The organism is Serratia sp. SA088, assembly GCF_049065515.1.
In the GTDB taxonomy this organism is placed as follows: Bacteria; Pseudomonadota; Gammaproteobacteria; order Enterobacterales; family Enterobacteriaceae; genus Serratia; species Serratia nematodiphila.
Genome location: NZ_JBAKGW010000015.1, coordinates 1 through 43444 on the forward strand (window position 1 = coordinate 1; position 43444 = coordinate 43444).

A 43444-nucleotide genomic window follows, 5' to 3' on the forward strand; every position below is an offset into this window, starting at 1 on the left:
ACGTCATCCTGATCGCCACCGGCTCCGAAGTGGGCATCACGGTGGAGGCGGCGGACAAACTGACCGCGGCGGGCCGCAAGGTGCGCGTGGTGTCGATGCCGTCGACCGACGCGTTCGACAAGCAGGATGCGGCGTACCGCGAGTCGGTGTTGCCGGCGGCGGTGACGGCGCGCGTGGCGGTGGAAGCGGGTATCGCGGACTACTGGTACAAGTACGTGGGGCTGAACGGCGCCATCGTGGGCATGACCACCTTCGGTGAGTCGGCGCCGGCGGAGCAGCTGTTCGCCGAGTTCGGCTTCACCGTGGACAACGTGGTGGCGAAGGCGCAGGCGCTGCTGAAGTAAGCGGTCTGGCGCAAGCGGGTCATCACGATCTCATGCCGGTTAGCTAAGCCTGACCGGCATTTTTTTATCCAGTTTCTGGGTGTGCTGTACAGGGGAATTGCCGTAAAGATGCCGCATTTCTCTGATGCCGTAGCGAACGGCCATTCGGGAGACGAAGGCACGCCCCCTCAACCGGCCTTCCATGCCCGGTTGCCCCTGACAACGCCGTCTTGTTCGGCTCGGCGATGCGCGCCCAGGGTCAGCATCAAAACCTGTAGCCATCGGACCGCTTACCCCCTCGGTCTGACGTCGAGTGGTGCAAGACAAGGGAAATAGTGAGAATGAGCAAAGTATTCGTCATGACCGGCTTTTTTATGGGCGAAAAACGAACCCGGCATGCATAAAAAAACGACCGCCAAGGCGGCCGTTCTCATCAACATATTGCAGGGTTAAACAATAAAGTCGACTTGTTGCAGCGGATGGCCGACGATTTTCACCAGGAAATCCGTACCGGTGAAATCACCGCCCATATTGATGGCCAGATCGCTGACGTTGCTCGCTTGATCATAGGTCAGCATGGCCTCACCCGCACGACCGCTGAAAGCATCGACAAAGGCGACCTTTTGCGCCCCTTCGCCGGTGTTGAACACCGACAAATCGATCTTGTCTACGCCGCTGACAAAGTCAGTGATCCAATCCGGCGTCGCCGCCCGCGATTCATCATAGCTATTGAATACAAAGGTATCGGCGCCTTCTCCGCCGGACAACCGATCGATGCCGAGCCCGCCAATGAGGATATCGTTGCCTGTCCCGCCAAACAGCATGTCGTTTCCGGCGCCGCCGGACAGGATATCGTTGCCGGCTTCGCCTTTCAGAACGTTGCTGCCGTCATTGCCGGCGATAAAGTTGTTCAGTTCATTGCCGGTGCCGATAATATTATCTTTGCCGGTAAGCACCAAATATTCGACGTTCTTGGCCAGAGTATAACTGACGGAGGATTTCACGGTATCCAGGCCCTCACCGTAGTTTTCATGCACTTCATCGCGAATATCGTCGACAATGTAGGTGTCGTTATTCCCGCCGCCGTACATTTTGTCTGCTCCGGCTCCGCCGTCGAGGATATCGTCGCCGTCTTTTCCGTACAGCCAATCGTTGCCTCTTCCGCCGGAAATATGGTCGTTGCCGTAGCCGCCATACAGATGATCGGAGAAGATGCTGCCTTTGACCGTTCGGGCTTCATGAACCGGATCGAGAATGCCGGTCAGCAGCAGATCCAGCGTGTTCGTCACCAGCCCGTTTTTGTTCAACACGATATCCACCGCCAGACGGCCGACCCCGCCGACCAGATTGGCCGTCAACGCCGTCGCTAATCCGCCCAAGAACGGCAGCAGGCCGTCAGCCGGATCGGAAACCTGCACATAGTTGTCGCCGAAGCCGAGCGGCGGCGGAAACACGTCCCCCAATACCCCCGCCCAGCCGGCCGGCGGCAGCCCCAGGTTTTCCAGCGCCTGGCTGACATCCGTGTTCACCACATCACCGGCGGATTGCATACCGCCGTGAGACAATGCATCGTTGATCACCGTGATTGCCAGTGCGTCAGACGCCTGTTGGAAAGTGGCTTCAGAAATCGGTTTACCCTGCAGCAACGAGGCAATCTTGGTGGAACCGCGGACGAATTCGCTATAGGCCGAATTGTCGGAAGCGTTGATGCCCACCACGTCGCTGATCCAGGTTTCCAATTTAATCAGCTCTTTGGCGTGCTCATCGCCGAACAAGTACACGGCGGTCGGTGGCAAATTACCGGTATAAGCGACACGCGCTTCATGGACGATATCGCGAATATAACGATAGCCATCGGCATATTGCCCCGTGTCACGCAATTCAGCCAATTTTTTGGATTGTTCTTCGGTAAACGTCACCAAAACATCACTGTTTTGAGTCATATATTTTTCCTTAAATATAACTTGCAAGAATAACCGGCCATTCAGACAATCATGGCCGGTATAGGCGAAATAAAATTAGCCGCGGCCCCATTCGGCAGTCACATGATAAGGTTGGCTCAATTCATAAGTCGCACCCAGCGCTTTACCTACGCCAGCGCTGACTTTCAGGCCTACACCAATCAGCGTGTCGCCCAATTCATGCACTGGCGCAACGAAAGGAATGACGTTCAACGCCTGCCCGATCGGCGCTACGGCGTTAAAAAACGCATTGGTCAGATCAACCGCCTGTAAAATATTATTGCCTACAATGCTGCTCAGCAGACCGGCGCCCGTTACCTGCTCAATTTCCTTCTGAGAAAGTTCAATCATGTTTATGACTCCAATTAAACATCGATAACAATTAGGGTGTCTGACGGAAAGGAATAGACGTAAACAAAACAATCCCATTCACTGGGTTCTTGAAAATCACACGTTCTTCATTTGCGCTAATTTCCATGCTGAACACCTCAGTCCCTGTCCTCCAAATAAATTCCGCTACCCGGCTAACGCCCGGTCACAGACAACACAAGTGTAGAGTATTGTAAATTCGACAACTAGCCTCCCGGCTGCGAAAGCGAAGAGGCGCGCAATGTTCGGATAAATCGAATCATTGCTTAATTTTTTTCACGTTCGCAGAGGGGGGAAACAAGAATTAACCAAGAAATATTAAATGAAATGCAAAAATCACTGATAACACAATCGTTGAATTATAAAAAATTTAAGAAATACCGTAGAACGCAATGTTTAAAATAGGCAGGAAGAAATTATAAAAACAAACATATAGGCAATTCTTATGATGCAAAAAACGCGATTTCGCTTACATTTAATTACAATTTGTTATGAATATAAATAGGAGCCAAACTGGCGCGAGACGATAGAAAAAGACAATGCCTCCGGAAAATACCGGCATGACGCAATGATAGTATGCGGTGAGGACTTGATGAGACGTGCGACAGCATGAACGGCGCCGATTCCCCTCAGCGGACGACTCCGCTGCCGGAGCCGTCTCTTCATCGCCTGCTTTTCAACCCTGTACGATGAAGCCGCTATCGGGGCTCAGTATTCCATCACCCGATGAATCTGCAAATACTGCAGCAGCATGATGGTCTTGCCGTCTTTAATCCGGCCATCGGCGATCATCGCCACCGCTTCGCTAAACGGCAGTTCGATCACTTCGATATCTTCATCTTCAATGCCGCCGCCGGCCGCACGCCGCTCATCGTCATGGTATTCGGCGATAAAGAAGTGCACGATCTCGGTCACGCCGCCCGGCGACATGTAGGCTTCGAAGATTTTCTTGACCTCGCCCACCTGAAAACCGGTCTCTTCCACCGCTTCGCGGCGTGCGCACTGCTCCGGCGAATCGGCGTCCAGCAGGCCGGCGCAGGCCTCGAGCAGCATGCCGCTTTCGTTGCCGTTGACATAGGTCGGCATGCGGAACTGGTTGGTCAGCACCACCGTGCCCTTGGCGCGGTTGTACAGCAAAATAGTGGCGCCGTTGCCGCGATCGTAAACCTCGCGCATCTGTTGCACCGAACCGCCGTTTTTGCGTTTCAGATCGAACGTGTACTTATGCAGCACATACCAGTTGTCCGACAACAGCTCTTTCTTCACATTCTCAATTTTCGACGACATGACCCTTTTTCCTTGAGTTGCAACGTGAAAATCATACCGCGATTACGCTGCGCCGCAGCAGACGATTTGCAACAAAAATCACAACGCCTCTCCGGGCAAACCAGGATTAAAAATACATCTTGGGCGGATGCATAATCTGACAGACGAATCGCATCCGCAAAGACAAATCCTCAGTGGAAACCGAGCTACAGCTGAACATCGGCGGGCATTTCGCTATTCATTTGATTACACGACGACAATTGTTCCCGTTTTGTTGACAACTTGATACAAATCGCGGTGCAATTTAGTTGCAAAAGTTATAGTTTTGCTTTCGAATGAAACTGGCGCAGCCCTCACCTGAGAGAAAAGGATTCCGTGATTGCTTGTTAAACGTTCCGTGACCGGCAGCCTGGCCAGGGCGCTGTTGGGCATCGTGATACTGTCGGTGCTCGCCACCGGGTTGGCGTTGACGACCGTCGCCGGCAGCCAGAGCGATGCCGAGGCGATCAACATTGCCGGTTCGCTGCGCATGCAAAGCTACCGCCTGGCCTTTGATCTCGATCGACAGAGCCCGGAACTGGAGCTGCACCTGCAGCAGTACCGGCAATCTTTGCAGGCGCCGGCGCTGCAAAAGCTGGCGCGCTTTTACGTCCCGGCCGAGGTGCGCAACCACTATCTGGCGCTGCAACGAACATGGCAAGCGATGGAGCGGCAGATCCGTGACGGGCAAGCGGCCGCCTACCGGGCGGAGGTCGCCGGCTACGTCAACCGCGTCGATCATTTTGTTTCCGCTCTGCAGCGTTATTCCGAGTTGAAACTCACCCTGGTGGCCGCCGTCAGCGTGCTGGGCTACGCCGCCATTATCGGTCTGGTGCTGTTTTGCATTCGCTTTATGCGCCGCCAGGTGGTCATGCCGCTGCAGCATCTGGTCGACGCCAGCCAGCGCGTGCAACAGCGCGACTTTCGCCACCCGCAGCTGGACGTGGCGCTGCCGAACGAGCTCGGCGTGCTGTCGCAAACCTTCAGCGCCATGTCTGACGAGCTGGCCCGGCTCTACCAGTCGCTGGAACTGAAAGTGCAGGAAAAAACCCGGCGCCTGCAGCAGGCTAACGAAACGCTGGAGGTGCTGTATCGCTGTTCACAGGCGCTGAGCGTGCGCCAAATCGATCAGCAGGCATTCGAGAATGTGCTGCGCATCGTGCGCCAAAGCGAACGACTGCGCTGCATCCGGTTGAACGTGGCGGACGATCATGGCCAGTGGCAACTGAACGAAGGAGAGCCGGCGCCGGCGCAAACCTGGAGCGCGCTGCCGATCACCCAAGGCGATAAACTGCTGGGTGAATTGCGATGGCAGCCCGAAGCGCAGCCACCGCATCCTCACCTGATGCAGAGCCTGGCCAACATGCTGGGGCGCGGCGTCTACTTCAACCGGGCGCAAAAGCAGCACCAATATCTGCTGTTGATGGAAGAACGTGGGACCATCGCCCGCGAGCTGCACGATTCGCTGGCGCAGACGCTGTCGTTCCTGCGCATCCAGCTGACGCTGCTCCGGCGCGCCGCCGACGATCCGGCGGCGCAGACGATTATCGACGATTTCGATCGCACGCTGGCCGATGCCTATCGCCAACTGAGAGAATTACTGGCCACCTTCCGCCTCAATATTCAGGAGGCGGATCTGAATGCCGCGCTGGAGCAACTGCTGCAGCCATTAAAGGCGCTAACCACCGCGCGGATTCAGTTACACTGTCGGCTGCCCTCGCAGGCGCTCAACGCCCAGCAGCAGGTGCACGCGCTGCAGATCGTGCGCGAGGCGGTGCTCAATGCCGTCAAGCACGCAGGAGCGAGCGAGATCGCGGTGTGTTGCGAGGTCAACGCCGCAGGCGACAACGTATTCAGCATTACCGACGACGGTTGCGGCATCGCCAGTCTGGAAGAACCGGAAGGGCATTACGGCTTGACCATCATGAGCGAACGCGCGGCGCGACTGGGAGGAACGCTGCGCATCCGGCGCAGAAGCCGCGGCGGCACGGCGGTCTGCCTGACATTCTCGCCCTGACCTTGCGGCTGTTCACTCTGCGTTACGGTTGCCGCCGGGCAGAAGGCCGCCCGGAGAGGTTTGCGGTGCAGAATGCCGCTATTTTTGAAGAGACAGTCCCACTGTGAAGCACGCCTCCGGGCGCGTTTGAGTGGCTTTACTTGCTACAGGGAGCATATTTCATGGTGATGAAGCAATACCGAGTCATGATCGTTGACGATCATCCGTTGATGCGGCGCGGCATCAAACAACTGCTGGGACTGGATGCGCGATTTGGCGTGGTGGCAGAGGCCGGCAACGGCAGCGAGGCGGTTGCGCTGGCGCTGCAGCACGCACCGGACGTGATCTTGTTGGATCTGAACATGAAGGGCATGTCCGGGCTGGATACGCTGCTGGCTCTGCGCGACGAAGGCGTGGACGCACGCATCATCGTGCTGACGGTCTCCGACGCGCGCAGCGATCTGTATGCGCTGATCGACGCCGGCGCCGACGGCTATCTGCTGAAAGACAGTGAACCGGAGCAGCTGCTGGAACACATCAGCGCCGCCGCCGAGGGGCAAAACGTGATCAGCGACGCCATGGCCGACTATTTGCTGGCGCGCAGCGAGCAGCGCGATCCCTTCACCGCCTTGACCGAACGCGAACTGGACGTCTTGCAAGAGGTGGCGCGCGGCCTGTCCAACAAACAGGTGGCGGCGCAATTGCATATCTCTGAAGAAACCGTGAAGGTGCACATCCGCAACATACTGCGCAAGCTGGACGTGCGTTCTCGCGTGGCGGCGACGGTGATGTACCTGGAGTACAAAAGCCACTGATCGCCCCGCCCCGCCCCGGCCAATACGCCGGGGCCGCTTACTCGATGGCGCTGAGCAGCGCCTGATGGTGCTGATGCACCCAGCTCTTGTTGAACGGCCCCCAGCTTTCCAACTGATAAAAACCGTCGTTGTTGCGCACGCCCTGCTGCACGAACTGCAGCTCGACGCCCATGCCGGGCAGCGCCTTCAGCACATCCTGCAACGTGCGGCGCGGCCAGCCGGTCAGCGCCATCAACCGCGGCACATTGGGCCGCTCACTGTGGCTGATCAGCCAGCATAAATAAAGCCGACGGGCAAATACCGGGTTAATTCCCATGCCAAGCTCCTGCTGTAAGGTGGATCCAGTTTTTATTTTTCGGCTCCCTGCGGCGAAGACATGCGCAAGGCCTTTGATAGTAATAAAAATGTCTTAATAGCGTACAATTATCGACACCGGGGCACCCACGCCGTTTCCCGCTACCGTTATTTACACTATCTCCTTTTTTTCTCCACGCTTTCCTCGACTATCCCGAGTAAAGTGCAATAGCGCCGGAATCCTTCCCTGCCGCTGAAATGCATATTTCCGATGCGTTTTAAAGATAGAACAAGTCATAACGAGGTTCGCGCTGCATGGCCAATTTTTTTATTGATCGCCCGATTTTCGCCTGGGTGCTGGCAATTATTCTTTGCCTGACCGGGGCATTGGCGATTTTTTCTTTACCGGTAGAACAATACCCGAATTTGGCGCCGCCGAACGTGCGCATCAGCGCAACTTACCCAGGCGCCTCGGCGCAAACGCTGGAAAACACCGTCACGCAGATCATTGAACAGAATATGACCGGCCTCGACAACATGATGTATATGTCGTCGCAGAGCACCAATACCGGCCAGGCGACCGTCACGCTGACGTTCGAAGCCGGCACCGATCCCAACGAGGCGATGCAGCAGGTGCAAAACCAGCTGCAGGCGGCGATCAAACGCCTGCCGCAGGCGGTGCAGAATCAGGGGGTCACGGTCTCGAAATCCGGCGACACCACGCTGATGATGGTGGCGTTCGTCTCCACCGACAACAGCATGGACAAGCAGGACATCGCCGATTACATCGTCTCCAACCTGCAGGATCCGCTCAGCCGCATCAACGGCGTCGGCAGCATGGACGTGTATGGCTCACAATACGCCATGCGCATCTGGCTCGATCCCAACAAGCTCAACAGCTACCAGCTCACGACCCAGGACGTGGTCAAAGCCATTCAGTCGCAGAACGCCCAGGTGGCGGTCGGCCAGTTGGGCGGCACGCCGTCGGTCGATAAACAGGCGCTGAACGCCACCATCAACGCCCAGTCGCAGCTCCAGACGCCGGAACAGTTCCGCCAGATCACCCTGCGGGTCAATCAGGACGGTTCGCTGGTGACGCTGGGCAACGTCGCCACCGTCGAACTGGGCGGCGAGAACTACAACTACCTCAGCCGCTACAACGGCATGCAGGCCGCCGGCATGAACATCAAGCTGGCCTCCGGCGCCAACGAACTGCAGACCGACCAGTTGGTGAAGGACAAGATCGCCGAGCTGTCGCAATACTTCCCGCACGGGCTGGAGGCCAAAGTGGCCTATGAAACCACCCCGTTCGTCAAAGCCTCGATCAAGGACGTGGTGAAAACGCTGCTGGAGGCCATCCTGCTGGTGTTCCTGGTGATGTATCTGTTCCTGCAGAACTTCCGCGCCACGCTGATCCCCACCATCGCCGTGCCGGTGGTGCTGATGGGCACCTTCGCCATCCTTTCCGCCTGCGGCTTCAGCATCAACACCCTCACCATGTTCGCCATGGTGCTGGCGATCGGCCTGCTGGTGGACGACGCCATCGTGGTGGTGGAGAACGTCGAGCGCGTGATGAGCGAGGAAGGCTTGCCGCCGCGAGAGGCCACGCGCAAATCCATGGGGCAGATCCAGAGCGCGCTGGTCGGCATCGCCCTGGTGCTGTCGGCGGTGTTCGTGCCGATGGCGTTCTTCGGCGGCACCACCGGCGCCATCTATCGCCAGTTCTCCATCACCATCGTCTCCGCCATGGTGCTGTCGGTGCTGGTGGCGATGATCCTGACCCCGGCCCTGTGCGCGACGCTGCTTAAACCGATCGCCAAAGGGCACCATCACGGCAAGCGCGGCTTCTTCGGCTGGTTCAACCGCATGTTCAACCGCAATGCCGATCGCTATGAGCGCGGCGTGGGGCGCATTCTGCACGCCAGCGGCCGCTACATGGTGATTTATCTGCTGTTGCTCGGCGGCATGGCGCTGCTGTTCATCAAGCTGCCGACCTCGTTCCTGCCGCAGGAAGACCGCGGTATCTTCACCGTACAGGTGCAGTTGCCGGCGGGCTCGACCCTGCAGCAAACCTCCAAAGTGGTGGAAAAGGTCGAGCGGTACTTCCTCACCGAAGAGAAACAGGACGTTTTGTCGGTGTTCGCCATCATCGGCTCCGGGCCCGGCGGCAACGGCCAAAACGTGGCGCGCCTGTTCGTGCGGCTGAAAGACTGGGATCTGCGCACCTCGGGCGCCAACAGCTCGTTCGACATCATCGATCGCGCCACGCTGGCATTCAACAAGATTAACGAAGCCCGGGTGATCGCCAGCAGCCCGCCGGCGATCACCGGCCTCGGCAACTCCTCCGGCTTCGACATGGAGTTGGAAGACCACGCCGGGCTCGGCCACGCCAAACTGATGGCGGCGCGCGATCAGCTGCTGCAGCTGGCGGCGCAAAACCCGCTGCTGTCGCGCGTGCGCCACAACGGCCTGGACGACAGCCCGCAGCTGCAAATCGATATCGATCAACGCAAGGCTCAGGCGCTGGGCGTATCGATCGACGACATCAACAATACCCTCTCCACCGCCTGGGGCTCGACCTACGTCAACGACTTCGTCGACCGCGGCCGGGTGAAAAAAGTCTACGTGCAGGCCGCGGCGCCGTTCCGCATGCTGCCGGATGACATCAACAAATGGTATGTGCGCAACAGCGCGGGCGGCATGGTGCCGTTCTCGGCCTTCGCCAGCTCGCACTGGGAGTACGGTTCGCCGCGGCTGGAGCGCTATAACGGCAGTTCGGCGCTGGAGATCGTCGGCGAGGCGGCCAACGGCGTCAGCACCGGCACCGCCATGGCGGAAATGGAAAAACTGGTCAGCCAACTGCCGACCGGTTTCGGGCTGGAATGGACGGCGATGTCCTATCAGGAACGGCTGTCCGGCTCGCAGGCGCCGGCGCTGTACGCCATCTCGCTGCTGGTGGTGTTCCTGTGCCTGGCGGCGCTGTACGAGAGCTGGTCGATACCGTTCTCGGTGATGCTGGTGGTGCCGCTGGGGGTGATCGGCGCGGTCGCCGCCACCTGGCTGCGCGGTCTGGAGAACGACGTCTATTTCCAGGTTGGCCTGTTGACCATCATTGGGCTGTCGGCGAAAAACGCCATTCTGATCGTCGAGTTCGCCAATGAGCTGAACCATAAAGGGCAGGATCTGATGTCGGCGACGCTCGACGCGTCACGCATGCGTCTGCGGCCGATCCTGATGACCTCGCTGGCGTTCATCTTCGGCGTGCTGCCGATGGCTACCAGCAGCGGAGCCGGTTCCGGCAGCCAGCATGCGGTCGGCACCGGGGTAATGGGCGGCATGATTTCCGCCACCCTGCTGGCTATTTTCTTCGTGCCATTGTTCTTTGTGCTGGTTCGCCGCCGTTTCCCGGGTAAAGCGCATCCGGCAGACAATACGCCGGCCACCGGGGACTGATCCGCGAGATATAAAAAAGCAGCGTCGGGTTACCGATGCTGCTTTATTTCGAACGAAAATCTCGTTCCCAAGGTGTTTCAGTGACTTTCCAATGACTCGACCTTGCCATCTGCTTCAACGCTGTGTCAGTTGCCCAACATCTCATCAATGAAGTCTTTCCAGTTTCCTAATTCACGATCAACCATAATACTTTACAACCTCAATTATTTGACGAAGCGGATTCTACGCCTGTTTTTTGACCATGTGAAGGGAAACGGGAACGATGCCGGGCTCGGAAACCGGGCTTAGCGCACATTTTCGTATTTATCTGATCAATGTTCAGTGCAGCTATTCCCTTGTGATATCAATTTCTCCGCGGTAGCGTGTAAAAGGTATAAAAATACGCCAATGGAGTGTCGATCATGTCCAGCTCTTTGTCTCTCTCGCAGTTGAAAACGCAGGGCCGCTATCAGGAGGCGACCGCGCTGGCGCTAAGGCAACTGGCGGCAGAGCCGGAAGCGGCGATGTTGCACTTTCAGCTGGCCTGCCTGTATGACGTACAGGGCCTGGAGCAACAGGCCATTCCCTGTTACCTCGCGGCGTTGGCTCGCGATTTGCCGCCCGCCCAACGCCGCGAGGCCTGGCTGGGTCTCGGCAGCACCTACCGCGCCCTGGGAAAATATTCGGCGTCGCTACGGGCTTTCGACGACGGCCTGGCCGAGTTCCCGCAGGCCAACGAGCTGATGCTGTTTCGCGCCATGGCGCTGTACAACCTGGGTGAAAATAAACGGGCCGTGACCGATCTGTTGCTGCTGCTGGCGGAAACCTCGTCAGACCCCGACATCCGCGGTTATCAACGCGCCATTCGGCACTATGCCGCCGATCTCAGTCTTATCGGTTAGAGGAAAACGATGGAAATTATCACCGACCCGAGCCGCCGCGCCATCGACTGGCAGCGGCTGTGTGAATTGCTGGAGGCCGCCGGGCTGGGCAAGCGCGATCCGCACACCTTGCGGCGCGTTTACCAACACAGCCAGTTTTGCTATTGGGGGTTTATTGGCGACGAGTTGATCGCCACTGCACATGCCATCAGCGATCTGACATCGGTCGCCTACCTGGCGGACGTGGCGATCGATCCGCGCTTTCAGGGACAAGGGCTGGGGCGCAGGTTGATGGATCGGGTGATGCAAGATCTGGCGCCGCTCGGCAAGATTTTCATCTATTCGGTGCCGGAAAAGCTCGCCTTCTATAAAAAGTACGGCTTTCACGATTTGACCACCGGCATGGTGTATGCGGACGGCGCTGCGCTGCAGCGATTGCAACAAGGAGGCTACGTGCGTTAAACGTGCATCACAAGGTTTTGCTCATAAAGATACGGCGGGTTCCCGGCGGCAAGCAAGGCACTTCACCCATACGCTGCCAGCCATGCCGTTGATAAAAATCCGGCGCCTGAAAGCTGATAGTGTACAACACGGCGGAAAGGCAACCGCGCCGGCGGCCTTCCTGCTCGAAACGGCGCAACAGTTCGCTGCCCAACCCCGCGCCGCGCAGCGCTTCCGGCAGATAAAAGAGCTCGAGAAACAGCAGCCCTAACGATGAGCGTCCGGTAATCCCTCCCAGAACTTCCCCACTGTCGGGATCTCTTACCACCACCGCCAGCGGCAGACGATCGCCGTAGCCGATATGTTGATCATTAAAACGATCCAATCCCTCCGCGATACAGGACGTTATTTCCTGCGTTACCCGCTCGGAAATTTCGATATGACATTTTTTCACGCCGGCTCTCCGTATCAATCATCCACGTTCACACTCTGATTACAGCTTAAAACATCGCAGTTTCTTTGTTTAGAATTATCTTTGTCTCAATTTCAACGTTAATTTTTTCATGACCTCAGCGCCGACTCAGGTGACGTTCAAAATAAAGCCACTCATCGTGATAAAACCAAGAAAAATCTTAGTTATTAATTCGTTAAGCCCAAACAACCACCCTTAAATGATCGCCAAAACCGATCATTTTGAATATTTTGATAGTCTTTGTCTATGTTAATTCCTTTTAATTACCGAGGTATTAATAGAAGATGTCTATTCTATTAGCCTTACCTTGCTTAAAAATTCGGCTAAAAAAAAGATTTACGCTTTATAAATCATGCTAGTATATAACCTTCCCTTCAAAGCTCGCGCCCAGATAACGCTCATTCATTTGCGGCGCAAGAAAAGTTCAACATGAAATTATTTGGATTATTTCTTTTTTTATGTTTTAAGATAGCCATCCTCACCGGGAAATAAAAAGTAAAGGATTATAATAAAATGGAAATTGATATTTTCAGCGAGTGTGCTTATACCACCATCGGCATCCGGCAACTCATTAACCAAACCTGGGCGGAAAAACGCGCGCCGGCCGGCTTTAGCCGCAGAAGGGTCTGCTTTATCGATGTCACCATCGCCAACTTTGAAGCGCGTTACCGCGATGAATATGCCAACCCCAATACCTACAAAATAATCATTATCACCGACTGTCTGCATGAGATGGTGATTGTCGACAATAAGACCATTATATTATCAAACCTTATATCATTGAGCCGCTTCAGCCACCTGATCGGCGACTTATATAAGCGTTACAGTCACTATACCGAGCCGCCGCAACTCTCTCAGCGCGAATCGCATTTTCTCTCGGAGTGGTCGACGGGAAAATCGCTGACCGACATCAGCAATGCCATGAATATCAGAAATAAAACCGCCAATCATTACAAATCACGAATCATGAAAAAACTCGGCGCCAGCAGGATAAAACCGCTGTTGCATATTACCCGCGTACGGTGTTTGACCGAGCGTTTAAACATAAGAATCAATAAAGAGTAGTTCTCTCTCCCCCGCGCCGCATTGGCGTCAGAACGCGTTCGCCGGCATCTTTTAACAGCGCCGCCGGCGAAGATCGCCGTTTCATCAATTTGCCAACCTCTCTCCCTGGCGCCCAATCGTCTCTCTCGCGCATCGTTGTCTGGATCTCGCCGCCGCTTTACTGGCATTATCTCTGCTATCGCCGGGCGGCGAGAAGGCCTAAGACCGCGCCCGCCGCTCAGTATCGACTCGACGAGACAGGTAGCTTTACGCCATGGCAAATAAACCGCAACAGACAACGCTGACGATGTACGGCATCAAAAACTGCGACACCATCAAAAAAGCCCGCCGCTGGCTGGAAGATCAAGGCATAGCCTATCATTTTCACGACTACCGCGCCGACGGCCTGACCGAACAGCAACTGCGCGGTTTCGTCGCGCAACTGGGTTGGGAGCCGCTGCTCAATACCCGCGGCACCACCTGGCGCAAGCTGGATGAAGCGCAGCGCAACGCCTGTGATAACGCCGACGCCGCCATCGCGCTGATGCTGGCGCAGCCGGCAATCATTAAACGTCCGCTGCTGGACGACGGCAACGGCCACGCTCTGCTCGGTTTCAACGCCGACGCTTACCAACAATTTATCGCCGAGGTTGCCGTATGACTTGCCCGGTTATCGAACTGGCCCAGCAGTTGATCAAACGCCCTTCCCTCAGCCCGAATGACGAAGGCTGCCAGCAACTGATGATCGAACGCCTGCAGGCGATCGGCTTCACCGTCGAAGCCATGGACTTCGAAGACACCCAAAACTTCTGGGCCTGGCGCGGCGAAGGGCAAACTCTGGCGTTTGCCGGGCACACCGACGTAGTGCCGACCGGCGATGAAAAACGCTGGGACAACCCGCCGTTTGAACCGGCAATCCGCGACGGCATGCTGTATGGCCGCGGCGCGGCGGACATGAAAGGCTCGTTGGCCGCGATGGTGGTGGCCGCGGAACGCTTTGTCGCCGCCAACCCGAATCACCGGGGCCGCCTGGCATTTCTGATCACTTCGGATGAAGAAGCCAGCGCCACCCACGGCACGGTTAAAGTGGTCGAAGCGCTGATGGCGCGCAACGAGCGGCTGGATTACTGCCTGGTCGGCGAGCCGTCCAGCACCGAACGCGTCGGCGACGTGGTGAAAAACGGCCGTCGCGGCTCCATCACCGCCAACCTGCATATCCACGGCGTACAGGGGCACGTCGCCTATCCGCATCTGGCGGACAACCCGGTGCACCGCGCCATGCCGGCGCTGAATGAACTGGTGGCGATCGAATGGGATCGCGGCAACGAGTTCTTCCCGCCGACCAGCATGCAGATCGCCAACGTGCAGGCCGGCACCGGCAGCAACAACGTGATCCCGGGCGATCTCTACGTGCAGTTCAACTTCCGGTTCAGCACCGAACTCACCGACGCGATGATCAAGCAGCGCGTGGAAGAGCTGCTGGAACGCCACCAGTTGAATTACAGCATCGAATGGCGGCTGTCCGGTCAACCGTTCCTCACCTCGCGCGGCGCGCTGGTGGATGCGGTGGTCAACGCCGTCGAGCACTATTCTGAATTGACGCCTCAGCTGCTGACCACCGGCGGCACCTCCGACGGCCGCTTCATCGCGCAGATGGGCGCGCAGGTGGTGGAACTGGGGCCGGTCAACGCCACCATCCACAAGGTCAACGAATGTGTCAACGCCGCGGATCTGCAGCTGCTGAGCCGCATGTATCAACGCATCATGGAGCAATTGGTCGCATGATCACCGCAGAAATGCTCACCGGCCGTTCGACCGAACACCTGGCGCCGCTGAGCGGCAACCATCGGCTGCAGCCGCAGGCGGTCAATGCCTTCCTGGCGATGCAGCAGGCCGCGCGTGAAGCCGGATTCGATCTCCAGCCCGCCAGCACCTTCCGCGACTTCGACCGCCAGTTGGCGATTTGGAATGGCAAATTCTGCGGCCAGCGGCCAGTATTAGATAAGGACAGTCAACCGATCGACGTCGCGCCGCTGTCCGCCGCCGAGCGCTGTGAGGCGATCCTGCGCTGGTCAGCCCTGCCTGGCGCCAGCCGCCATCACTGGGGCAGCGATTTGGACGTGTACGATCCGTCGCTGTTGCCGGAAGGGCAAAAGCTGCAGCTGGAGCCGTGGGAATATGAAGAAGGCGGTTACTTTGCGCCGCTCAACCAGTGGCTGACGGCGCATATGGCCGAGTTCGGTTTCTATCGCCCCTTTACCGAAGACAGCGGCGGCGTGGCGGTGGAGCCGTGGCATCTGAGCTACCGGCCGCTGGCGCAAGAGGCTGAACATTTGCTGACCCCGGCGCTGTTGCTGGCGGCCTGGCAAGACAAGGAGGTCGCCGGTGTCGAATGGCTCGAACGCCATCTGCCCTCGATTTTTTCGCGTTTCATACGCAGTGAAGGAAAGGAGTAGCTATGCAATGGTTAGCTGATTACTGGTGGATTATTCTGCTGGTTCTGGTGGGGATGGTCGTCAGCGGCATCAAGGAACTGCGCCGCGTCGACGTGAAAAGCTATCTGGCCAACAAGCCGGAGATACCGCCGCACCGCGACAACAACGCCCAGTGGGATGACGAAGACGACTGGCCGAAAAAGAAATGACATCAGGGCGCTCATCGGCGCCCTGAGTTTTTAGCGAAAGGCGATCAGCTCGCCGCGCTTGCCGGACAATGCCTCGTCCCAGTAGCGCTGTGGCACGTAATAATGCAGCCTTTCCAGCGCGGCGTTCATCATGCCCTGATTGATCGCATGCCCGACGTTCTCTTCCACGTCGAGCGTGAAATCGGCGCCGCTGACCCGTAACGCTTCTGCCGCCGCGTGAGCGTGTTGCACCGCGATCACCGCGTCCTCTTCACCGTGGATCAAATGCACCACGCTGTCGCCGAAAGCCTGCTCAGGCAACTGGGCGAAACGCCCGCTGAACGCGACCACGCGCCCGGCCAGCCGGGTTTCCGCTTTTAACGCCTCAAGCGCCATGATCGCCCCCTGCGAGAACCCCACCAGAGCAGTGCCGGCATAGCCCACGCCGCTCAGCTGCTGCCAATGACGCACCACGGCCACAAACTGCGGCATCACGTCTGCGATGCGGGCCGCGCGGTTCTCTTCGTTCACGTCCTGTACCGAAAACCACTGGCGCCCGGCGCCGTTGCCAAACGCTTCGGGGCCACCGATGCTCACTACCTGTGCCTGAGGAAAGTCTTTGGCGAAGTAACTGCCGATCTCCCCCATCGCCACCGGGTTGTCGCCGACACCGTGAAACAGCAAGATCAGCTGCGCCGCCGGGGTCGCCGGGCTTTGGACAACGAAATGCTCATGTTTCATCGATGACTCCTTAATAGTAACCAAACCTGGTGCGGCGACAGTCGCCGCCGCACCGCTGACAGTGACTATACGCCGTTGAGAAATCGGGAAAATCGGGTTTTATTGAGCGAGTTATTCAATTTATTGCAACGACTGCGCCCAGTCGCGCCAGTAGCGGCAGTGTTGCGCATTCAACTGTTCCAGCGCCTGCGCCGTTTCGTGCCGCCAGTGGCGCAGCAAGGCTTTCTGGCCGCTTACGCCCGCCTGCTCCACGCAGGCCGCCGGGGATTGCCGCCGCTGCAGATGGCCGCGCAGCGCGGGCAGCGGCAGACTGCTGGCCAACAGCAAACGCTGCAATGCCCCCAGGCTGGCCTCCAGCGGCCGATGGGCGAAAGCGAACCCGGCCAGTTCGCGCCAGTCCTCTTCGCCGAGCGACGTGTCGCCGTCATCGCCCGGGATCGCCAGCACGAGTTCGATGCGCTGCCGCAGCCAGGGCCAGTCGCGCGCCAGGTGCTTGTGCGCCGCGTGCCGCAGCGCCTCCCCTTGCTCGCTCAAGGGTAAGATAGCCATCGCGGTATAACAGCCGCTGCTGGCCTCCGGCTTGCTGCCGATGCGCACCAGCTCGAAACCGCAGGATTGCCAAAAGCGCCACAGCGGCTCGGTATAGCCGAAGCTGACCGACAGGAAATCCAGCCCCTGCGCCTGGCGGCGTTGCCGATCGACCAGCTGACGCGCGATACCCTGCCGCCGCAACGTCGGCAGCGTCGCGATGCGGGTAATGCGCCGTGACCGCAGCGTCGGCGCCCACCACTGGCCGCCATGCGCCGCCAGCGACTGCGCCACCAGGTTGCCGCGCGGCCGGCGGCGGCCGGCCCACACGTCGTGCGCCAACTCGGCGCTCAACCCGCCTTCGTCCGCCAGCCACACGGCACCGACCACCTCCTGTCCGGCCTGCGCCAGCCCGAAATGCATGCCGGGCGCGTCCATCAGCCGGCGTAAGTCCAGCGGCGAGGTGCGGTAATGCGCGCTGCTCAGCAGAGCATAGAAACGCGCCAGCCGCTGCGGATCGGCGCACAGTTCACGCTGCTCCGCCTGGCTGTAATCGATCGCCTGACCATCCACCGGCCAGGCGGGCAGCTCGTTGAACAACAGCGCATTGTCCGTGACCCGTTCCAACGCATCGCCCTGCGCCCAGCGCATCGGCTGTTGCAGACTCAACGCCTGATAGGACGGCAGCCCGGCGCAAAACTTCAGCAGAAAACCGCGGCCGGTGCCTTCATAGCCCTGCACCGTGGTGGTCAGCAACACCCGCGGGAAATAGCCGATCAGCTGTTGCAACAGCGGCGCGGGGATCGCCGCCGCTTCATCCACCAGCAGCCAGCCCACGTCACTGACGTCCCCCTCCCGGCACTGCGCCAGCAAGGCATCGGGCGCCCAAAACTGTGCGCGCCCCTGCGCCCATTCCCCGGCCACCTCTGTGGCGGCGCGGCTCGGCCCGGTGATCCAGCAGGTCAGCGGCGACTGCGCCATCAGCATGCCGGCCAGCGTCGATTTGCCGCGGCCGCGGGCGGCGGTCAGCACCCACACGCCGGACTCGGCCTGCAACAACGCCGTCAAGATCGCCTGTTGTTCCTCGGTCGGCCCGCCATCCGGCGGCTGCCAACCCTCACGCGCCGGCAGCGCGGCCAGCGTCAGGGGCTCATCCTGCCGCCAGACAGTCACTTCGCTGTCGTCGGCCAAATGATGCTGCAGATGATGAATGAAATGCGGCGTGGTGATCGGCTGCGGACAATCGCTCCAGCGCAGGCTGTCGCCGTCCGGCAACTGAGGCCATTGCCGCCAGGGCGGCGTCAACAGCAGCAGCCAGCTGCCGGCGCGCAATGCGCCGCACAGCGCCGCCAACGCCTCCACGTCCAGCGAGTGACCGGCGTCGAACACCGCGTGCAGCCGCTCCTGCCCCAGCAATTGGCGCACCGCGCGGCTCGGCAAAGCCGTCAGGCCGGGCGGCGGGTTTTCCCCCACCCACGGCCAGTCGCCCGGCAGCGCCGCCGCCAGCCGCTGCGCCTGTTCGCGGCACCACTCGGGTTCACCGCTGAGCACCAGCAGGCGCCGGATGCCCTGCCGCCGCATGAGTTGTTGCGCTGCCTGTAGCATAAGGCTGTATCTCAATCCGAAAAAAATGCCGGAGTCAGGCTCCGGCACTTGAGGCGTTAACGGGATGCAAAGGTGTTGCAGGTATTGGGATCGCCGCTGTCGAAGCCCTGTTTAAACCAGGTGTAGCGCTGCTGCGAAGTGCCGTGGGTGAAGCTGTCCGGCACAACGCGGCCCTGGCTCTGCTGCTGCAACCGATCGTCGCCAATCGCCTGCGCGGCATTCAGCGCCGCCTGCAGGTCGCCCTCTTCCAACATCTGCTGCTTCTCGGCGTATTTACCCCACACGCCGGCGAAGCAGTCCGCCTGCAGCTCCATTTTCACCGACAGGCGGTTCACTTCCGCCTGGCTGGCGCCTTGCTGCATCTGGCGCACCTTCGGCTCGATGCCCAGCAGGTTCTGCACGTGGTGGCCGACTTCGTGCGCCACCACATAGGCCTGAGCGAAATCACCGCCGGCGCCCAGCTTGGTCTTCATGTCCTGATAGAAAGACAGATCGATATACACCGTTCTGTCGCCCGGGCAGTAGAACGGCCCCATCGCCGACTGACCGGTGCCGCAGCTGGTGCGCGTTACGCCGCGATACATCACCAGCTTCGGCGGTTGGTAGGTTTTGCCCATGCGCTGGAAAATCTCTTTCCAGTTATCTTCGGTCGAGGCCAGCACCACCGAAGTGAATTTGGCCAGCTCATCGTCTTTCGGACTGATGTTGGCGCTCTGTTGTTGACCCTGCGGTGCGACGTTACCGCCATTCAACAGCGGCGACAGATCGATGCCGTAATAACCGGCCACCAGCACCACCACCAGAATGACGATGCCGCCCTTGCCACCCACCGGCACGCGGAAACCGCCGCCACCGCCGCCCAAACCTGAAGACTGCCCGCGACGATCCTCAACATTGTCACTTTCCCGACGCCCTTGCCAACGCATAAATACACTCCAGATATTTCCCCTGCTCGTTGAAGTTGCGCCGCGATCGTAAGCGCAAAGGCAGCTTCAAGCCTGAGTGGGATAGGTTTTAGTCATCTCACATCCATCATTATAAATGGTCTGCCGCGGAGGAAATGTAGAAATTTTCTGGAAAAACGCAGAATAGCGGGACGATCCGGCCGGATCGCCCCGAATGGCGGTGCCGACGCTTAGTCGAGTTTCACGCCGATGCGGCGCGCCACTTCTTCGTAGGCTTCGATCAGGCCGCCCAGGCTTTGACGGAAACGGTCTTTGTCCATCTTGTCCAGGGTGTTTTTGTCCCACAGGCGGCTGCCGTCCGGCGAGAACTCATCGCCCAGCACTACTTCACCGTTGAACAGACCGAACTCCAGTTTGAAGTCGACCAGGATCAGGCCGGCGTCGTCGAACAGCTGGGTCAACACGTCGTTGGCGCGGTAGCTCAGCTCGCGCATGCGCGCCAGATGCTCTTTGCTCACCCAGCCAAAGGTTTCGCAGTAGGATTCGTTCACCATCGGATCGTGCATGGCGTCGTTTTTCAGGAACAGATCGAACAGCGGCGGGTTCAGCACCAGACCTTCTTCAATGCCCAGACGCTTCACCAGCGAACCGGCGGCGCGGTTGCGGATCACGCACTCCACCGGCACCATGTCCAATTTCTTCACCAGCACTTCGTTGTCGGACAGCAGACGCTCCATCTGGGTCGGGATGCCGGCTTCTTCCAGTTTGCTCATGATGAAATGGTTAAACTTGTTGTTCACCATGCCTTTGCGATCGAACTGCTCAATGCGCTGACCATCCAGTGCTGACGTATCGTTGCGGAACTCCAACACCAACAGATCGGGATTCTCGGTGGTGTAAACGGTTTTTGCCTTTCCGCGATACAGCTCAGCTAGCTTTTGCATCTTACTTACTCCAGTGATGTATCCCCGTTGTCTCCCGAGCGCGGCCCGAAATTAGGGGGTATAGAATTGACCTAATGAATTCTTTGGCGTGCCGGACACTATTGTGCCAAACCTGCGACGCAAACGATACCGTATAGACAAAACAAAAAGGGGCCGAAGCCCCTTTTTGATTAGTTAACGCTGGTTTTGCTGAAGGCTGACTGGAATGCCGCCACCAGTGCGTCGTTTTTCGACTGGGTGAGCGGTTTGCCTTTCGGATCGATGAATTGCAGGCTGGTGCGGTTGTTGAGATCGCCGACCTGCAGTTTGTAATCGCCTTCCGTCAGTTCAGGATCCTTGACGCCCAACGCATCCCAATCGCTGCTGCTCAGGGACTTGTAGGTCACGGCGACGGTGCCCTGCGGACGGCTTCGGTCACCCACTTTCATCCCCAGTTTTTCGAGCGCCGGCGGCAGGCGATCCCACACGACGGTGTACGGGCCGCGCACCACCAGCATCGGCAGGCCGGTATCATCGGCACCGCTCTGCACGTCCAGCGCGCCGAAACGGCTGGCCGTCTGGGAGCTTGCCAGGTTATCCTGCTTGTCCAGGCCTTCGATCAGGGTGTTGATCATCATGCCGTTGTAGCGCTGGATCTCAGACTGATCGGTCACCTGTTCGGTCTTGCCCTGCTGCTGCAGGCCAACGCTTTTCACCACCAGCGCCTGCTGATAGCCCTGCTGCTGCACGCTGATCTGATAACGGCCTTCGTACTGGTTGTCTTCGTCCAGACGGTTCCACTTCACCCAGTCGGTGGTCAGGGTCTGACCGGCGTCCTGACGGGAAGCGATCGCGATGTTCTTCGCCTGCAGCAGGCTGACCACGCGCGACCACAGGTTCTGGTTCTGCGGGCTGTTTTCCAGCAGCAGCGTGCCGCTGTCGCCGGCGTATTGCGCGCGTGAACCGCTCAGCAGCGCCAACGGCTGCACCGGCGGACGAATGTCCAGCTGCTTGCCGACGTTGCCTTGCACCGTTGTGGCCGGCACGTCATAGTTGCCGCTCTGCACCGGCAGGATCATGCCGGACGGCGCGTTCAGCGCCTTGAGCGGAGCCGCGTCGAGGTAGGCCTCGTCGCCGCTGACCTGGCGCTTGTAGCGCTGATCGCTGCTGCAGGCTGCCAGCATCATCACCAATGAGATGCCCACTACTTTTGCTACCGTCGACTTTTGCAATGAATAAGCCATCAAATTTCCCTTAGAGTTACAGCAAACCGACGCTTTTCAGCGCGCGCTCCACCACCGGGCGGGCGGCTTCGCTCAATGGCGTCATCGGCAGACGCAGCGTATCGGTTGCCATCAATCCCAACGCCTTACAGGCCCACTTCACCGGAATTGGGTTTGCTTCTACAAATAGATCCTGATGCAACGGCATCAAGCGCTGATTTAAGCGGCGCGCTTCGGCAAATTTGCCCTGCGCCGCCAGCGCGCAAAGTTGCGCCATCTCGCGCGCGGCCACGTTGGCCGTCACGGAAATCACCCCTTTGCCGCCCAGTTGCATGAAGTCCAGCCCGCTGGCGTCGTCGCCGCTCAGCAAAATGAAATCTTCATCGTCAACCAGCACTTGGATCTGACTAACGCGACTTAAGTTCCCCGTCGCTTCTTTTACAGCAACAATATTCTTGATTTTCGCCAGCCGAGCGATGGTCGGCGGCAGCATGTCGCAGCCGGTGCGCGAAGGCACGTTATACAGGATCTGCGGCAGTTCGGTGCTCTCGGCGATCGCCTTGAAGTGCTGATACAGCCCTTCCTGCGTCGGCTTATTGTAGTACGGCGTTACCGTCAGGCAGCCCACCACGCCGGTGTTGGCGAAGCGAGTGGTGAGCGCGATGGCTTCGGCGGTGGCGTTGGCGCCGGTGCCGGCGATCACCGGAATGCGGCCGTCGGCCAACTCCAGCGTCTGCAGCACCACGTCAACGTGCTCGTCATGGGCAAGCGTTGCGGACTCGCCGGTGGTCCCTACGGAAACGATCGCCGCGGTGCCACTGGCTACATGATAATCGATCAATTTTTTCAGGCTCGCGCGATCGACAGCACCTTTGTCGTCCATCGGCGTAACCAGTGCAACAATACTTCCCGTAAACATTGGCCGTCCCCTCCACAAACAAGTCACTCATGGTACTTTTGCTGCCTATCCAAAAGCAAGCGCACAACCGCGTTGTAAGCGCTTGGCAGGCGGTTTTTTTTATGTTTACCATGGTAACCCCATTAAGCACGACAGGAAGCGCTATTTTGCCTCAGTCAGACGAACACTATCTCGTGATTACCGCGCTCGGCGCCGACCGCCCCGGTATCGTCAATACCATCACCCGCCACGTCAGCAGTTGCGGATGCAATATCGAAGATAGCCGTCTGGCCATGCTGGGAGAGGAGTTCACGTTCATCATGCTGCTGTCCGGCAGTTGGAACGCCATCACCCTGATCGAATCCACCCTGCCGCAAAAAGGCGCGGAGCTGGATCTGCTGATCGTGATGAAGCGCACAAACTCGCACGAAAGGCCGCCGATGCCGGCCACGGTGTGGGTGCAGGTGGAAGTGAAGGACTCGCCGCACATCATCGAACGCTTTACCGATTTGTTCGACTCCAGCCAGATGAATATCGCCGAACTGGTCTCGCGCACGCAGCCGGCGGACGGCGACCTGCCGCCGCAGCTGTATATCCAAATTACCGCCCACAGCTCCGGCGATCGGGACGCCTCAAATATTGAGCAAGCCTTCCATCGCCTATGTACAGAATTGAACGCGCAAGGCAGTATTAGCGTGGTGAACTATCCACAGCATGACGAGAAAGATGGAGAGTAGTGATGAGCCCATTGAAAGCCGGTGACACAGCGCCGAAATTTAGTTTGCCTGACCAGGACGGTGAGGAAATTAATTTGGCCGACTTCCAGGGACAGCGAGTATTGGTCTATTTCTATCCGAAGGCGATGACGCCGGGTTGCACCGTGCAAGCCTGCGGCCTGCGGGACAACATGGACGAATTAAAAAAGGTCGGCGTCGAAGTGCTGGGCATCAGCACCGACAAACCGGAAAAACTGTCGCGCTTCGCCGAAAAGGAGCTGCTCAACTTCACGCTGTTGTCTGATGAAGATCATCAGGTGTCACAACAGTTTGGCGTGTGGGGCGAGAAAACCTTCATGGGCAAGACCTACGACGGCATTCACCGCATCAGCTTCCTGATCGATGCCAACGGCAAGATTGAAAAAGTGTTTGATGATTTCAAAACCACCAATCACCACGACATCGTTCTGAACTACCTGCAGCAGTAATTCTCACGAAGCGCAGCGGCCTGCTGCGCTTCGTTTCTTCCCTGTCAGTCGGCCTTGTCTTCCACCTCGACCCGCAGTTCATCCGGCCAGGCATGGATCACCGCCTTCACCAGCGTCGCCAGCGGTATGGCGAAAAACACGCCCCAAAAGCCCCACATCCCGCCGAACACGATCACCGACAGGATAATCACCAGCGGATGCAGGTTGACCGCTTCGGAGAACAAAATGGGCACCAACAGGTTGCCGTCCAGCCCCTGCACCACCAGGTAGGCGACGATCAGCGTCCAGAAATCGGCGCCGACGCCCCACTGGAACAGCGCCACCACCACCACCGGTATGGTGACCAGCACCGCGCCGATGTAGGGGATCAGCACCGAGAACCCCACCAGCACCGCCAGCAGCAGCGAGTAGCGCATGTCCAGCACGGCGAACACCAGGTAAGTCGCCACGCCGACAATCACCATCTCCAGCACTTTGCCGCGAATGTAGTTGGTGATCTGCTGATTCATCTCGTTCCAGACTTGCCCCGCCAGGCCGCGATTGCGCGGCAGCACGCGGCGCACCGCGTTCAGCAGCTGTTCTTTGTCCTTCAGCAGGAAGAACATCATCATCGGCACCAGGATCAGATAGATAGCCAACGTCAGCAGGCCGACCAGCGACGCCAGCGAGAATTTCACCACCGATTCGCCCATGCCGGACAACCGGCTGCGCAGGTTTTCCGCCATCATGTCGATGATGCCGGCATCCACCAGCGCCGGATAACGCTTCGGCAGCGTCGCGGCGAAGTTATAGAACTGATTGAGCATGCCCGGCAGATCGCTCATCAGATTGATGCCTTGCTGCCAGGCGGTCGGCGCGACGACGAACACCAGCAGCATGGCGACGCCCGAGAACACCAGCAGCATGATGCTCGCCGCCCAGGTGCGCGAACAGCCGATGCGCTGCAGGCGCGCGGTCGGCCACTCGAGCAGATACGCCAGCACGATGGCAACCAGCAACGGGGTCAGAATGCCGTGCAAAAAATAGAGAATAAGGAACCCGGCAACCAGGATCACCAGCAGCGCGATGGCCTGAGGATCGGTGAAGCGGCGGCGGTACCACTGTAATAACATCTCCAGCATCAGAGCGGGCTCCTTGAGATTTGGCGGGCGGGCATGGCGATTCCTGTGATGGGCCTGATTAAAGCATAGATAGAACGGGCGCACGCGGGATGTGCAAAGCACTCAGAGTACTCAAAGTTCGCCATACATCAACAGCGATCTGGCTGATTTTATCGCACGGGCAGACGATCGACGCAAAAATCCGCAGACGCGGCGACTGGCTCGATGAGCGGCCCCGAACGGGGCCGCGGAAGATTACAGCGAAGTAGCGACAGAAAGGGGCGAACCGACCGCCAATGCGAACAACAACACACAGCCAATCGCGATCGCCGCCGCCAGATCATTTTTCATTGTCCCGTCCCCTGATGCTTAAACTGGTTATCGTCACGAACTCTGTCGGTTCTACGTTCACGGCCTTTTCCGATGCACGTCATTAAAAACCCCCGCCTAAGCGGGGGAGAAAACGTTCTGGTGCATCAAGTGTTACAAGGAGGTCATGAGGGATTGCTAACCCTAAATGACTATTTCAAGCTAGGATTATTCCCAGAACATGGCAAGCGATCGCGTCGAGGTTATCCGCACTTTGGGATAAACCTCATAAAAAAATCCCGCACGGCAGCGGGATGAAGGGATGATAACGTCATGAATTTTTTATGCGGACAATGAGGCGGTATTGTCGTCATTTGGCGACAATACCGCGCCGGCACGGTGGTCACAAGGGAAATTTGGCCACGGTGAGGAAATCAGAATTTCGCCAATGCCCGCGATCGTGCGCCCGTCAGCATCAACGAAAAAATGGGATTTTCGTCAGACAGCCACCGGGAAAAAACCGGTAGCATGGCCGATATAATCCCAAATGCCGTAGGGGGAAAAATGAACAGCAAACCGTGTGAATTTGATGAAGCCATCTGTCTGGCGATCGGGCGTGGCATTTGCGAAGTCGTCAAGATAGGAGATGAAATCAGCATCTTCTCCCTGCTGGAAGCCATCGAGAGCTTCATCGAACGGCAGGCGCTCAGCGAAAGCGAAATCGCGGCGGCGGACGACGCGCTGGATTTGATCACCGGTTTGGTTCGCCGCCAGTGCTGACGCCTGTTACGAGGCGCGGCCGATGAGCCGTTGCTCTACCGTGACGCCGGGCATCATTTGCCGTAAACCGGCAATCAATTCGTCGCCCGCCTCGTGCAGCGCCGCCAACGGCATCGCCGGCAGGCTATCCAGGATGAACCACATCCGCTCGGCCTCGGCGCTCAACCGGGTTCTGACCCCCTGGCGCCAATCCCAGCATCGCCATCCTGTGCAAGCTCGCGGCGGCGCTGGGCCTGTCGGTGGCGGACATCGTCAACGTCACCCGCGCGCCCGCCGCCTACCTGATTGAAAGCCAAGATATTCCCACGCTGTGGCATGGCGATCGCGGCGGCTCGGCACGTTTGCTCGCGGGCACCCAAGGCCCGAACATGATAGAACTGTGGCGGTGGGAAATGGCGCCGGGGGAAGCCTATGCATCGGGCGGCCACCCGACGGGCACCTTCGAGCTGCTGCACGTTGAGCGAGGCGTCTTGAGCCTTGCCGTCGAACAGACCGAGCTCATGATTGCGCCGGGCTGTTCGGCGGTCGCCAAAACGGACGGCCCACATCGGTACGCCAACGAAGGCGAAGACACGCTGATTTTCACCATGACGGTCGCCGAACTGCACGCCTGAACGGCGACCCTGACCTGAACGCTTGCACAGGAGAAGAGCCATCATGACAACCCCTGCCCCACTGGAGTGGCAGCGTGCGGACTATCTCGTCAGCACCGATCCCGCTCTGCTGGATCTCGATGCCATCCACGCTTTTCTGACCCGTTCGTCATGGGCGGAAGGAATCGATAAAGAAACCGTTCGCCAGTCCCTCGCCCACAGCTTGTGTTTCGGTTTGTATCACGGCGCCAGGCAAATCGGTTTCGCCCGGCTGATCACCGATTACGCCACTTTCGGCTATCTGTGCGACGTGTACGTGCTGGAAACATTCCAAAAAAGCGGGCTGGGCCTGTGGCTGGCGGAATGTTGCCAGGCCCATCCGCTGATGGCGACGCTGAGGCGAGTCATGCTGGTCACCAGCACCGCCCCCTGGCTCTATGAGAAAGTGGGCTATTCGGCCATCAACCGCCCCGACTTTGTCTGGCAGATCGCCCGGCCGGACATCTACCGACGGTAATGCTATTTCAGCGCCTGCTCGGCCAGCAGCCCGAGGGCGATGACGATCATCGCCGCGCCGGAGATGCGCCCCACCACCTTTGCGGCCTGCGGACGCGTGCGCAGCACCGACTGCGAACCAAACCCCACCAGCAGATACACCAGGCCGCAGCTGATCAAATGCACGACGCCCAACGCCAGCATCTGCATCGGCACCGACCATTCGGCTCGGGCGTCGGTAAATTGTGGCAGCAGCGCCAGAAACAGCAGAAACACCTTGGGGTTCAGCCCGCTGACACACACGCCTTTGCCGGCCCAGCGCAGCCAGGAATCAGAACGCTGATCTTCACCGGCGCCGGGCACCGGCGGGTGCAACAGCATGTTGAAACCGATCCACAAGAGGTAAGCCGCCCCCAACAGGGTGAGCGCCGTCAGCGCCAGTGGGTTGCCGACCAGCAGCGCGCCGACGCCCGCCACCACGATCGCAATCATCAACAAATGGCCAAACAGCAAACCGGCGACGGCGGGCACTACCACCCGACCGCGAATACCCGCCGAGATCACATAGGCCCAATCCATACCCGGCGTGATCACCAACAAAATCGACACCGCCCAAAACGCGGCGAACAGAGCGAGCGTCATGCCGGCGCCCTCTCAAACGCACCGCGCCACACCGAACAGAGAACCATTGCGCTTTCCTCGTGGAAGAAGAACGGCCTCCGCCTGCCGCGGGGGCCGTCAAAACCGTTCAACAGATGGCAAGAATATCCTCATGACGTTAAAATGTGCTTTCAATTACTTGCCTTAAATCGGCATAAACGGGGAAATTTTTCCAAATGGATAAGATTGATCGCAAGATTCTTGCTGAATTGCAGACCGACGGCCGGTTGTCGGTGACCGAGCTGGCCGAGCGGATCGGTTTGAGCGTGTCTCCCTGTCACCGCCGGGTGCGGGCATTAGAGGAGTCTGGGGTGATCAGGGGTTACCGCGCCCAACTCGATCCCGGCAGCCTGGGCTATAACTTTTCCGCTCTGGTGTTCGTCACCATGCGCGAAGGCGATCGCCGCGCCGTTGAAACCTTCGAAAACGCCATGGTGGACATTCCCCAGGTGGTGCAAGCACAGCGGTTGTTTGGCGATCCCGACTATCTGCTGCACGTTATAGCCCGCGATCTGCCCGCCTTCCAGCAACTTTACGACGAGAAGCTCTCCGCCCTGCCGGGCGTGCAACGCCTGAGCTCCACGCTGGTGATGAAAACCGTGGTGCCGGAACGCTCGTTCCTGCCGTTGGGAAAATGAGGACGGGAACGTTGCCGCTCCCGTTTTGACGACCTTAAGGCACAATCACGAAATCCGGATTGGCGATGGCGAACAGCGCCTCGCGATCCGCCGCCGGCGGATAAATCCACTGCGTGTTGATCTCCTGCTTAATCTTTTTGCCTTCCTGGCGGGTAAAGCGCACCTGGCGCTGCCAGCCTTCGGTATAGAGCGCGCCCCAGGGCCCCAAATCCAGGCAGGTCACATACTTCGGCTGGCTGTACGGATGCGTCGGCAACCCCGCCAGCTCCGCCGCCGCATTGTGGCCGGCCACGCGGCCAAGGCTCATCGCATGCTGGCAGGTCATCAGGTTGTGATTACCGAGATCGTCGGTCGCCGCCTTCACCGTATCGCCGGTCACGAAAATGCCCGCCGCCGCCGGCGCGCGCAGGAAGGCATCGCCGATCACCCGGCCGCTGCCGTCGCGCTCGCCAGGGATCTGCTCGGTCAGCGGATGCGCCCGCACGCCCGCCGCCAGGATCACCGTGTTGGCAGCGATACGCTCACCGTTCGACAGCATCACCCCCTCGGCGTCGATGGCCGAGACGCGCAGGCCGGCCCGCGCTTCCACGCCGCACTCCGCCAACGCCTGGCGTATCACCGCCCCCGGCTCTGCCCCCATCCCCGCGCCTACTTCCGGCGCGGTATCGACGATCACCACGCGCACGTTCTCGTCTTTGCCCAGCGCATCCCGCAGCCGCTGCGGCATCTCCGCCGCGCTCTCCAGCCCGGTCAGCCCCGCGCCCACTACCACGGCAGTGTTGCGCGCAGGCGTCGAAGGTTTGGCCGCCAGCGCATTGATATGGGCGCCCAAACGCTGAGCGCTTTCCAGCGTATCGACGTTGAAACCGTATTCGGCAAAGCCCGGCACCGCAGGCACGGACAGCCGGCTGCCGGTGGCCCACACCAAACGATCGTAGGCCAACTCAAGGGGTTCCCCCGCCGTCGGCGCCACCGTGAGCGTTTTAGCAGCGGCATCGATACGCTCAACAACCCCGGCCAGGTGCCGCACGCCAACGGCGGCGAGCTGCGCGGAAATGTCCGGGTTCATGTTTTCCAACACCGCTTCATACAGGCGCGGGCGGATGGTGACCGTTGGGGTCGGCGAGACCATGAGCACCTCGATATCGTCATGCTTACCGGCGAGGGTAATGGCGCGCATGGCGGACACGGCGGCCCAAAAACCGGCAAAACCGGAACCGGCAATCACTATTTTTTGCGTCATGAGATGACTCCTTCATACAGGGTTAACCGGGCGATAAGGCTTGCCCGCAGTGTTTTCGGATGAACGATGCCGTTCCGCTCCCGTAACAGGGTGCAGAAGGCCCGCCCGCCCCTTCCGAAGAGGCGGGAAAAAGTGTGTTTCGCTTTTTTAAGGAAAGGCGGAGCTTAGGTTTTGGCCCGCGCCGTTTTGCCGCTGCGCGCGGTGCGTTCCGTCATGCGTTCGTCGAGCCAGAGGTTGACCTCACCGAAGAAGCCTTGCGGCGCTTTGCGGCCAAAGCGGGCCGCGACGTCGCCGAGGGTCTGCGCCGCCAGCGCATCGCGCATCGCCTTCTCCGCCTGCAGCATCACCGCATGGATAGCGCATTTGCCGGAGATCGCCCAATCCGGCGGGGAATCATCGAACACCGCACAGCGCCCGCGCACCTCCTGGCAATCGAACAGCGGCTTGTGCCCCTCGATGGCGTCGATAATTTCCAGAAAACTGATCTCGTCCGCCGGACGGGCCAGCCGGTAACCGCCGCGCACCCCTTCACTGGCGGCAACGATCCCCGCCTTTTCCAGCTTGGGAAAAATCTTGGCCAGAAAGCTGGGGGAGATGCCTTGCAGCTCGGCGAGTTCGCGGCTGCTGAGCGCGCGCTGGTTATCGCCGACCAGCCACAGCAGGCAGTGGATGCCATATTCAACGCTGGTTGTGATGTACGCCATATGTCCGTTTTCGACCGTCAGTGAATCTTCAATAACGCAGACTATATGAGTCTGCGTTTATCTTGTCAATAAAACACAGATCAAGTTTGTCCGCGTTTTATTCAAAATGCATGTCGCCAGCGACGAATAAGCGCCCTTCAAAATGAAAAATAAAACTTTTTTGCTCGATTCGCGCTCGGCTAACGTTTCCTTGTCGCCTGCGGCTGACTATGATGTGATGGGTGCCGCCGCCGCGGTTTGTGAGCCGCCGCACTTTCGCGCGGATTGCGCCGCGGGAATAAAGAACTCTTGTCTGCTGCTGACGTCTTAGAAATGATTATTTAAGGGAAACGCCTGACTATGACCAACCGGTTGACCAAAACCGCGTTAGCGGTGCTGCTGCTCAGCACGCTGAACGCCACCGCCCTGGCGCCAGCACAGGCGGAAAGCCAGGACCAGTTGCCGGATATGGGCACCTCCGCCGGCGGCACCCTGAGCATCGGACAAGAGCTGGCGATGGGCGATTTCTATGTGCGCCAACTGCGCGCCAGCGCCCCGCTGATCAACGATCCGCTGCTGAGCCAGTACATCAATCAGCTGGGCAACCGGCTGGTGGCCAGCGCCTATTCGGTGCGCACGCCGTTCCATTTCTATCTGGTGCGCAACGACGAAATCAACGCCTTCGCCTTCTTCGGCGGCAACGTGGTGCTGCATTCCGCCCTGTTCCGCGTCAGCGACAACGAAAGCCAGCTGGCCTCGGTGCTGGCGCACGAAATCTCGCACGTCACCCAGCGCCACCTGGCGCGCGCCATGGAAGATCAGCAGCGCAACGCCCCGCTGACCTGGGTGGGCGCACTCGGTTCCATTCTGCTGGCGATGGCCAACCCGACCATGGGCATGGCGGCGCTGAGCGGCACCATGGCCGGCACCCAGCAAGGCATGATCAGCTTTACCCAATCGAACGAACAGGAAGCCGACCGCATCGGCATTCAGGTGCTGCAGCGCGCCGGTTTCGATCCGGAAGCCATGCCCGACTTCCTGCAGAAACTCTCGGATCAGTCGCGCTACGCCTCCAAGCCGCCGGAAATGCTGCTGACGCACCCGTTGCCGGACAGCCGCCTCTCCGACGCGCGCAACCGCGCCAACCAGATGCCGAAACACATCGTGCAGTCTTCGCAGGACTACCTGATGGCCAAGGTGCGCGCCCTGGGCATGTACAGCTCGGAAGGCTACGGCCTGAACGAAGAGCTGCTCGGCTCACTCAGCAAGGGCAACGTGCGCGAACAGGCGGCCGCCAAATACGGCCGCGCCATTCTGTTCTATGAAGCGAAAAAATACGACGACGCGCGCAACATCATTCAGCCGATGCTGGCGCAGGATGCGAAAAACGTCTGGCTGATCGACCTGATGACCGACATCGATCTCGGTCAGAAACGCGCGCCGCAGGCCATCGCCCGCCTGCAGGCGGCCAACGCCGCCCAGAACAACAACCCGGTGCTGCAGCTCAATCTGGCCAACGCCTATGTCGAAGGCAACCAGCCGGCGCAGGCGTCGAAGATCCTGAACCGCTACACCTTTGCCCATCCGGACGATCCGAACGGCTGGGATCTGCTGGCGCAGGCCAGCGCCGCTCAGGGGCTGCGCGATGAAGAGCTGTCGGCCCGCGCCGAAAGCCTGGCGCTGACCGGCCGGCTCGATCAGGCCATCGGCCTGCTCAGCAATGCCAGCTCGCTGCAGAAACTCGGCAGCCTGAAACAGGCGCGCTACGATGCGCGCATCGACCAGCTGCGCCAACTGCAACAGCGCTTCCGCCAATACCAGCGCAGCTGATTCAACAAGGAATGAACGCCATGAAAAACGTCACGATTTACCATAACCCGCGCTGCTCCAAGAGCCGTGAAACCCTGGCGCTGCTGGAGCAGCACGGTGTCGATCCCAAGGTAGTGCTGTACCTCGATACGCCCCCTACGGTCGATGAGCTGAAAAAACTATTGAAAGAACTGGGCTTCACATCGGCGCGCGATCTGATGCGCAAAAAAGAAGATCTGTACAAGGAATTGAAGCTGGCGGACAACAGCCTGAGCGAAGAGCAACTGCTGGCGGCGATGACGGCGAACCCGAAACTGATCGAACGACCGATCGTGGTGAAAGGCAGCAAGGCGCGCATCGGCCGGCCACCGGAGCAGGTGCTGGAGATTTTGTAAATTCGAATTCGGGCGCGGACTATTGCGCCCTTTCTTTTACGGTAGCGGCTACAGCCCCAGGATCTCTTTAACGAACGGGATGGTCAGCTTGCGTTGGGCGGTGATCGAGGCGCGATCGAGCTGATCGAGGGTCATAAACAGCGTGCGCATCTCGCGATCCAGCCGCTTCAGCAGGAAGCGGCCCACGTCTTCCGGCAGCTCGAAGCCGCGCAGTTTGCCGCGCAGCTGCAGCGCCAGCAGCTTCTCTTCGTCCGACAGCGGCTGCAGCTTGTAGATCTGCCCCCAGTCCAGACGCGAAGCCAGATCCGGTAAACGCAGGTTCAGCTGACGCGGCGGGCGATCCCCGGTGATGAACAAACGGGTGCGGCCGGTTTCCAGGATGCGGTTGTAAAGGTTGAAGATCGCCATCTCCCACTCTTCGTCGCCGGCGATGCATTCGATATTGTCGATGCAGACCAGCGCCAGCTGTTCCATGCCGTCCAATACTTCAGGCACGAAGTAAGCGCGCTTGTCGAGCGGCACATAGCCCACCGCTTCCCCCTTCTGCGAAAGCTCGGCACAGGCCGCATGCAGCAAATGGCTGCGCCCGCCGCCTTCACGCGACCAGAAATAGATATAGCTGCCATGTTCCTGACGGACGGCGGATTGGATCGCGGCTAATAGGGATGGGTTCTCGCCCGGATAAAAACTGGCGAAAGTTTCATCATCGGGAAGATAAAGTGGCAGTGAAAGCTGTGCCGGCGTATTCAGAGAAGCACCTCAACCAAAACTGGCAGAAAAACGTGGGCAGTTTAACACAGAAAACGGGCGCTGTTGAACCGGCAGGATCTTATGCCGCAATAGTGAACAATGCCTAAGCGCCGCTTGATTGGCTGCGGCTCCCGCCAAGGCAAGAATTATCCGATATCATTCCCTAAGCCCATGCCTGCGCAGGTTAAATTTGTCATTTAAGCCAAATCTGGCCTAGTATAGGTAGGCTAAACGCAATCACCATCAACAAGGTTTCTGCAAGGATATAGACGATGAAAGTATGGAATAAAGTGCTGTTGGCCTCCTTTATCGGGTTGTTGGTTGCCGGCTGTGATGACTCGTCCAAGGTTGACGCCAACCTGGATAAAGCCAAAGACAGCGCCGAGCAGATGAAAGACGCCGCCCAGAAAAAAGCGGACGATCTGACGGACAAGGCGAAAGCGACGGCGGATGAAATCAAAAAAGAGGCCGCCACGCAGGCTGACCAGCTGAAGGACAAAGCTTCGGCGATTAAAGATGAAGCCGCCAAGCAGGCGGACGCCATCACCAACGACGCCAAGGCCAAGGCCGCCGCGATCAAAGATGACGCCGGCAAGCAGAGCCAGCAGTTGGTGGATCAGGCCAAGGCCATCAAGAACGACGCCATCAACGGCGCCAACGATTTGACCGAGCAGGCCAAGGCCAAGACCGAAGCCATCAAGAACAGCGCCGAAAACAAAGCGCAAGAGTTGAAACAAGAAACCGATGCGGCGGTGAACGGCAATACGCAACCTGCCGCCCAGCAATAAGCCATACTCAGCAATAAAGTAAGGAGCAGTAAATGGGGATTATTTCCTGGATTATCTTCGGCCTGATCGCCGGTATTTTAGCTAAGTGGATCATGCCCGGCAAAGACGGCGGCGGCTTTATCCTGACCGTCGTGCTGGGGATCGTCGGCGCCGTGGTCGGCGGCTATATCAGCACCTTCTTCGGCTACGGCAAGGTTGACGGCTTCAACTTCGGCAGCTTCGTGGTGGCGGTTATCGGCGCCATCGTGGTGCTGTTCGTGTACCGCAAAATTCGCAGCTGAGGCGAATGCCATCAGTCAAAAGGGCAGCCCCTGGGCTGCCCTTTTCGTTACTTCTGCTCTGCCGGTTCGTCCGGCGCGTCGAGCACCTCTTCTTCCTTGCGGAACAGGCTGATGACCTTGAACAGCAGGCTCAAGCCAATGCCGACGATGGTCGCCAGCGCCATGCCTTTCAGCTCCGCCGCGCCGATGTGCACCTTGGCGCCGCTCACGCCGATAATCAGGATCACCGAGGTTAAAATCAGGTTTTGCGCTTTATTGTAATCCACTTTGGACTCGATCAACACGCGAATGCCCGAGGCGCCGATCACGCCGTACAGCAGCAGGGAAACGCCGCCCATCACCGGCACCGGCACCGCCTGGATCGCCGCCGCCAGCTTGCCGATGCAGGACAACAGGATCGCCAGCACCGCCGCGCCGCCGATCACCCAGGTGCTGTAGACCTTGGTGATGGCCATCACGCCGATGTTCTCGCCGTAGGTGGTGTTCGGCGTGGAGCCGAAGAAGCCGGAGAATACCGTCGAGATGCCGTTGGCGAACATCGAGCGGTGCAGGCCCGGATCGCGGATCAGGTCTTTTTTCACGATGTTGGCGGTCACCACCAGGTGGCCGACGTGCTCGGCGATCACCACCAGCGCCGCCGGCAGAATGGTGAAGATGGCAAACCACTCAAAGCGCGGGGTGTAGAAGGTCGGCAGCGCGAACCAGTGCGCCTCGCGGATCGGGGTCAAATCCACCACGCCCATGAAGAATGACAACGCATAACCCACCAGCACGCCGATCAGGATCGGGATAATCGCCAGGAAGCCGCGGAACAGCACCGAGCCGAGCACCGTGACCGCCAGCGTCACCAGCGAAATGGTGATGGTGGTCGAGTCGGCGCTGGCGCCTTCCGCCGGCAGCAGCCCCGCCATGTTGGCCGCCACGCCCGCCAGCTCCAGGCCGATGACGGCGACGATCGCCCCCATCGCCGCCGGCGGGAACATCACGTCCAGCCAGCCGGTGCCGGCCTTTTTCACGATCAGCGCCACCAGGCAGAACAGCACGCCGCACATGATGAAACCGCCCAACGCCACTTCGTAACCGAGCGGCAACAGCAGCAGCACCGGCGAGATAAACGCGAAGCTGGAACCGAGGTAGGCCGGGATCTTGCCTTTACAGATGAACAGATACAGCAGCGTGCCGATGCCGTTGAACAGCAGCACGGTCGCTGGGTTGATCTTGAACAGGATAGGCACCAGCACGGTGGCGCCGAACATGGCGAACAGGTGCTGGAAGCTGAGCGGAATGGTCTGGAGCAGCGGCGGGCGCTCGCTGACGCCGATGGCGCGACGGGTCATGTGTGTTTTTCCTCGGTTTATTGGTTTTATAGGTTTTAGTCAAAAAAAAGCCGACTCGTTAAGTCGGCTCAAATGTTTACTTGGTACCAAATATCTTGTCGCCCGCATCGCCCAGGCCAGGCACGATGTAGCCCTTATCGTTCAGACACTGATCGATGGAGGCGGTGTACAGTTCAACGTCCGGGTGCGCTTTCTCCAGCGCGGCGATGCCTTCCGGCGCCGCCACCAGGACCAGCACCTTGATGCTGTGGCAGCCGGCTTTCTTCAGCAGATCGATAGTGGCGATCATCGAACCGCCGGTGGCCAGCATCGGGTCGACGACCAGCGCCATGCGCTCTTCGATGTTGGAAACCAGCTTCTGGAAGTACGGCACCGGCTCCAGGGTTTCTTCATCGCGGTAAACGCCCACCACGCTGATGCGCGCGCTCGGCACGTGCTCCAGCACCCCTTCCATCATGCCCAGACCGGCGCGCAGGATTGGCACTACGGTAATCTTTTTCCCTTTGATCTGGTCCACTTCAACTGGCCCGCACCAGCCTTCGATGGTGACTTTTTCCGTCTCCAGATCGGCGGTCGCTTCATAGGTCAGTAAACTACCCACTTCTGAGGCCAGCTCACGGAAGCGTTTGGTGCTGATGTCATTTTCGCGCATCAGGCCAAGCTTGTGTTTTACCAGCGGGTGTTTCACCTCAACGATCTTCATCATTTTTCTCCTATTAAGGTGGTTGCGGCCAAAAAAATCGCGGGATTATACCTCCTTTTTTTCGCTGCGCCACCCACAATAGCCCGATCGGGATCAACAAAAGTTTGAATATCAGTATAGATGACGAAAAAGCGGAGCCGGTTCACAAGCCGCTCGCAAACGTTTGCCTGCGCTGTTAGAATTGCCGCGCCTTATTCCGGAATCAACATCGGAAGCACAGTTTTCAAACCGCAAACCGTCGTGGGGAATCGCGCAGTGACCGACAAAACCTCTCTCAGCTATAAAGACGCAGGTGTCGATATCGATGCAGGCAACGCATTGGTAGATCGCATCAAAGGTGTAGTTAAACAGACCCGTCGCCCGGAAGTGATGGGCGGTCTGGGCGGGTTTGGCGCCCTGTGTGCGTTGCCGCAGAAATACCGCGAGCCGGTGCTGGTTTCCGGTACCGACGGCGTGGGCACCAAGCTGCGTCTGGCGATGGATCTGAAACGCCACGACACCATCGGCATCGATCTGGTGGCGATGTGCGTCAACGATCTGGTGGTGCAGGGCGCCGAGCCGCTGTTCTTCCTCGACTACTACGCCACCGGCAAGCTGGATGTGGACACCGCGGCCAGCGTGATCACCGGCATCGCCGAAGGCTGCAAGCAGTCCGGCTGTGCGCTGGTGGGCGGCGAAACCGCTGAAATGCCGGGCATGTACCACGGCGAAGATTACGACGTGGCCGGTTTCTGCGTCGGCGTAGTCGAAAAATCCGAGATCATCGACGGCAGCAAAGTGCAGTCCGGCGATGCGCTGATCGCCCTGGGCGCTTCCGGCCCGCACTCCAACGGCTACTCGCTGGTGCGCAAGATCCTGGAAGTGAGCAACACCGATCCGACCGCCACCCAGCTGGAAGGCAAACCGCTGGCCGACCACCTGCTGGCGCCGACCAAGATTTACGTGAAGTCCGTGCTGGAACTGATCGAGAAGGCGGACGTCCACGCCATCGCTCACCTCACCGGCGGCGGCTTCTGGGAAAACATTCCGCGCGTGCTGCCGGAAGGCATGCAGGCGGTGATCGACGAAGCCAGCTGGCAGTGGCCGGCGGTGTTCACCTGGCTGCAGCAGGCCGGCAACGTCAGCCGTCATGAAATGTACCGCACCTTCAACTGCGGCGTAGGCATGGTTATCGCCCTGCCGGAAGCCGAAGTGGAAGCGGCCATCGCGCTGCTGACCGCGGCAGGTGAAAAAGCGTGGAAAATCGGTAAACTGACCGCCTCTTCCGACGAACAACAAGTGGTCATCAACTGATGAAAAAGATCGTGGTGTTGGTCTCCGGCCAGGGGAGCAATCTCCAGGCGCTGATTGACGCCTGCCAGCAGGGCCGCATCGCCGCCGAGATCGTAGCGGTGTTCAGCAACAAGGCGCAGGCTTACGGCCTGCAACGCGCCGAAGCGGCGGGCATCGCCGCCCAGGCGCTGGATGCCAAGGCTTACGCCGATCGCGCGGCGTTCGACGCTGCGCTGGCGGACGCCATCGACCAACATCAGCCCGATCTGGTGGTGCTGGCCGGCTACATGCGCATCCTCAGCCCGCAGTTCGTGCAGCGCTATGCCGGCCGCATGCTGAACATCCATCCTTCCCTGCTGCCGAAATACCCGGGGCTGCATACCCACCGTCAGGCCATCGACAACGGCGACAGCGAACACGGCACCTCGGTGCACTTCGTGACCGAACAGCTCGACGGCGGCCCGGTGATCTTGCAGGCCAAGGTGCCGATTTTCGCTGACGATGAAGAGGATGACGTGGTTGAACGGGTGCAAACCCAGGAACACACGATCTATCCACTGGTAGTGAGCTGGTTCGTCGACGGCCGCCTGGCGATGCGCGATGGCGCCGCCTGGCTGGACGGCGAACGCCTGCCTGAGCAGGGTCACGCCGCCGACTGATGCGCGCAGCCTGAACCTTGCCTAAACGGCGCCCGTGCGGCGCCGTTTTTTTTCGCCTTCCCCCTTCCCGGGACGTTATACTTTGCACAATTTCACGGCACAGAGGAGCCCACATGTCCAGCACTGCCAGCGTCAGGTTACGCCCATTGGAACGGGACGATCTGTCGTTCGTCCACCAGATGGACAACAACGCCAGCGTTATGCGCTATTGGTTTGAAGAACCCTACGAAGCCTTTGTCGAGCTTTCCGATCTCTACGACAAACACATCCACGATCAGAGCGAGCGTCGCTTTATCATCGAGCACGAAGGCGCCAAGGTCGGCCTGGTGGAGCTGGTGGAGATCGATCACATCCACCGCCGCGCTGAGTTCCAGATCATCATCGATCCCGCCCACCAGGGCAAAGGCTACGCCAGCACCGCCGCCCGTCTGGCGATGGACTACGGCTTCTCGGTGCTGAACCTGTATAAGCTGTACCTGATCGTCGACAAGGAGAACCCGAAGGCGATCCACATCTACAGCAAGCTGGGCTTCAACGTGGAAGGCGAGCTGATCGACGAGTTCTTCGTCAACGGCGAATACCGCACCGTGCTGCGCATGTGCATCTTCCAGCCGCAATATCTGGCGAAGTTCAAAACGCCCAATGATAAGCCGCTGGTGAAGTGACGCTTAGCGAGAAAAAGAGAAAACCCGCCCAGGCGGGTTTTTTATTGGGAAATAAGAAGCTAGTATTAAGGGATGCTCTTTATCGTCAGGAAATAGCCTGATTAATAAGAAAATGAATAATATTCCCCAAGATAATTAATCGAAAAATAATTAATAGTGATAGTAAGAGTAACCCTCTGCCTCTACAAAGGAAAAATGCCATGACGACCGTTTCAAACCTGCTGCTTTTTATCGGCCTGACGATGCTCGCCATCGCCGCCGGGCTGAATACCTATAGCGGCTACGCGCCTGCAGATCCCAATAGCACTCAGCTATTTTCCCCGCTCTGGTGGACACGCTGGTTCCCGCTCTATGCCTCGGGGGCCGCGTTGCTGCTGGTGGGGGTGGTGCTGCGGGTTTCTGGGCGGGGACGATAAAAACCCAATTTCATCGTAGATATTGCAGAACAAGTTATGCGGGAGACATATTATCAAAAAGAGCACTTTGTAACGCATCTGCACTCTAACAGAATCAATTATAACAACTGAGATGGAATATATACAAGTTTAAAAAAACTAAAAACCCGCAACAGCGGGCTTTTAGTAGTCAAACAATAATATTACGCACTATTTATAACAACAGCATCTAAGTCCAATCTTGATAGCCGTTTTCGTGAATCCAGACAAGGCCAGCGGGGCATGCATCAGATAAAAACCAATATCCATTAAAAGCACCATATTCCATCTCTTCAGGAGTATTAGGAAAACTGGCTCTAAATTTATCGACCTGCTCTTTCACTGTTCCCTTCAAGAACTCGCCCCCGTTACCAAGTTTTACTATCCCCTCATTCATCAAATGCTCGATAAACCAGAGGAATAACTCTTTTTCCTCATAAAAAGAAAGACAGATCTTACCTGATAGACTATCCGGATGAATATTTTCCCAAATAGTCACCATCGATGCTCCCACAAGAGCTTCCTTCCTATTTTCATATTGCTCTATTGTAAGCATATAGATCACCTATCTAAACTTGATTTCAAACTTGTTATCGGAGAGATGCGATACTTTGTTTATATCTTTATTCCCAATAACATCAATAGAACACCGATACACACACCCTGATGTATTTATAGAGTAATTTATCATTTTTATTATTTTAGGTATCTGTATATGAAAGCTCCACACTCCCTCTAACCGAGTAAAACGACTCCGAAGAGCCGTTTCCATGCGTGGGTCAGCAGCCTCCATAAACGTTATTATGTGCCTATTTATGATGCATAGCACGTTGCTGAAATAGGGACGAAGACCATATCCTAACTTATTGCCTTGATAATATTCTGTACGATAGGTGTGACAGCCTCTGTCAATTTTTCATTGTCAATAGTGAAGACCAAAAGTTCAATATCGCTTTCCGCATCAAGTAGCTCCTGTCGTAACCATTTTTCCTCTACCGCTACAATACTGTTACCTGCGTTATCTATTTCTGATTGAACTTCAGCTACAGATAGTTTTCCATCTAAAAAGGCCATACAAGAAAACCTAAGTTTTTTAATTACATCGGGATAAATCCACTCACTCATTTTTCGCTCCTACGAAGGATTGTGATTATTATGTTACCATTATTCTCAGTAACCACACCAATGTCACCAGCCCGATAAATTGTCCTTTGAATACCATTAGATATGCTTGATTCAGTAACACCTGTTTTAATTACATGCTCAACTATATTGGGTGAAATGGTTTTTCCAGGTCCAATGGTTCCTGCTGGGGAACCTAAGCTTGTTGGTTGCATTCTGTCAACGGCATGTTGAGAGTAAAGACGATCACCTATACGTGCGTATTGACGTCCATCAACTGTTTTTTTCGGATAATTTTGCCAAGAGTCCCACGGAAGTTTCGTCTCACTTTTTGGCATGCGATCTAGAGCAATTAATGTGTTTTTCTCGGCAGCTTTAGAAGTAGCTTTAAGCGTGTTACTAGTTATTTTTACACCCAGCTTACCTGCGCCGGCGGCCCCAGCAAACAGCCCTAGCCCAGCCATCGTCAGTTTACCGAACTCCAGACCTGCACCATAAGCGCCATCCACGCCCGCATTTTCATATTTTGTCTTGAATGTTTCGACCCGCCCCAGGTATTCCTGTCTTACACTTTCGCCGATAATCGAGAAGCGGTCATCGCTCTTTATCAGAGCTATTAATGCATCCGCGGCCTCACGTGGATTGCTGGCCACGGCGACTAAACCATCCACCGTATCGCTGATTTCAACCGGGATGCCGGAGACTACACCCGCCGCAAAGGCGCCATCCTGCGTATGACTCGTTATTCCCCAACTAGCCAACACCAACGCTTTATCCAGCGGCGATTTCGCGGCCGCCAAATCTTTCTCCATCAATTCTTGCTGTTTGTGGCTGAGATAGTTGTATCGGAACGCATTCTCACCACCGATGGCACCGCTGTAAGCACCATCAGACTTGCCGGTGAAGACTGCGCCTGCGGCAGCGCCCAGTACTCGTGCCATCTGCGCCTGCTGTTCCGATTTCTTCTGCCACTCCTCCGGCTTGATGATATTGTCGCCCAATATCACCCCGGCCAGCTCCGCCGCCAGCGCCCCTGCCGCCGCGCCTTTGGCATTCCCCTTGCCGATTTCCGCGCTGATGCCCGCCAGAACGGCATGGCTTACGGCCCGGCCCGGCCCGGCACATCGAGAATCTGACCGTTATCCCCAATCAGATTGGCGCCCTCGGCCTGAACCTGGCCGCCGATATTCGCCAGCAGCGCATTGGTCAGGTTGTCTTTGAAGCTGCCGCCATTGATGGCGGTATTCAGGCTGGAGCTGATGACTGATTGCCCGGCCACCCGCTGCGCCAGCTTGCTCCAGTCGCCGTTGCTCAGCTGCGGCAATTTGACGTTGTTCGGGTTAAGCGGTTTGCCCGCCGCGTCCTATCGGCGTTTATATGGGATACAACATCAAGAAAAAACGGCTCCTCAGAACCGTTTCTGTGCTGGGGTTAAGTCCAATCTTCGTAGCCGCTGTCATGGATCCAGACAATGCCGCCGGGGCATTCCTCTGTCAGAAACCAGAATCCGTCGAAGGCATCGGCATCCATTTCCTCCTGATTTTTGGGGAAAACATGTTTAAATAGCCATATTTGCTCACTAGTGCTGCCTCGAAGATACTTACCATGAGAAGCCAACCTAATTTTCCCATCTTCAAGTAGCATCTGTAATAGTTGAAAGAAAAATGATTTTCTTTGACTAAAACTTGGTTCCTCGCCATAACACTCTGGTAGTGTCACATGCCAGATAGCATTCATCGAATGACCTTCTAAGGCATTCTTGTATTCGAGAAATTCCTCAGCTGTAATTTTCATATGAGTTACCTAAATTTAATTTCAATAGGTTTTTTAACTTTTCCCTGTAGATTATTGAGTTGTTCATTATTTATAAAGAGAAAACGGCTCCGAAGAGCCGTTTCTGTGAGCAGGTCAAGTCCAATCTTCATAGCCGCTGTCATGGATCCAGACAATTCCACCTGGGCATTCTTCTGTCAGAAACCAGAATCCGTCGAAGGCATCGGCATCCATTTCCTCCTGATTTTTAGGAAACCTCTCGCGATACAGTGCAATCTGCTCATCGACACTTCCCTCAAGGAATTTACCTCTGCTGGCTAACTTTATTTTCCCATCTTGCATAAGTCGATGTAGGAGCTCTAAAAAATAAGCCTCTCTCTCTTCATACGACATCACAGCTTTTTCAAAGTTATCAGCTCTCATGGCTGACCACACCGTACCAATAGATGTTCCTTCTAGCTCATAACTAAACAACTTGTATTCTTCATCGTTATACAGCATGTGAAATCCTCATCGAAAATTTATTTCAATTCTCTTTTTAACCTTTCCTTGCAGAGCCTCTAGGCTTTCGTTGCCAATAATATCAATAGTCCAACGAGCTTTTGTTTGCTTCTTGCTATCTGAATACTCCCTCAGATTGATAGTTACACCATCTTTCTTTGCAAAATAAACCATGCCTAAGGGAGTCTTTTTCTCTTCCAATGGCACCGCACCAGCCAGCGATTGGGCATAGTCGATGATCTCTCGATCAGAGAGCTTACCCGTCGCAAATACTTTTGTTGTTCCGGACTTGTTACCCCCACCCTCACCTAAAACCTGCTCGAACTGCTGACCAAATACGTTCAGCTTACTGTCGTTCTGTTTCGGATCAAACACCTTAACCAACTGGTTAGTGTTAACCTTCTGCATGTCCCGCAGATAATCTGCCGTTTTAGTCGACAAATTCGTCCCGGCTGCCGTTTCTCCTTTGAT

The 43444-nt window shown here is 57.7% G+C and carries 48 protein-coding genes and 4 pseudogenes; 25 read left to right on the forward strand and 27 right to left on the reverse strand.

Going from position 1 to position 43444, the window contains the following annotated elements:
* The coding region (locus ACOWVD_RS24420) for a transketolase-like TK C-terminal-containing protein (RefSeq protein WP_421105754.1) at positions 1-344 on the forward strand (344 nt) is incomplete at its 5' end.
* A gap of 428 nt (positions 345-772) precedes the next feature.
* Here the strand turns inward: ACOWVD_RS24420 and ACOWVD_RS24425 are convergent.
* The 3 genes from ACOWVD_RS24425 to nudK form a co-directional block, all read right to left on the reverse strand.
* Complete coding sequence (locus ACOWVD_RS24425) at positions 773-2266, reverse strand: calcium-binding protein (protein ID WP_049242923.1); 1494 nt, start codon at positions 2264-2266, stop codon at positions 773-775.
* Between the two features lie 75 nt (positions 2267-2341).
* Positions 2342-2635, reverse strand: coding sequence for a hypothetical protein (locus ACOWVD_RS24430; RefSeq protein ID WP_049242921.1), 294 nt, complete (start codon positions 2633-2635; stop codon positions 2342-2344).
* A gap of 726 nt (positions 2636-3361) precedes the next feature.
* Positions 3362-3940: a GDP-mannose pyrophosphatase NudK gene (gene nudK / locus ACOWVD_RS24435; RefSeq protein WP_049242917.1), complete on the reverse strand. Its 579-nt coding sequence runs from the start codon at positions 3938-3940 to the stop codon at positions 3362-3364.
* Between the two features lie 358 nt (positions 3941-4298).
* Between nudK and narQ the strand changes: the two genes are divergently transcribed.
* Positions 4299-5975, forward strand: coding sequence for a nitrate/nitrite two-component system sensor histidine kinase NarQ (gene narQ, locus ACOWVD_RS24440; RefSeq protein ID WP_049242915.1), 1677 nt, complete (start codon positions 4299-4301; stop codon positions 5973-5975).
* A gap of 161 nt (positions 5976-6136) precedes the next feature.
* Positions 6137-6769 carry a response regulator gene (locus ACOWVD_RS24445; RefSeq protein WP_049242912.1) on the forward strand — a complete coding sequence of 211 codons (633 nt, stop codon included), beginning with the start codon at positions 6137-6139 and terminating at the stop codon, positions 6767-6769.
* 37 nt (positions 6770-6806) lie between these two features.
* Here the strand turns inward: ACOWVD_RS24445 and ACOWVD_RS24450 are convergent, their stop codons facing one another.
* Complete coding sequence (locus ACOWVD_RS24450) at positions 6807-7085, reverse strand: winged helix-turn-helix domain-containing protein (RefSeq protein WP_004941750.1); 279 nt, start codon at positions 7083-7085, stop codon at positions 6807-6809.
* 293 nt (positions 7086-7378) lie between these two features.
* Here ACOWVD_RS24450 and acrD point away from each other — a divergent pair, with 293 nt between their 5' ends.
* On the forward strand, positions 7379-10516 hold the full coding sequence (gene acrD / locus ACOWVD_RS24455; protein WP_049242909.1) for a multidrug efflux RND transporter permease AcrD: 3138 nt from the start codon (positions 7379-7381) through the stop codon (positions 10514-10516).
* Positions 10517-10641: 125 nt separating this feature from the next.
* On the opposite strand, the gene ypfM is transcribed toward acrD, so the two are convergent.
* Positions 10642-10701, reverse strand: a complete 60-nt coding sequence (ypfM, locus tag ACOWVD_RS24460; protein ID WP_100396732.1) for a protein YpfM — start codon at positions 10699-10701, stop codon at positions 10642-10644.
* A gap of 216 nt (positions 10702-10917) precedes the next feature.
* Between ypfM and ACOWVD_RS24465 the strand changes: the two genes are divergently transcribed.
* Positions 10918-11397 (forward strand): tetratricopeptide repeat protein, encoded by a 480-nt coding sequence (locus ACOWVD_RS24465; protein ID WP_049242908.1) that lies wholly within the window; start codon positions 10918-10920, stop codon positions 11395-11397.
* A gap of 9 nt (positions 11398-11406) precedes the next feature.
* A complete protein-coding gene (locus ACOWVD_RS24470; RefSeq protein WP_004941740.1) occupies positions 11407-11838 on the forward strand; it encodes a GNAT family N-acetyltransferase in 432 nt (143 codons plus the stop codon).
* A gap of 7 nt (positions 11839-11845) precedes the next feature.
* On the opposite strand, the gene ACOWVD_RS24475 is transcribed toward ACOWVD_RS24470, so the two are convergent.
* Positions 11846-12271: a GNAT family N-acetyltransferase gene (locus ACOWVD_RS24475; RefSeq protein WP_004941737.1), complete on the reverse strand. Its 426-nt coding sequence runs from the start codon at positions 12269-12271 to the stop codon at positions 11846-11848.
* Between the two features lie 531 nt (positions 12272-12802).
* On the opposite strand from ACOWVD_RS24475, the gene ACOWVD_RS24480 reads away from it, so the two are divergent.
* The 5 genes from ACOWVD_RS24480 to ACOWVD_RS24500 all read left to right on the forward strand — a co-directional run bounded on the left by ACOWVD_RS24480 (position 12803) and on the right by ACOWVD_RS24500 (position 15977).
* Complete coding sequence (locus tag ACOWVD_RS24480; RefSeq protein ID WP_049242903.1) at positions 12803-13354, forward strand: LuxR C-terminal-related transcriptional regulator; 552 nt, start codon at positions 12803-12805, stop codon at positions 13352-13354.
* Positions 13355-13607: 253 nt separating this feature from the next.
* Positions 13608-13994 carry an ArsC family reductase gene (locus ACOWVD_RS24485; protein WP_004941730.1) on the forward strand — a complete coding sequence of 129 codons (387 nt, stop codon included), beginning with the start codon at positions 13608-13610 and terminating at the stop codon, positions 13992-13994.
* Positions 13991-15118, forward strand: a complete 1128-nt coding sequence (gene dapE / locus ACOWVD_RS24490) for a succinyl-diaminopimelate desuccinylase (RefSeq protein WP_004941726.1) — start codon at positions 13991-13993, stop codon at positions 15116-15118. Before ACOWVD_RS24485 ends, dapE begins: the two co-directional genes overlap by 4 nt.
* Complete coding sequence (locus tag ACOWVD_RS24495; protein WP_004941723.1) at positions 15115-15789, forward strand: M15 family metallopeptidase; 675 nt, start codon at positions 15115-15117, stop codon at positions 15787-15789. Before dapE ends, ACOWVD_RS24495 begins: the two co-directional genes overlap by 4 nt.
* Before the next feature lie 2 nt (positions 15790-15791).
* Positions 15792-15977, forward strand: a complete 186-nt coding sequence (locus ACOWVD_RS24500) for a YpfN family protein (protein ID WP_004941720.1) — start codon at positions 15792-15794, stop codon at positions 15975-15977.
* Between the two features lie 30 nt (positions 15978-16007).
* Here the strand turns inward: ACOWVD_RS24500 and ypfH are convergent, their stop codons facing one another.
* The 6 genes from ypfH to dapA form a co-directional block, all read right to left on the reverse strand.
* Positions 16008-16697, reverse strand: coding sequence for an esterase (gene ypfH, locus ACOWVD_RS24505; protein WP_164095069.1), 690 nt, complete (start codon positions 16695-16697; stop codon positions 16008-16010).
* A gap of 120 nt (positions 16698-16817) precedes the next feature.
* Positions 16818-18830 carry a tRNA(Met) cytidine acetyltransferase TmcA gene (locus tag ACOWVD_RS24510; RefSeq protein WP_197843110.1) on the reverse strand — a complete coding sequence of 671 codons (2013 nt, stop codon included), beginning with the start codon at positions 18828-18830 and terminating at the stop codon, positions 16818-16820.
* 56 nt (positions 18831-18886) lie between these two features.
* Positions 18887-19756: a neutral zinc metallopeptidase gene (locus tag ACOWVD_RS24515; protein WP_031299899.1), complete on the reverse strand. Its 870-nt coding sequence runs from the start codon at positions 19754-19756 to the stop codon at positions 18887-18889.
* A gap of 209 nt (positions 19757-19965) precedes the next feature.
* On the reverse strand, positions 19966-20679 hold the full coding sequence (gene purC, locus ACOWVD_RS24520) for a phosphoribosylaminoimidazolesuccinocarboxamide synthase (protein WP_004941708.1): 714 nt from the start codon (positions 20677-20679) through the stop codon (positions 19966-19968).
* 170 nt (positions 20680-20849) lie between these two features.
* Positions 20850-21902, reverse strand: a complete 1053-nt coding sequence (bamC, locus tag ACOWVD_RS24525) for an outer membrane protein assembly factor BamC (protein WP_015378707.1) — start codon at positions 21900-21902, stop codon at positions 20850-20852.
* A gap of 16 nt (positions 21903-21918) precedes the next feature.
* The gene (dapA, locus tag ACOWVD_RS24530; RefSeq protein WP_029988781.1) at positions 21919-22800 is read right to left on the reverse strand and encodes a 4-hydroxy-tetrahydrodipicolinate synthase; all 882 of its coding nucleotides are present in this window, start codon (positions 22798-22800) and stop codon (positions 21919-21921) included.
* Positions 22801-22910: 110 nt separating this feature from the next.
* On the opposite strand from dapA, the gene ACOWVD_RS24535 reads away from it, so the two are divergent.
* Both ACOWVD_RS24535 and bcp read left to right on the forward strand, forming a co-directional pair.
* Positions 22911-23516: a glycine cleavage system transcriptional repressor gene (locus ACOWVD_RS24535; protein ID WP_369783268.1), complete on the forward strand. Its 606-nt coding sequence runs from the start codon at positions 22911-22913 to the stop codon at positions 23514-23516.
* A 2-nt stretch (positions 23517-23518) separates the two neighbouring features.
* Positions 23519-23983: a thioredoxin-dependent thiol peroxidase gene (gene bcp / locus ACOWVD_RS24540; protein WP_015378709.1), complete on the forward strand. Its 465-nt coding sequence runs from the start codon at positions 23519-23521 to the stop codon at positions 23981-23983.
* Between the two features lie 44 nt (positions 23984-24027).
* On the opposite strand, the gene ACOWVD_RS24545 is transcribed toward bcp, so the two are convergent.
* Positions 24028-25104, reverse strand: coding sequence for an AI-2E family transporter (locus tag ACOWVD_RS24545; RefSeq protein ID WP_015378710.1), 1077 nt, complete (start codon positions 25102-25104; stop codon positions 24028-24030).
* An 852-nt stretch (positions 25105-25956) separates the two neighbouring features.
* Here ACOWVD_RS24545 and ACOWVD_RS24550 point away from each other — a divergent pair.
* The gene (locus tag ACOWVD_RS24550) at positions 25957-26172 is read left to right on the forward strand and encodes a hypothetical protein (protein ID WP_021504389.1); all 216 of its coding nucleotides are present in this window, start codon (positions 25957-25959) and stop codon (positions 26170-26172) included.
* A 6-nt stretch (positions 26173-26178) separates the two neighbouring features.
* On the opposite strand, the pseudogene ACOWVD_RS24555 reads toward ACOWVD_RS24550, so the two are convergent.
* Positions 26179-26373: pseudogene (locus tag ACOWVD_RS24555) on the reverse strand (hypothetical protein); the annotation flags it as partial.
* Between ACOWVD_RS24555 and ACOWVD_RS24560 the strand changes: the two are divergent.
* Both ACOWVD_RS24560 and ACOWVD_RS24565 read left to right on the forward strand, forming a co-directional pair.
* Positions 26358-26786 (forward strand): annotated as a pseudogene (locus ACOWVD_RS24560) (cupin domain-containing protein); the annotation flags it as partial. The pseudogenes ACOWVD_RS24555 and ACOWVD_RS24560 sit on opposite strands and share 16 nt — an antisense overlap.
* A gap of 43 nt (positions 26787-26829) precedes the next feature.
* Positions 26830-27282, forward strand: a complete 453-nt coding sequence (locus ACOWVD_RS24565) for a GNAT family N-acetyltransferase (RefSeq protein WP_049242895.1) — start codon at positions 26830-26832, stop codon at positions 27280-27282.
* A 2-nt stretch (positions 27283-27284) separates the two neighbouring features.
* On the opposite strand, the gene ACOWVD_RS24570 is transcribed toward ACOWVD_RS24565, so the two are convergent.
* A complete protein-coding gene (locus tag ACOWVD_RS24570) occupies positions 27285-27902 on the reverse strand; it encodes a LysE family translocator (RefSeq protein WP_004941674.1) in 618 nt (205 codons plus the stop codon).
* A gap of 194 nt (positions 27903-28096) precedes the next feature.
* Between ACOWVD_RS24570 and ACOWVD_RS24575 the strand changes: the two genes are divergently transcribed.
* Positions 28097-28558, forward strand: a complete 462-nt coding sequence (locus ACOWVD_RS24575; protein ID WP_021504394.1) for an Lrp/AsnC family transcriptional regulator — start codon at positions 28097-28099, stop codon at positions 28556-28558.
* A 34-nt stretch (positions 28559-28592) separates the two neighbouring features.
* Here the strand turns inward: ACOWVD_RS24575 and ACOWVD_RS24580 are convergent, their stop codons facing one another.
* Positions 28593-29801, reverse strand: coding sequence for an NAD(P)/FAD-dependent oxidoreductase (locus ACOWVD_RS24580; protein ID WP_015378715.1), 1209 nt, complete (start codon positions 29799-29801; stop codon positions 28593-28595).
* Positions 29802-29965: 164 nt separating this feature from the next.
* Complete coding sequence (locus ACOWVD_RS24585) at positions 29966-30505, reverse strand: RrF2 family transcriptional regulator (protein ID WP_049242893.1); 540 nt, start codon at positions 30503-30505, stop codon at positions 29966-29968.
* A gap of 339 nt (positions 30506-30844) precedes the next feature.
* Between ACOWVD_RS24585 and ACOWVD_RS24590 the strand changes: the two genes are divergently transcribed.
* Together ACOWVD_RS24590 and arsC are read left to right on the forward strand one after the other, a co-directional pair.
* A complete protein-coding gene (locus ACOWVD_RS24590) occupies positions 30845-32314 on the forward strand; it encodes a tetratricopeptide repeat protein (protein ID WP_004941664.1) in 1470 nt (489 codons plus the stop codon).
* A gap of 20 nt (positions 32315-32334) precedes the next feature.
* Positions 32335-32688, forward strand: coding sequence for an arsenate reductase (glutaredoxin) (gene arsC, locus ACOWVD_RS24595; RefSeq protein ID WP_044030703.1), 354 nt, complete (start codon positions 32335-32337; stop codon positions 32686-32688).
* A gap of 48 nt (positions 32689-32736) precedes the next feature.
* Here the strand turns inward: arsC and hda are convergent, their stop codons facing one another.
* Positions 32737-33438 (reverse strand): DnaA inactivator Hda, encoded by a 702-nt coding sequence (gene hda / locus ACOWVD_RS24600; RefSeq protein WP_025159568.1) that lies wholly within the window; start codon positions 33436-33438, stop codon positions 32737-32739.
* 272 nt (positions 33439-33710) lie between these two features.
* Between hda and ACOWVD_RS24605 the strand changes: the two genes are divergently transcribed.
* On the forward strand, positions 33711-34226 hold the full coding sequence (locus ACOWVD_RS24605) for a hypothetical protein (RefSeq protein ID WP_021504397.1): 516 nt from the start codon (positions 33711-33713) through the stop codon (positions 34224-34226).
* Between the two features lie 32 nt (positions 34227-34258).
* On the forward strand, positions 34259-34507 hold the full coding sequence (locus ACOWVD_RS24610) for a GlsB/YeaQ/YmgE family stress response membrane protein (protein WP_004941647.1): 249 nt from the start codon (positions 34259-34261) through the stop codon (positions 34505-34507).
* 47 nt (positions 34508-34554) lie between these two features.
* On the opposite strand, the gene uraA is transcribed toward ACOWVD_RS24610, so the two are convergent.
* Positions 34555-35844, reverse strand: coding sequence for a uracil permease (uraA, locus tag ACOWVD_RS24615; protein WP_004941645.1), 1290 nt, complete (start codon positions 35842-35844; stop codon positions 34555-34557).
* A 76-nt stretch (positions 35845-35920) separates the two neighbouring features.
* A complete protein-coding gene (gene upp / locus ACOWVD_RS24620; protein ID WP_004941642.1) occupies positions 35921-36547 on the reverse strand; it encodes a uracil phosphoribosyltransferase in 627 nt (208 codons plus the stop codon).
* 255 nt (positions 36548-36802) lie between these two features.
* Here upp and purM point away from each other — a divergent pair, with 255 nt between their 5' ends.
* The 4 genes from purM (at position 36803) to ACOWVD_RS24640 (ending at position 39559) form a co-directional block, all read left to right on the forward strand.
* Positions 36803-37840 carry a phosphoribosylformylglycinamidine cyclo-ligase gene (gene purM, locus ACOWVD_RS24625; RefSeq protein WP_025303843.1) on the forward strand — a complete coding sequence of 346 codons (1038 nt, stop codon included), beginning with the start codon at positions 36803-36805 and terminating at the stop codon, positions 37838-37840.
* Positions 37840-38478 carry a phosphoribosylglycinamide formyltransferase gene (gene purN, locus ACOWVD_RS24630; protein WP_063990481.1) on the forward strand — a complete coding sequence of 213 codons (639 nt, stop codon included), beginning with the start codon at positions 37840-37842 and terminating at the stop codon, positions 38476-38478. Before purM ends, purN begins: the two co-directional genes overlap by 1 nt.
* A 113-nt stretch (positions 38479-38591) precedes the next feature.
* A complete protein-coding gene (speG, locus tag ACOWVD_RS24635; RefSeq protein WP_004941631.1) occupies positions 38592-39143 on the forward strand; it encodes a spermidine N1-acetyltransferase in 552 nt (183 codons plus the stop codon).
* Positions 39144-39343: 200 nt separating this feature from the next.
* On the forward strand, positions 39344-39559 hold the full coding sequence (locus tag ACOWVD_RS24640; protein WP_154747544.1) for a hypothetical protein: 216 nt from the start codon (positions 39344-39346) through the stop codon (positions 39557-39559).
* Between the two features lie 208 nt (positions 39560-39767).
* On the opposite strand, the gene ACOWVD_RS24645 is transcribed toward ACOWVD_RS24640, so the two are convergent.
* The 7 genes and pseudogenes from ACOWVD_RS24645 to ACOWVD_RS24675 form a co-directional block, all read right to left on the reverse strand.
* Positions 39768-40133, reverse strand: a complete 366-nt coding sequence (locus ACOWVD_RS24645) for a DUF596 domain-containing protein (RefSeq protein ID WP_049242884.1) — start codon at positions 40131-40133, stop codon at positions 39768-39770.
* 302 nt (positions 40134-40435) lie between these two features.
* A complete protein-coding gene (locus ACOWVD_RS24650; RefSeq protein WP_239504281.1) occupies positions 40436-40702 on the reverse strand; it encodes a hypothetical protein in 267 nt (88 codons plus the stop codon).
* A complete protein-coding gene (locus tag ACOWVD_RS24655) occupies positions 40699-41700 on the reverse strand; it encodes a hypothetical protein (protein ID WP_406888638.1) in 1002 nt (333 codons plus the stop codon). Before ACOWVD_RS24655 ends, ACOWVD_RS24650 begins: the two co-directional genes overlap by 4 nt.
* Positions 41701-41702: 2 nt before the next feature.
* A pseudogene (locus tag ACOWVD_RS24660) lies at positions 41703-42062 on the reverse strand (DUF637 domain-containing protein); the annotation flags it as partial.
* A 68-nt stretch (positions 42063-42130) separates the two neighbouring features.
* Positions 42131-42493 (reverse strand): DUF596 domain-containing protein, encoded by a 363-nt coding sequence (locus ACOWVD_RS24665; protein ID WP_197799193.1) that lies wholly within the window; start codon positions 42491-42493, stop codon positions 42131-42133.
* 114 nt (positions 42494-42607) lie between these two features.
* Positions 42608-42973, reverse strand: coding sequence for a DUF596 domain-containing protein (locus ACOWVD_RS24670; protein WP_049240870.1), 366 nt, complete (start codon positions 42971-42973; stop codon positions 42608-42610).
* A 9-nt stretch (positions 42974-42982) separates the two neighbouring features.
* Positions 42983-43444, reverse strand: a pseudogene (locus ACOWVD_RS24675) (hypothetical protein); the annotation flags it as partial.

Bases quoted from the DNA above. Each gene is read 5' to 3' on its own strand.
- dapA (WP_029988781.1), bottom strand. From the start codon at position 22,800: ATGTTTACGGGAAGTATTGTTGCACTGGTTACGCCGATGGACGACAAA.
- purC (WP_004941708.1), bottom strand. From the start codon at position 20,679: ATGCAAAAGCTAGCTGAGCTGTATCGCGGAAAGGCAAAAACCGTTTAC.
- ACOWVD_RS24510 (WP_197843110.1), bottom strand. From the start codon at position 18,830: ATGCTACAGGCAGCGCAACAACTCATGCGGCGGCAGGGCATCCGGCGC.
- ACOWVD_RS24515 (WP_031299899.1), bottom strand. From the start codon at position 19,756: ATGCGTTGGCAAGGGCGTCGGGAAAGTGACAATGTTGAGGATCGTCGC.
- ACOWVD_RS24450 (WP_004941750.1), bottom strand. From the start codon at position 7,085: ATGGGAATTAACCCGGTATTTGCCCGTCGGCTTTATTTATGCTGGCTG.
- ACOWVD_RS24570 (WP_004941674.1), bottom strand. From the start codon at position 27,902: ATGACGCTCGCTCTGTTCGCCGCGTTTTGGGCGGTGTCGATTTTGTTG.
- nudK (WP_049242917.1), bottom strand. From the start codon at position 3,940: ATGTCGTCGAAAATTGAGAATGTGAAGAAAGAGCTGTTGTCGGACAAC.
- ACOWVD_RS24670 (WP_049240870.1), bottom strand. From the start codon at position 42,973: ATGCTGTATAACGATGAAGAATACAAGTTGTTTAGTTATGAGCTAGAA.
- ACOWVD_RS24645 (WP_049242884.1), bottom strand. From the start codon at position 40,133: ATGCTTACAATAGAGCAATATGAAAATAGGAAGGAAGCTCTTGTGGGA.
- ACOWVD_RS24640 (WP_154747544.1), top strand. From the start codon at position 39,344: ATGACGACCGTTTCAAACCTGCTGCTTTTTATCGGCCTGACGATGCTC.
- ACOWVD_RS24430 (WP_049242921.1), bottom strand. From the start codon at position 2,635: ATGATTGAACTTTCTCAGAAGGAAATTGAGCAGGTAACGGGCGCCGGT.
- ACOWVD_RS24550 (WP_021504389.1), top strand. From the start codon at position 25,957: ATGAACAGCAAACCGTGTGAATTTGATGAAGCCATCTGTCTGGCGATC.
- ACOWVD_RS24605 (WP_021504397.1), top strand. From the start codon at position 33,711: ATGAAAGTATGGAATAAAGTGCTGTTGGCCTCCTTTATCGGGTTGTTG.
- ACOWVD_RS24535 (WP_369783268.1), top strand. From the start codon at position 22,911: ATGGTAACCCCATTAAGCACGACAGGAAGCGCTATTTTGCCTCAGTCA.
- ACOWVD_RS24485 (WP_004941730.1), top strand. From the start codon at position 13,608: ATGGCAAATAAACCGCAACAGACAACGCTGACGATGTACGGCATCAAA.
- ACOWVD_RS24580 (WP_015378715.1), bottom strand. From the start codon at position 29,801: ATGACGCAAAAAATAGTGATTGCCGGTTCCGGTTTTGCCGGTTTTTGG.
- dapE (WP_004941726.1), top strand. From the start codon at position 13,991: ATGACTTGCCCGGTTATCGAACTGGCCCAGCAGTTGATCAAACGCCCT.
- arsC (WP_044030703.1), top strand. From the start codon at position 32,335: ATGAAAAACGTCACGATTTACCATAACCCGCGCTGCTCCAAGAGCCGT.
- ACOWVD_RS24500 (WP_004941720.1), top strand. From the start codon at position 15,792: ATGCAATGGTTAGCTGATTACTGGTGGATTATTCTGCTGGTTCTGGTG.
- acrD (WP_049242909.1), top strand. From the start codon at position 7,379: ATGGCCAATTTTTTTATTGATCGCCCGATTTTCGCCTGGGTGCTGGCA.
- ACOWVD_RS24610 (WP_004941647.1), top strand. From the start codon at position 34,259: ATGGGGATTATTTCCTGGATTATCTTCGGCCTGATCGCCGGTATTTTA.
- purN (WP_063990481.1), top strand. From the start codon at position 37,840: ATGAAAAAGATCGTGGTGTTGGTCTCCGGCCAGGGGAGCAATCTCCAG.
- upp (WP_004941642.1), bottom strand. From the start codon at position 36,547: ATGAAGATCGTTGAGGTGAAACACCCGCTGGTAAAACACAAGCTTGGC.
- ACOWVD_RS24465 (WP_049242908.1), top strand. From the start codon at position 10,918: ATGTCCAGCTCTTTGTCTCTCTCGCAGTTGAAAACGCAGGGCCGCTAT.
- ACOWVD_RS24470 (WP_004941740.1), top strand. From the start codon at position 11,407: ATGGAAATTATCACCGACCCGAGCCGCCGCGCCATCGACTGGCAGCGG.
- ACOWVD_RS24425 (WP_049242923.1), bottom strand. From the start codon at position 2,266: ATGACTCAAAACAGTGATGTTTTGGTGACGTTTACCGAAGAACAATCC.
- speG (WP_004941631.1), top strand. From the start codon at position 38,592: ATGTCCAGCACTGCCAGCGTCAGGTTACGCCCATTGGAACGGGACGAT.
- bamC (WP_015378707.1), bottom strand. From the start codon at position 21,902: ATGGCTTATTCATTGCAAAAGTCGACGGTAGCAAAAGTAGTGGGCATC.
- ACOWVD_RS24445 (WP_049242912.1), top strand. From the start codon at position 6,137: ATGGTGATGAAGCAATACCGAGTCATGATCGTTGACGATCATCCGTTG.
- ACOWVD_RS24590 (WP_004941664.1), top strand. From the start codon at position 30,845: ATGACCAACCGGTTGACCAAAACCGCGTTAGCGGTGCTGCTGCTCAGC.
- ACOWVD_RS24565 (WP_049242895.1), top strand. From the start codon at position 26,830: ATGACAACCCCTGCCCCACTGGAGTGGCAGCGTGCGGACTATCTCGTC.
- ACOWVD_RS24545 (WP_015378710.1), bottom strand. From the start codon at position 25,104: ATGCTGGAGATGTTATTACAGTGGTACCGCCGCCGCTTCACCGATCCT.
- ACOWVD_RS24650 (WP_239504281.1), bottom strand. From the start codon at position 40,702: ATGAGTGAGTGGATTTATCCCGATGTAATTAAAAAACTTAGGTTTTCT.
- uraA (WP_004941645.1), bottom strand. From the start codon at position 35,844: ATGACCCGTCGCGCCATCGGCGTCAGCGAGCGCCCGCCGCTGCTCCAG.
- ACOWVD_RS24585 (WP_049242893.1), bottom strand. From the start codon at position 30,505: ATGGCGTACATCACAACCAGCGTTGAATATGGCATCCACTGCCTGCTG.
- ACOWVD_RS24665 (WP_197799193.1), bottom strand. From the start codon at position 42,493: ATGAAAATTACAGCTGAGGAATTTCTCGAATACAAGAATGCCTTAGAA.
- ACOWVD_RS24575 (WP_021504394.1), top strand. From the start codon at position 28,097: ATGGATAAGATTGATCGCAAGATTCTTGCTGAATTGCAGACCGACGGC.
- ACOWVD_RS24480 (WP_049242903.1), top strand. From the start codon at position 12,803: ATGGAAATTGATATTTTCAGCGAGTGTGCTTATACCACCATCGGCATC.
- bcp (WP_015378709.1), top strand. From the start codon at position 23,519: ATGAGCCCATTGAAAGCCGGTGACACAGCGCCGAAATTTAGTTTGCCT.
- ypfH (WP_164095069.1), bottom strand. From the start codon at position 16,697: ATGAAACATGAGCATTTCGTTGTCCAAAGCCCGGCGACCCCGGCGGCG.
- ACOWVD_RS24495 (WP_004941723.1), top strand. From the start codon at position 15,115: ATGATCACCGCAGAAATGCTCACCGGCCGTTCGACCGAACACCTGGCG.